Here is a 49,206-nt window from a genome sequence, read left to right on the forward strand (position 1 = left end):
CCGCCGGCCGTACCCGTACCCCCGTCCGACCGCACACCCCTACAGAGAGCGGATCCTCGCAGATGAGTACTTCCAAGACCGGCGGCCAGCTCGTCGTCGACATGCTGACCTCCCTGGGCGTCGAGTACGTCTTCGGCGTCGTGGGCGGCCAGACCCTCGCCATCACCGACGCGATCATCGACACTCCCGGCATCCAGCTCGTCCACACCCGGCACGAGAACGCCGCGGCGGTCATGATGGACGCCTACGGCCGGCTCACCGGCAAGCCCGCGGCCTGCATCGCCACCACGGGCCCCGGCGCGACCAACCTGCTGACCGGCGTGGGCGGCGCCTACCGCGACTCCAGCCCCGGTTACGTACTGACCTGCAACAACAACGGCGAGAACATCCACAAGGACGACGCCCAGAACGCCGACCACGTCGCGCTGTTCAAGCCGCTGGTGAAGTACTCCCGGCTGGTGGCGCACGCCTCCTCGATCAAGCAGGCGATGGAGGAGGCCCACGTCAACGCGGTCACCGGCAACCCCGGTCCCGTGCACCTCGACTTCGCCCGCGACACCATCGAGGGGCTGATCACGGACCCGCCGACGGTGCCCGCCGTCCATCCGAGCCGCGCCTGGGTGAGCGAACGCCCCTCCGCCAACCCCGCCGCGCTGGCCAGGGTCGCCGAACGGCTCGCACGAGCCGAACGGCCGGTCATCTGGCTGGGCAACGGCGGCAACCGGGCGCGGGCGAGCGAGGACGTCCTGGCGCTCGCCGACGCGCTCGCCATCCCGGTCGTCACGACCTTCAACGGCATCGGATCCGTACCGACCACGCATCCCCTGGTGTTCGGCGCCGTCACCCGCATGGGCACCGCGCTCGCCGGCGACGTCCTGGACGACGCCGACCTCGTACTCGCGCTGGGCAACAGCCTCAACGCCGTCTCCACCACGCGCTGGCGGCGGGCCCTGCCCGAGGTGATCCAGGTCGACGTGGAACCGGCGATGATCGGGCGCTACTACTCCGAGATCACCCAGGGCGTGGTGAGCGACCTGGGCTCCTTCGCCCGGGACCTGGCCACCGCGGCCACCGGGTACGCGGCCGCGGCCAGGGAGGGGCGCGCCGGGTGGATCGCCTCGCTGGCCAAGGCGCGCGACGCGTGGTGGCAGGGCACCGAGGTGGCCGACGCCACCGCCGAGGGACCCCTCTCCCCGGCCGACATCGTCCGTACGCTGCGCGAGGTGGCACCCGAGGAGACCGTACTGATCCCGGACGCGGGCAACCCCGGTGTCTGGTCGTTCCTCTGGGAGATCCAGCGGCCGGCCAGCTACATCAAGCCCGTCGGGTTCGGGAACATGGGCTTCGCCCTCCCCTCCGCGATCGCGGCGTCGCTGATCGACCCGGCGCGCCCGGTCCTCGCGCTGATCGGCGACGGCTCCCTCGGCATGAGCCTGGGCGAGATCGAGACACTGGCGCGCACGGGCGGCAACGTCTGTGTCGTCGTCCTCAACGACTCCAGCTACGGCAACATCCGGCAGGAACAGGAACTGCACTTCGACGGCCGCACGACCGGTGTCGACTTCGGTACGGTCGACTTCGGGATGGCCGCCCGCGCGATGGGGGTCGACGGCGAGGTCGTCACCGACCTGTCCACGCTCCGCCGACGTGTGGCCGAAGCCTTCGCGGCGGGCACGCCCGTGGTGCTCGACGTGCCGATCGACCGCGACGTCAACGCCTGGACGTTCCCGTCGTTCACGGCGCGCAAGAGGTAGGGGAAGCACATGACAGCAACGAAGCCGAACGAGACTCCGGGACCGCTCGACGGCGTGCGGGTGCTCGACCTGTCGCGCTTCATCGCCGGGCCGCTCTGCACCCAGATACTGGCCGACTTCGGGGCCGAGGTGGTCAAGATGGAACGGCCGGACGGGGAGGACTCCCGCCATCACGGCCCGTACCACCGGGACGAGAGCATCTACATGTTCCTCTACCACCGCAACAAGTACGACGCCGCTCTGGACACCCGCCACCCCGAGGCGCTCGGGATCCTCGAACGGCTCATCGCGTGGGCCGATATCGTCGTGGAGAACTACCGCCCGGGGACCATCGAAAAGATGGGCATCGGCTACGAGCGGATGAAGGAACTCAACCCGGACATCATCCTGGTGTCGATCTCCGGCTTCGGCCAGACCGGCCCCGACTCGCGCCGTGCCCTGTTCGACGCCATCTCCCAGGCGTCCTCCGGGCTGATGAGCATGACGGGGGAGCCCGACGGCAAACCGACGCTCAGCGGCACCTACATCGCCGACTACACCACCGGCTACCAGGGCGCCATCGGGGCCCTGATGGCGTTCCTGCACCGCGAACGCACCGGCGAGGGACAGCTCGTCGACATCGCCTCCTTCGACACCATGTTCTCCGCGCTCGGCATCCGCCTGATGTCGCAGCTGATGCTCGGTCAGGACATGCCCCGCAGCGGCTCGCGGGACCTGCTGACGGCCCCGGTCAACGTCTACGAGGCCGCCGACGGCCCCCTTTACATCCAGGCGGGCACCGCCTCGCTGTTCCCGAAGCTCTGCGCCGTGATGGAACGGCCCGACCTGGCCGGCGATCCGCGGTTCGCGACCGTCGAGGGCCGGATGGCGGAGCAGGAGTACCTGGAGGGCGAGATCGGCGCCTGGACCGCGGGGCGTACGGTGGAATCCATCGAACGGGCGCTCGACGAGGCGGGCATCCCCTACGCGAAGGTCGCCTCGGTGGCGGAGGTCGCCGCGTCACCGCAGATCGCCGCCCGTGACATGGTCGTCGAAGCCGAGCACCCCGAACTCGGCACCATCCGGATGCCCGGCAACCCGATCAAGATGGAGAAGACCCCGCCCATGGTCCGTAAGGCCCCGCCCCGGGTCGGCGAGGACAACGCCTACGTCTACCAGCACATCCTCGGCCTGTCCGCACAGGACATGGCCGGGCTGCGCGCGTCAGGAGCGATCTGAGTCATGTCGCGCGCCCCCAGGTACCAGGTCATCCACGACGACCTCGTCTCACAGATCCGCTCCGGCATCCTGATGCCCGGCACCCGGCTCCCGAGCGAGACCGAACTCGCCCGGCAGTACGGCGTCAGCCGTATGACCGTGCGTCAGGCGCTGGACCAGCTCGACTCGCACGGCTTCGTCGTGCGGCGGCAGGGCAGCGGTACGTACGTCAGCGAGCCCTCCGAACGCGGGCGGCGGCTCAACCGTCTGCGCTCCTTCGCCGACGAGATCTCCGGCACCGGGGGCGAGGCGTCCTCGCGGGTGATCCGCTGCGAGAGCGCCGCCGCGCCCGCCGAGGTGGCGGAGGTCTTCGGCTGCGCCGAGGGCGACACGGCCAACCACCTCACCCGGGTGCGTCTCATCGGCGGCGCACCCGCCGCCCTGCAGGACGCGTGGGTGCCCTACGCGGTCGCCCCCTCGCTGTGCCGCGAACCGCTGCTCAACGACTCCCTGTACCGCACGCTGACCGAACGCTTCGGCGTCGAGCTGCGCCACGCCGACCAGTCCATGGCGGCCACCGTGCTCACCGCGGAACAGGCGGCGCCGCTCGGCACCGATCCGGGCGGCGCGGCCCTGGAGGTGCACCGCACCACCTACGGGTCGCGGGGCGAGATCGTCGAGTTCACCACGAGCTGGACCCTGCCGGGCTTCCCGTTCCTGCTGCGGATCGACGCCGAATGAGCGCCGGTGTCGTCGCCGTCGACATCGGCACATCGGCTGTCAGGGCCGCCGTGGTCGACGCCGAGGGAAGAGTCCTCGCGCACGAGCGCGTCGTCCGCGGATCGGGGCTGGGCGGCGACAGCTTCGACGCCATGGAGCTGGACCGCGACGTGCGCGCGGCGCTCGCGGGGGTGTCCGGGCAGGCTTCCGGGCGGTCTTCCGGGCGGTCGGCCCCCGCCGCGCTGGCCGTGGCCGCCCACATCGGGACGGTCGCCGTCGACGCCGACCTCCGGCCCGTGGGCCCCGGCAGCGGCTGGGCGGACTCCCGGGGCATCCCGCGGCTCGCCGCGCTCGGCGCGGACACGGTGCGGCGACTGCTGCACGCGGCGGGCCGTCCCGCGCTGACGGGCGGCGCCCTCGCCCACCTGCTGGAAATGGAGGCGTCGCGCACGGCGAGGGTGCACGCCCTGCTGTCCCCCAAGGACTTCGTCCTCGCGCGCCTCACCGGCCGTCTCACCACCGACACCATCAGCGCCGCCTACACCCTCGCCTCCGACGTGCGCCGCCGCGAGTGGAACCTCGGCCTGCTCGCCCGGACGGGGCTGGACCCCGCGCTGCTGCCGCCCCAGTCGGAGCCGTCGGCCGTGGTCGGCGCGCTCACCGAGGAAGCCGCCCGCGCCACGGGCCTGCCGGTCGGACTCCCCGTCGTCGCGGGCGGACCCGACGGCTCCGTCGGCATCGGACTGCTCCTCGGCGAGAACGAGGACGTCATCGCCGACATCGCCGGCACCACCGACGTCGTCGGCCGCCTCCTTCCCGGCTCCGACGACCCACCGGACGGCGCCGTGCTCAACCCCTCCGTCCTGACCGGGCGGTTCGTCGCGGGCGGGGCGACCGGGCTCACCGGAGGCGCCGTCGCGCGGTGGCGCTCCCTGGTCGGCACGGTGGAGGACGAGGAACTCGCCGCGGTGCCTCCCGGCGCCCACGGCCTCACCGTTGTGCCGAGCATGACCGGTGCCCGCTTCCCCGACTGGCGGCCCGGCAGCCGCGGCGCGCTGCTCGGCCAGCGCCCCGAACACGACGCCGCCTGCCTGCTCCGGGCGGCCCAGGAGGCGGCGGCGTTCACCGTGCGCCAGGGAATCGACCGCCTCGACCCCTCGGGCGGTCTGCCGGTCGCCCTGGCCGGCGGCTCCTCACGCAGCGCCCACGTGGCGCGGCTGCGCGCCGACGTCCTGGACCGGCCGCTACTGGTCTGCGCCGAGCCCGACGTCACCCTGCTCGGAGCCGCCGCCCTGGCGCTGCGCGGCTCCGGGAGCGACCACGGCGCGGACGCCCTGCGCGCACGCCTCCTCAGCACCACACGTACCGTCGAACCCGACCCCGCCCGCGCGGCCCGCTACGCGCGGCTGCACGCCCGCTGGCAACGCCTGCGCGACGCGGCCGACGGCGCGTACGAGGAGTACGCCGCACCGGACGGGGAACACACCGCGCAGGACCCGGACGGGCGTGGCCGGTCCGCGCGGACCGCGACCTGAGAGGCCGTATGTTCACCACCCGCCCCACCCTCCAGGGCACCTTCGGCATGGTGTCGTCCACCCACTGGCTCGCCTCGCAGTGCGCCATGGCCGTCCTGGAGGACGGGGGCAACGCCTACGACGCCGCCGTGGCCGCCGGATTCGTGCTGCATGTCGTGGAGCCGCATCTGAACGGCCCGGCCGGAGAGGTGCCCATCGTGCTGGCGCCCGCCGGGGGAGAGGTGCGCGTGCTGTGCGGGCAGGGCACCGCGCCCGCCGGGGCGAGCATCGCGCACTACCGGTCCCTCGGCCTGGACCTCGTCCCCGGTACCGGCCCGCTGGCCGCCGCCGTGCCCGGGGCGTTCGACGCCTGGATGGTGCTCCTGCGCGACCACGGCACGCGGCCCCTCGCCCACGTACTGCGCTACGCGGTCGGATACGCCGAGGACGGCCACCCGCCCGTCGAACGGATCGGCGAGACCGTCGAGACGGTGCGCGCGCTGTTCGAGACGGAGTGGACCTCGTCCGCCGCCGTGTATCTGCCCGGCGGTCGCGCGCCCGAGCCCGGGACGCTGCTGCGCAACCCCGCCCTCGCCGCGACCTGGCGTCGGCTGACCGCCGAGGCCGAGCGGCGCGGCGGGGACGACCGGGTGGGCCAGATCGAGGCCGCCAGGGAGATATGGCGCACGGGCTTCGTCGCCGAGGCGCTGCTCGCGCAGTCCGGCCGGCCGACCATGGACACCAGCGGCTCCCGGCACACCGGCACCCTCACGGCCGTCGACCTGGCCGGCTGGTCCGCCACGTACGAGGCGCCCGTCACCCACGACTGGGACGGCTGGACGCTCTGCAAACCGGGCGGCTGGAGCCAGGGGCCCGTCCTGCTCCAGCAGTTGGCGCTTCTGCCGCCGCGCGCCGCCGACCTGCCGCCCTACGGCTCAGGCGCCTACGTCCACCGGCTCATCGAGGGCTGCAAGCTCGCGATGGCCGACCGGGAGGGCTGGTACGGGGACGCCGCCGACGTCCCCCTCGACACGCTGCTCTCCGCGCCGTACAACACCGCGCGGCGCGCCCTGATCGGCGAGCGCGCCTCGTACGAACTGCGGCCGGGCAGCCCCGACGGGCGCGCGCCCGCGCTCAGCGCGCACGTCCGCGCCGCCGCCTCGGGCCGGTCCACCGCGCCCGCGCCGGTGCTCCCCGGCGCGGGCGAGCCGACCGTGGCGGGCGACGGCGGCACCCGGGGCGACACCTGCCACGTCGACATCGTCGACCGCTGGGGCAACATGGTCTCCGCCACCCCCAGCGGCGGCTGGCTCCAGTCCAACCCCGTCGTGCCCGAACTGGGCTTCCCTCTCGGCACCCGGCTCCAGATGGCGTGGCTCGACCCCGGTCTGCCGAACTCCCTGACCCCGGGCCGCCGCCCCCGCACCACCCTCAGCCCCTCCCTCGCCCTGCGCGACGGAGAGCCGGTGCTGGCGTTCGGCACCCCGGGCGGCGACCAGCAGGACCAGTGGCAGACCCACTTCCTCCTGGCGCTCGCCCTGCGGCCCCCGGTACGCGGCGGACTCGACCTCCAGGGCGCCGTCGACGCGCCCAACTGGCACAACGACAGCTTCCCCGGCTCCTTCCACCCGCGCGGTACGCGCCCGGGATCCGTGACCGTCGAGGAGGGTACGGATCCGGACGTGATCGCGGAGCTGCGCCGCCGAGGCCACGACGTGACCGTCGGCCCGCCCTGGTCGGAGGGGCGGCTGTGCGCGGTCGCCCGCGACCCGGCCACGGGTGTCCTCTCCGCCGCCGCCAACCCGCGCGGCATGCAGGGTTACGCCGTAGGACGCTGACCGGTCACCCGGTGCGCCCCGCCGCCCGGCACGGCGGCGTGATTGGCTGGGCACATGATCGATGACTCTGTGTTCGGAACGGTTCCCCTGCGCGGCCCGGCCGACGGCCCCGCCGAAGGGCCCGGCGTGGCCGCCGTCGAGGCGGCGGTGCGCGCCGCGGCGGCGGCCGAGATCATGCCGCGCTTCCGGCAGCTGGCCGCGCACGAGATCGTGGAGAAGAGCGGCCCGCACGATCTGGTGACCGTCGCCGACCGGCTCGCCGAGGAACACCTCACGGCCGCCCTCACCGAGCTGCTGCCCGGCTCGGTGGTGGTCGGCGAGGAGGCCGTCCACGAGGACCCGGCGGTCTACGACGCGCTGCGCGGCGACGCGCCCGTGTGGATCGTGGACCCGGTGGACGGCACCCGTCAGTTCGTACGCGGCGAGCCCGGTTTCTGCACGCTGGTCGCGCTCGCGCAGGAGGGCGAGCTGCTGGCCTCCTGGACCTTCGCGGCGGCGCTGGACACGATGGCGATCGCCGTACGGGGCAAGGGCGCCGTCCTCGACGGCGTCCCGCTGCGCTCCGGCGCCCCCGAGCCCGGCGTGACGCTGCGCGTCGCGCACTCGCACCCGGACTACACCTCGCAGGCGCAGAAGAACGCCCTGCTGGGTCTGGACTGTCCTGACATCGAGGCCCGCCCCTGCGGTTCCGCGGGTCTTGAGTACCTGTCCGTGGCGCGCGGCGCGCTCGACGCGGTGGCCTTCAACTGGGAGCTGGCCTGGGACCACGCGGCGGGACTGCTGCTGGTGACGGAGGCGGGCGGCGCGCAGACGACGCTGGCGGGCGAGCCGTACCGCATCGCAGGCGGCAACGTGCTCCCGTTCACGGCGGCCCGGGACGAGCGCACCGCGCGGCGGGTACGGGACCGGCTGCGGGCCGGGGCGGCGCGGCACGCCGGTTGAGCGGGACGCCGGGACGCCGGGACGCGGGGACGCGGTGACGCGCGGGCGGACGCGGCGCCGGACCGCCGGGGGACCGGCCGGGGGAGCACGCGGGAGCCGGACCTCAGGTGAGCAGCCGGAGCAGCCGCTCGCAGGCCGCGCCCTCGCCCGGGTCGCGGGCGACGACCTCGTACACCCCCCGCTCGTAGGCACCGGTCTCCCACGCCCCGTCCCCGGCCCTGCGCAGGAACAGGAAGTCGGGGGGCGTGGGGACCGGTTCATGGACCCCCTCGATGCGGTAGTAGCCGTCGGGTACCCCGGCCGCGCTCAGCGCGGCCCGCAGCGTGTGGCGGTCCATGGCGGTGACGCTACGCGCCGGACGGCACGAGATAGCCCTGGTCCAGCAGCCACTTCACACTCAGCCGCTCACCCGGACCCGGGTCCAGGAACACCGGGTCGAGCTTGATCTGCTGACCCCGGCCCGGCTGCTCGAACCACGGGGCGATGCCGCCCTGCCACACGGTGAACGGCTTGACGACCTGGTAGACGTGGTAGTCGCAGGGGAACGCCGCGTCCCGGGTGTTGAGGTTCTGCGGCGGCAGCGCGCGCTGGGCGTACGCGTCACCGGCCGGCGCCAGGTAGGAGCCGAACTCGGAGCCGAACCGGTCCAGCCGCTCACCGGCGCGCAGCACGGTGACGTTCTTGTCCGGCACACCGTTCACGTCGGCGAACCCGTCGTTCGGCGGGTACTTCCAGCTGCCCGAATCGGCGGGCCCCTCCCAGTACTTCTTCAGGAAGGCCGCGGGCGACAGGTGCCCGGTCCTGTGATAGCCCTTCAGCAGCGGGCCGACCGGCTTCTGCCACCGGTCCGGCAGGTACTCGGGGCCGAGCCGCGCGTCGTCCCGGAACTCCCCGGTGCACGGCTCGTGCCGGGGCGGGAGCGGGATCGCGGCGGGGGCGGCCGGGGCGGTCGCCACGGCCCGGCCCCTCTCCACCGGCTGCTCCTGGGGAGCCGCGTGGGCGGCGGGCGCCATGGCCAGGAGGGCGGTGATGCCCAGCCCGGCCAGGAGCGTGCGCATACGGTTCACTGAACGCGTCCCTTCACATGCGGATGCCTCGTCGGACGACGAGGCGCGGTGACGCAGGGTAGTAGATCACGTGCGGTACGTGATACCCCGCCCCGGGGTCGCGTCGCGGGACCCGTGCCCGCCGCCGGTCGCCCCCGGTCGCCCCCGGCCGTCAGCCGCCCGTCAGCCGCCCGTCTGCGGCCCGGTGCCCGACGAGGCCCCCGCCTCCGGTCCCCGCTCCAGCACCGCCCGTACCTCCCGCACCAGCGCTTCCGCCTCCGCCACCGCCCGCGCGGCCGGTGCGCGGAGCGCCGCCGCGACGCGCCGGGCGAACTCCGGCGGGGTGTGCGGGAGGGCCGCCGCGGCGGCCGTCGCGCCCTTCTCGTTGAGGCACCACGTCCGGTGATGGGCGTGCAGACACTGGACGAGGACACCGAAGGCCCGGGACAGACACAGCGCCACATACAGCGCGTCGTCGCCCTCGCCCTCGCCCTCGCCCTGACCGTCGCCGTCGCCCCCGCCCCCCTCGCCGGTCGCGCCGCCGTCGCGTCCCAGCGTCTTGCGGGCGGCGGCCACCGAGAACCCCGCCTCCCACACCGCGCCGGTCAACGCCGCGCGCAGCGGCTCCGGGTAGTGCGCGCTCTCCTCCCGCAGACGCGTCAACTCGCCGTGCGGATCGGCCAGTACGCGGCAGAGCGCGACCTCCCCGGCGTACGCGGGCGACCAGAAGCCCAGCGGATGACCGGGCTGGATCCCCACCTCGTACCGGCCCTCCCGGCAGTCCGCCCAGACCCCCTCCACCCGGTCGAGATCGCGCAGGATCCAGTCCACCGCGACGCCGTTGACGGTCAGCCAGGCGCCGCCGTTCACCCAGGGCCCCCAGCCGCCGGGACCCGCGACCTCCACCGGCCCACCGCCGGTCACCTCCGCCGCCAGCGCGGTCAACGCCCTTACGTCCGGCGCCCCCCGGTAGTAGACGCCCAGGTCCCAGTCGGAACCGGGGCGCTCTGTGCCCCGGGCGCGGCTGCCGCCGAGGGCCACGGCGCGTACGCCCCGCACCCCGGTCAGCCGCGCCGCCATCGCCCCGATCACGTGCTCCATGGACGCCTCCGCCGGGCGGTCCGCTCGTGTGCTCATGGCCGGGGACCGTACCCGCCCCCGGGCTGTCGGTGCCCGGGAATATCCTGGGGTCGGCGGTAGGTGACCGACAGAGCTGACAGAGGAGCCGAAGGTGACGTCGATGCTCGATGCGGTCGTCGTGGGGGCGGGGCCCAATGGGCTGACCGCCGCCGTCGAGCTGGCCAGGCGCGGGTTCTCCGTGTCCGTGTTCGAGGCCAAGGAGACGGTGGGCGGCGGGGCGCGGACCGAGGAGCTGACCCTGCCCGGATTCCGGCACGACCCGTGCTCGGCCGTCCATCCGCTGGGCATCGGCTCGCCGGTCTTCCGGACCATGCCGCTCGCGGAGTACGGACTGGACTGGCTGCACCCCGAGTTGCCCATGGCCCACCCCTTCGACGACGGTACGGCGGCGGTGCTGTCGCGCTCCGTCGCCGAGACGGCCGCCTCGTTCGGCCCGCGCGACGCGGGGGCGTACCGGCGCCTCGTCGCCCCGTTCCTCGGCAAGTGGGACTCCTTCGCGGCGGACTTCATGTCCCTGCCGCTGACCGCGCTGCCGCGCGACCCCCTCACCCTCGCCCGGTTCGGACTCGTCGGACTGCCGCCCTCGACCTGGCTGATGCGCCGCTTCCGCGACGACCGCGCCAGGGCGCTGTTCGCCGGACTCGTCGCCCATGTCATCGCCCCGCTGGGCGGCTTCGCCACCGGCGCCGTCGGACTGGTCTTCGCGCTCGCCGCGCACGCGAACGGCTGGCCGATGCCGCGCGGCGGCTCCCAGTCGATCTCCGACGCCCTCGCCGCGTATCTGCGCGCCCTCGGCGGCACCGTCCACACCGGATACGAGGTCAAGCGCCTCGACGACCTGCCGCCCGCCCGCGCGTACGTCTTCGACACCTCCCCGACCGCCCTCGCGCGGATCGCCGGTCTCGGCCGCGCCTACGACGGCTACCGCTACGGCGCGAGCGTCTTCAAGATCGATTACGCGCTGGACGGGCCGGTGCCCTGGACGGCCGAGGAGCCGCGCCGGGCGGGCACCGTACAGATCGGCCCCAGCAGCCGGGAGATCGGGACGGCGCTGCGCCGGGCGTCGGGCGGGCAGCCGCCCGACACCCCGTTCCTGATCACCGCGCAGCCCAGCCTGGTCGACCCGTCGCGCGCGCCGGAGGGCAAGCACGTCTTCTGGGCCTACGGCCATGTCCCCAACGGCTGGCAGGGCGACTTCACCACGTCGATGGAGCGCCAGATCGAGCGCTTCGCCCCGGGCTTCCGCGACCGCGTCCTGGCCCGCGCCACGGCGGGCCCGCGCGAACTGGCCGAGCGCAACCCCAACTACATCGGCGGCGACATCGCCTGCGGCGCCGCCTCCGGACTCCAGCTCCTGCTGCGCTCCAAACTCTCCCTCTCGCCGTACACCACCTCCCACCCCGCCGTCTTCCTCTGCTCCTCGGCGACCCCGCCGGGCCCCGGGGTGCACGGCATGTCGGGGCACAACGCGGCGAAGGAGGTGTGGCGGCGGCTGCGCCAGGTCTGAGAGCCTGTCGGGTGACCTTCGATCGGAAAGCGGACGCGGTCTGGTGCGTGCGATTCCAAGGCGCCGGAGTGTCCTCGTAGCGGAGCTACTAGGGCATTTCGGCAACGCGGGAAGCGTGCGGGCCAGGGCGTGGCCGCCCGATCAGAGGTCACCCGACAGGCTCTGAGCCCCGGGGGTGACGCGGTGCGGCCCCCCGACGGCCGCCGGGGGGTGCCCCACCCTCCGCACGTCTGAGCGAAGACGTCGCGGTGTGGGACGCCGTGCGGGGGAGCGTGGTGGCGGTCTCACCGACCGGAACCTCCGATCCCGCCCGGGGCGTACCGCACGACCGGCCCTCCTCGGTACGGGCACACCCCGCCCCCGCTCGGCCCGCGGAGCTGACGGCCGCCCGGCAGGCCGAAGGGCCATGTCGTTTTCTCGCCAGTCGAGACGGTGCCGGTGCTGGATGATGGAGCCATGCACACCGACACCGAACGCTGTGTACGGGCCGTCAGATCCAACGACGCGAGGTTCGACGGCTGGTTCTTCACGGCCGTCCTGACCACCGGGATCTACTGCCGGCCCAGCTGCCCGGCCGTACCGCCCAAGGCCGAGAACATGACGTTCTACCCGAGCGCCGCCGCCTGCCAGCAGGCCGGGTTCCGCGCCTGCAAGCGGTGCCGGCCCGACACCAGCCCCGGATCGCCGGAGTGGAACGCCCGCGCCGACACCGTCGCCCGCGCCATGCGGCTCATCCACGACGGGGTGGTGGACCGCGAGGGCGTCCCCGGGCTCGCCGGACGGCTCGGTTACTCCGCGCGGCAGATCGAGCGCCAGCTCCTGGCCGAGCTGGGCGCCGGACCGCTCGCCCTGGCCCGCGCGCAGCGGGCGCAGACCGCCAGGCTGCTCATCGAGACGACCGCGCTGCCGATGGCGGATGTCGCCTTCGCGGCGGGATTCGCCTCCATCCGCGCCTTCAACGACACCGTGCGTGAGGTCTTCGCCCAGTCCCCGAGCGAGCTGCGGAGCCGCGCCGCGTCCCGCGCCTCCCGCACCGCCGACTCCCCCCGAGGGGTCATCTCGCTGCGCCTGCCGTTCCGCGCGCCGCTCACCCCGGACAAGCTCTTCGGTCACCTCGTCGCCACCGCGGTACCGGGCGTCGAGGAGTGGCGCGCGGGCGCCTACCGGCGCACGCTCACGCTGCCGTACGGACACGGCATCGCCGCGCTCACCCCGCGCCCCGACCACATCGCCTGCCGGCTCTCGCTCACCGACCCGCGCGATCTCACCCTCGCCATCAGCAGCTGCCGCCGCCTGCTCGACCTGGACGCCGACCCCGTCGCCGTGGACGAGCAGCTGCGGGCCGACCCCGAGCTGGCGCCACTGGTCGACAAGGCCCCGGGGCGGCGAGTGCCCCGTACCGTCGACGCCGCGGAGTTCGCCGTGCGCGCCGTACTCGGCCAGCAGGTCTCCACCGCCGCCGCCCGGACGCACGCGGCGCGGCTGGTGACCGCGCACGGGGTGCCCGTCGAGGACCCCGAGGGCGGGCTCACCCATCTCTTCCCCGCCCCCGCCGCACTGGCCTCGCTCGATCCCGGCGCGCTGGCCCTGCCGCGCACCCGGCGCACCACGCTCACCACCCTCGTCGCCGCCCTCGCCGAAGGATCGCTGCGGCTGGGAGCCGACAGCGACTGGGAACAGGCGCGCGCCCAGCTGGCCGAGCTGCCCGGATTCGGGCCGTGGACGGTCGAGGTGATCGCGATGCGCGGGCTGGGCGACCCCGACGCCTTCCTCCCCACCGATCTCGGCATGCGCCGGGCCGCCCAGGGCCTGGGCCTGCCGGCCACCCCCGCCGCGCTCACCGCGCGCGCGGCGGGCTGGCGACCGTGGCGCGCGTACGCCGTCCAGTACCTGTGGGCCACCGAGGACCACGCCGTCAACCGCCTGCCCGTATAGCCCCCACCAGGAAAGGAGACTCCCCATGACCACCATCCCGCGCACCGCGGACACGGCCCGGGTCGTCCACACGGTGATCGACAGCCCCTACGGCCCGCTGACCCTCGTCGCCACCGACGGCGCCCTGAGCGGCCTCTACATGACGGAGCACCGCCACCGCCCGCCCCAGGAGACCTTCGGTGTCCCCGATCCCGGTCCTTTCACCGAGGCGGCACGGCAGCTCGGCGCCTATTTCGACGGAGAGCTGACGGAGTTCGACCTGCCGCTGCGGATGGCGGGCACCCCCTTCCAGCGCGAGGTCTGGGCGGAGCTGGAGAAGATCCCGTACGGCGAGACCCGCTCCTACGGCGAACTCGCCGAGGCCCTCGGCAGGCCCGGCGCCTCGCGCGCGGTGGGGCTGGCCAACGGCAGGAACCCGGTCAGCGTCATCGTGCCCTGCCACCGGGTGATCGGTTCGACCGGCAGCCTCACCGGTTACGGCGGCGGGCTCGACCGGAAGCAGCGGCTGCTGGCCTTCGAGTCGGCGGGCACCGCGGGACCGGAGACCGCGACGCTCTTCTGAACGCGGCCCACGCAGCCGTCCGGCCGGATCCGTTCGAGGACCCGGCCGGGCACCCCCGCGTCCGGAGGCACCCCCGCGTCCGGCCGGGCACACCCGTGCGTGAACCGCCGTCCCGGGTCGCCGGTCCCGCGCCGTCGGTGTTCTACGTTGTGACTCCCCACGGCACAGGCACACTCCAGGGACGCGACGCATGAGCACCCTCAGCACACCGCCCGACGAAGCGGTGGGCGAACGCTCGACGGGACGGCTGTTCGGTCTCTCCGACGCGGTCTTCGCGATCGCCATGACCCTGCTCGCGCTCGACCTGGGCGTGCCCGAGCTGGGCGAGCACCCCACCGAGGGCGCCCTGCGCCACGCGCTCGCCGCGCAGGGCTCGCACTACCTGGCCTTTCTGCTGAGCTTCTACGTGACCTCCGTCTACTGGCGCCGCCACCACGCGGAGATGCGCGGCGTGCGCGTCACCCACCCGGCGCTCGTACGGCGCACGATGATCCTCCTCCTCGCGGTGAGCGCGCTGCCGTTCGCCTCCAACCTGCTGGGCGCCTACGGCAGTGAGGCCGGGATCGTGATCGCCGTCTACGCCGGGGTCAACGCCGTCGCGATGGGAGCGCTGCTGCTGATCCGCTGGACGGCGCGCCACCACGGGCTCGACGCCGGAGCCGGTCCCCGGCCCGAGGACCCCGAACTCTGGCTCGATCTCGTCGCGATGCTGCTCGCTGTCCCGGCCGGTTACCTCTTCCCCGGCCACGGAGTGGTCGCGCTGATGGCCCTGCTGGTCATCAGCGGCCGGGTCGGCTGGTTCGTGACGCGCCGACGGCGGAGAAGGGGTTCGGGGTCCGCCCCGTCCAGCGGTGCAGCACCGCGCGACCCGTCTGGAGGGTGACCCCGTCGACCCGTACCGTGCCGGTCTCGGCGACGTAGTAGCGCCCGTCGTCGAGCGAGACCAGCCCGTACTGCCCCGCCGACTCCCAGCCGTACAGCCCGGTCCCGGCGTCGTGCAGCCCCTGCGGCAGGAGCGACAGCAGTGGGCCGCGCTCGGGCGCGGGCTGGCCCCGGACGACGCCGTCGACAGGGCGCCTCGCACCGTCCAGGACGAAGAGCGCGTAGTGGGGGAAGCGCGGCTTGGTGCCCTTGTAGACGGCGAGCAGCCAGTTGCCGGTGTGCCGGTCGTACTCCAGGTTCTGCGTGCCGTAGGTGGTGTTGCCGGTGTACACGAAGTACTTGCCGTCGGGGGCGGCCGGGCCGCTGGTGTGCGGGGCCCGCTCGGTCAGCGGGCGCTCGTACTTCTTCCACCGCTTCACGTCGTACTGGAGCAGTACCTGGTGGTCGTTGTCCTCGCGGGCGGTGTGGGCGTAGACGCCGTACGCGACGGTGAGCCGCTCGCCGCCCGTGCCGTCCAGGGCCGGGCCGAAGGCGACCCCGTCGATGCCGCTGCAGCCGTAGCGGTGGTCGGGGGTGGCGGCGGTGTCGCCGTCGAAGACGCCGTTCCCGTCCATGTCGGCCGTGTAGTCCTCCACGACCTCGCGGAGATGGACGGTGGAGACCACACCCGTGTCGGCCGCGTCCATGTTCATCCGGGTGATACGGGCCCCGTCGAAGACGGCGATGTAGAACGCCTTCGCCGCCTTGTATTCGAGGGAGCCGTAGACCCGGCCGTCGCGTTCGTCGAAGTCCAGGTCGCCGAGATGGCCGGTGAAGCCGGTGACGGAGCCGAGGGGTGTGCCGCGCAGATCCGTCTTGACCAGCAGGTTGGTGAAGGAGAAGTACAGGTGCCCGGCGCGCCGGTCGACGGCCATGCCCTGCAGATGACCGGACGGCCAGGCGCCGCCGTCCACGGACGCGGGCAGCGGCGGGAGCTTCCGTGCGGTGGAGACGGGCGTGACGGGCGCGACGGGCGTGGCGGTGGCGGCGGTCGCGACGGCCGCCGCGGTCGCCACGCTCGCGGCGCCCGCACGGGCGACGCCGTCGGCGGGCGCGGTCCTGGGCCCGCCCCCGCCCGCCAGTATCACCGCGGTCAGCACGGCCGGTACGACGGCCCCGGACGCGCGCAGGACGGCGGCCGTCCAGCCACGCGCCCGGGAGCCGCCGGTGCGGGAGCCACTCGTTCGGGTGCGACGCGTCAGGGCGCGCGTCGAGGTGTCGGACGCCTGACGGTTCCTCGGTCTGCTGGATCGCGTGCGCATCGGGGCCTCCGCGAGTCGTGGGGGACTCCAGGATGATGCCGCCCCCGCGTGCACGGGGGACCAACGCGGTGTGAACGGCCCGGCGTGCCCCCGACGGTCCATCAACTCACCCGTGGGGAAAGGCGCTCACGGCTCGCCCGGCCCCCGGGGCCGGGCGGCGCGGAGCGTGATGGCGTCCGTCCGCGCGCGCTGTTCCTCCCCGGGCAGGCGCCGCTCCGCGTGGAGCATCCGCAGGACGGTGGCGAGACGTGCCGCGTCCCCGGGACGGCCGAGGCCGCCCAGATACGCGGGCAGGAGCAGCCCGAGCGCGTCGAGATCGGCCCGCGCGCACCGCCGCGTCAGCGGGAGCGGACCGGATCGTCGGCCGCCGTGCTCGCCGCCGTCTCCCCGGAGTCCCGGAGTCCCGGAGTCCCGGAGTCCCGGAGTCCCGCAGCCCCCTGGCCACGCACAGCCGCAGCCAGTCGCCGTACGGGCCCTGCGGTACGTCGGCCGGCCGCTGGGCCGCCTGCAGGAAGTGCTGACGCGCCGGGCCCGGCGCGCCGAGTTCGAGGTGGGCGCGGCCCATGGCGCCGTGCAGGGACGCGCAGAAGCCGCGTACGCGGTCGTCTCCCACCCGGTCCGCACGGTCCGGGCACACCTGGTTCCAGCGCGGTGTCTCCCACCCGGTCCGCTGATGACGGGCCACGTAGTGCGCGGCGACGCACGCGTCGTAGTCGTCCTCCGCCGCCCCCCACGCCCGCAGGAACAGCGCGCGCGCCTCGTCCGTCCTGCCCTCCGTCTCGGCGGCCATGCCGCGGGCGCACAGCCGTACGACGGGGTTCCCGGTGTCCAGGTCCTCGGCCATGTCGATCAGCCCGTCCGCTCCGGCAGGGCGACGGGCATCACCAGGGTGGTGAAGCCGCCCTGGTCCGCCGAGCGCACCACGACCGGTTCGGTCGCGGTGGCGATCTCCAGCAGGACATCGGGGCCGACGCTCGTCTCCAGCGCGGCGCCGAGCACGGCGGGACCGAAGCCGATCCGCAGCGCCCGGCCGTCCGTACGGGCCGCCTCCAGCCGGGTGGCCCCGGAGCCGTCGGGCAGCGCGACGGTCACCTCGTCCGGGCCGAGGGCCAGCGCGACGCCCGGGGCGTCACCGAGGGCGCCGAGGGCGGTCAGCAGCGCCGCCCGGTCCACGATCACCCGGTGCCGGTGCGGCGTCAGCTCCCTGAGCATCTCGCGGTAGGAAGGGAACTCGCCCTCGAAGAGCGGAAGTTCACGCACCTCCGTACCGTCCGTGTCCCGGGCTCGCGCGCCGTCGGGCCCCGCTTCCAGGGTCACCGCCGCGCACCGCGCCGCCCAGGCACCGATCTCCGTCAGCCGTTCCGCCGCCACCAGCAGGGGACGCGCCGGCCCCTCCACCGTCATCACCGGCTTCAGGCCCCGTATCGCCATGCGGTAGCGGTCGGTCGCCACGAGCCGTACCTCGTCCGGGTCGATCTCGACGAGGACGCGGCCGAGGACCGGGAGCGCCGGGTCCGTGCCGGCCGCCGGGACGACCTGCCGTATCGCGCTCGCCAGTTCGGCCCCGCCGAGCCGCACCCGGGTGGTGCCCGGGGCCGTGCCGTCCCCGGCGGCGGGGCAGTCCGGGCCCGGCATGGCGCGCAGCACGGCCGCGATCGCGGCGTCGGCCGCGCTGCCGCGCTGCCGTACGGTGGCGCGGTGCCGCTCCAGTACGGCGCGCGCCTCGGCCACCTCGCCGTCGAGGACGACCGTGACGTCCGCGAGCGGAAGTCCGGCCTCCCGCAGGCTTCGCAGCATATTGGCGCGGATCGCCTGGTCGGGGCTGTAGGAGCGGTAGCCGGTGACGGCGTCCACCCGGGCGGGCGCCAGGACGCGGCAGTCGTCGTAGAAGCGCAGGGCGCTGGGGGTGAGACCGACGCGCCGGGCGAAGGCGCCGATGCTCAGCAGTTCGGGCGGTGCCCCGAGGGTGAGATCGACGAGGGTGCCGCGCGTCGCGCCGCCCGTTGCGCCTGTACCGCCCGTGCCACTCGTACCGCCCGTGCCGTCGGTCCCGTGCGCGGTGTTGTCCGTAGTGCTGTCCATGGCGGCGATTGTCGGCGTTCACGCTGCCTGAAAGTCAACTCCGCCCGGGACCGGCCCGTTTCCGTCAGACGCGGTGGCCGTTCTCCAGCTCCACCGTGCCCGTGCCCGCGCCCGGTTCCAGCGCGTCGAGCGCGATCAGCACCCGCCGCCCGAGCGAGCCGGGCAGATACGCGGGGACCTCGGCGCGCCCCACCAGGCGCCACGACAGCAGCTCGTCCTCCTGGACGACGATCGCCGCGAGCCGCTCCTCGCTCAGCACCCCGCCGTCGTAGAGGTACGAGGCGACCGGCGGCCGGTTCTCCCCCTGCACCCAGTCCACGGTCAGCAGCCTGCCCGGCTCGATGTCGAGGCCGATCTCCTCCAGCGTCTCGCGCCGCGCGCCTTCGCGCGGGGTCTCGCCGTCGTCGGACTCGATGGTCCCGCCGGGCAGCGCCCAGCCCTCCCGGTAGTTGGGCTCGACGATCAGTACGCGGCCCGCACCGTCCCGCAGGAGCACGGCGGCGCCCGCGAGGACGCGGGGCAGCGAGGCGATGTACGCGGCGTACGCGGCGGCTTCGGCTTCGGCGTCGGACGCGTGGGCGGGAGCGGGGGCGGGGGGCTGGTGGGTATCGGTGTCCGTCACACCCGAAGAGTATCCGGGCCACAGGACCGCGCCTTACCCAGGCGAATGTCCCTGATCGGAGTGTGCTAAAGGAGTGTCCGCGAAGTAGCTCGGTCTGCCCGTAGGACGGGGTCGGCAACGTCGGGCACGCACGCGCACTCGCCGCGCTGCCGGAGTCGCCCCAGTAGGTCCAGCAGACGCCGCGAGCCCTGCCCCGCTGGCGGACGGCGCTCTTCGTCGGACAGGCCCAGGCCGTTCCTGACGGAGGGTCCGTGCTCTCGGCGATGGGCATCCCCGCGCCGTGCGGATAGGGTCGGGACCGGCGCGACACCTGGTCGACAGCGAGGGATGCAAAGGTGACGGACGGAGCGGTAGAGACGGTCGGCGGTTCCGCCCGCGTACTGATCGCGGCGGACAAGTTCAAGGGCTCACTCACGGCCGTGGAGGTCGCACAGCGGGTCACGGCCGGTCTCCACTCGGTCGCCCCCGGGGTGCCCGTCGAGACGCTGCCCGTCGCCGACGGCGGCGACGGCACGGTCGCCGCGGCCGTGGCCGCCGGATTCGAACGGCGCGAGGTGCGTGTCACCGGGCCGCTCGGCGACACGGTGACGGCCGCCTACGCGCTGCGCGACGGCACGGCCGTCGTGGAGATGGCGGAGGCGTCCGGCCTCCAGCACCTCCCGGAGGGGGTCTTCGCGCCCCTCACGGCGACCACGTACGGCTCGGGCGAGCTGCTGGGCGCCGCTCTCGACGCGGGCGCCCGCTCCCTCGTCTTCGGGGTCGGCGGCAGCGCCACCACCGACGGCGGCGCGGGGATGCTCAGCGCGCTCGGCGCCCGTTTCCTGGACGCCGACGGGCAGCCCGTGGCCCCGGGCGGCGGCGGGCTGCTGGAGCTGGCCACCGCGGACCTCTCCGGGCTCGACCCGCGTCTCGCCGACGCCGACATCGTGCTCGCCAGCGATGTCGACAATCCGCTGACCGGCCCCAAGGGCGCCCCCGCCGTCTACGGACCGCAGAAGGGCGCCACCCCCGAGGACGTCGCCACGCTCGACGCGGCGCTCACCCGGTACGCCAAGGCGCTGGAAGCGGCCGTCGGGCCCCGCGCCGCGCATCTCGCGTACGCCCCCGGCGCGGGCGCGGCGGGCGGCATCGGCTACGGCGCGCTGGTCGGCCTCGGCGCGCGCTTCCGGCCCGGCATCGAGGTGATGCTCGACGTCCTGGGCTTCACCCGGGCGCTGGCCGGGGCCACCCTCGTCATCACCGGCGAGGGCTCACTGGACGAGCAGACGCTGCACGGCAAGGCCCCGGCGGGCGTCGCGGCGGCGGCCCGCGCCCGGAACATCGAGGTCATCGCGGTCTGCGGGCGGCTGAGCCTGCCCCCGGAGGCGCTCGGCCGCGCGGGCATCCGCCGCGCGTACCCCCTCAGCGGGCTGGAGCCTGACCCGGCCGTGTGCATCGCCGAGGCGGGCCCGCTGCTGGAGCGTCTCGCGGCCGACATCGCGCGCGACTTCCTGATCTGACCCGATCGCCGTACCGCCGCGCCGCCGTACCGCCCTTGCCGTCGCGGACAGCGGAATCACCGCGCCGGTCACCACCTGGAGCGCACAGCCGGTCTGGAGCAGCAGCTGACCGCCCGGCGCGTCGAACGCCCAGGCCGCCAGCAGCCCCATCGCGGCGACGATCCAGCTGAGCATCGCGACCGCGAGCACCCCGCGCGGCTTGGGGTACTCGACCCGGCTCACCATCAGCCATGCCACGCCGATGATCGCCAGGAGGGTCGGGACGAAGGGCAGCTCAAGGAGCACGATCGAGATGACCGTGAGCGCGCCGAAGGGGCTCGGCATGCCCTGGAACATGCCGTCCTTCAGCGTCACGCAGGAGAATCTGGCCAGCCTGAGCACCACGGCGAGCAGCACCACGATCGCCGCGAGCGCCGACACCCGTTGATGGGCGTCGTCCGCGACCATTCCGTACACCAGTACGAAATAGGCCGGTGCGAGACCGAAGCTGATCAGGTCCGAGAGGTTGTCCAGCTCCGCGCCCATCGGGGAGCTGCGCAGCTTGCGCGCCACGATCCCGTCGAACAGGTCGAAGACGGCCGCGGCGAGCATGAGGATCACGGCCGTCGCGGCGGAGTGCCGCGCCATGCCGCTCTCGTCGCTGCCCGTGAGGTGCGGGATGAGGATGCCGGTCGTGGTGAAGTAGACGGCCATGAAGCCGCAGGTGGCGTTACCGAGCGTGAGCGTGTCCGCTATCGACAGCCGCAGCGAGAGCGGCATCTCGTCGACCTCGGCCTCCGCCTCGGCTACCTTGGCCTCCGCCTCGGCCACCCAGTCCGTCTGTGTGTCGGGATCAATCACGGTCAATTCGAGTCACCCCTGCGGTCGTGGTCTGACCGACCTCGACAGCGACATCGACACCTTCCGGAAGGTAGATGTCGACGCGCGAGCCGAACCGGATCAGGCCGATGCGCTCGCCCTGTTCCACCTTGGTCCCCTGGGGCAGGTACGGGACGATGCGCCGGGCGACGGCGCCCGCGATCTGCACCATCTCGATGTCGCCCAGCTCGGTGTCGAAGTGCCAGACAACGCGCTCGTTGTTCTCGCTCTCCTTGTTGAACGCCGGAACGAAGCCGCCGGGGATGTGCTCCACGGAGGTCACGGTTCCCGCGAGGGGAGCGCGGTTGACGTGCACGTTCAGCGGGCTCATGAAGATGGCGACCCGAGTGCGCCCGTCCTTCCACGGCATGATGCTCTGCACCACTCCGTCGGCCGGGGAGATGACCCGGCCCTGCGTGATCTCGCGCTCCGGGTCTCTGAAGAACCACAGCATGCCCGCCGCGAGCGCGGTGGCGGGCACGGCGAAAGCTGCCGCGCGCTTGGAACGGCGTGCGCGGGCCAGGCCGATCGCGGCGGCCGTGACGGTCGGCAGGAGCCACGGCGATGCTCCGCGTGCGATGCGGACCCGGCCGCTGGGTGCAGAGGTTTGGCTGTGGGGCATGGATGACCTTCGTAGCGGATGATGCCGCGCTGGCAACGGGGGACGGCGGCTTTCCAGCGATGGTACTGGTTGTGCGCCCGAACTGAGCAAGCCAGCACCCGAGTCGGGCGGCTGGAAGCATGCGACACGGGCCGGTGTGGTGTGATCTTCTTCGCCGTCAAATCGGTTCAAAGGCGATAATTAACCCTGGAATCGGTACTCCTCCAGCAGTCGGCGGCCGATGATCATTTTCTGAATCTCGGCGGTACCCTCGCCGATCAGCAGCATCGGCGCCTCGCGGTAGAGGCGCTCGATCTCGTACTCCTTGGAGAACCCGTAACCGCCGTGGATACGGAAGGCGTCCTCGACGACTTCCTTGCAGTATTCGGAGGCGAGGTACTTCGCCATCCCTGCCTCCAGGTCGTTTCGTTCCCCCGAGTCCTTTTTGCGTGCCGCGTTGACCATCATCGCATGGGCGGCCTCGACTTTGGTAGCCATCTCCGCCAGCTTGAACTGGATCGCCTGGTGCTGGGCGATCGGCTTTCCGAAGGTGTGGCGTTGCTGGGCATATGAGACGCCGAGTTCGAAGGCGCGCTGGGCGACCCCGCAGCCGCGCGCCGCGACATTCACCCGGCCGATCTCGACACCGTCCATCATTTGGTAAAACCCTCGTCCCGTGGTGCCGCCGAGTACCCGATCGGCCGGAATGCGAAGTCCGTCCATCACCAGCTCGGTGGTGTCGACGCCCTTGTACCCCATCTTGTCGATCTTCCCGGGGATGGTGAGGCCGGGCCGCACCTCGCCGAAGCCGGGCTCCTTCTCCACCAGGAACGTCGTCATCGACCGGTGCGCGGGGGCGTCCTGCGGGTGGCCCTCCTCGCTCCGGCACAGCACCGCGACCAGATGGGACGTGCCGCCGTTGGTCAGCCACATCTTCTGGCCGTTCAGCACGTACACGTCCCCGTCCCTGACGCCCTTGGACGTGATCGCCGAGACGTCCGAGCCGAGCGCCGGCTCCGACATCGAGAAGGCGCCGCGCACCTCGCCCTCCGCCATGCGCGGCAGGAAGGTGTCCTTCTGTTCCCGGGTGCCGTACCGCTTGAGGAGATACGCCACGATGAAATGTGTGTTGACGATGCCGGAGACGGACATCCAGCCGCGCGCGATCTCCTCCACGCAGAGCGCGTAGGTGAGCAGGGACTCGCCGAGCCCGCCGTATTCCTCCGGGATCATCAGCCCGAACAGCCCGAGTTCCCGAAGCCCCTCGACAATCGCGGTCGGATATTCGTCGCGGTGTTCCAGTTCCGTGGCGACCGGCAGGATCTCCTTGTCGACAAAGTCTCTTACCGTCGAAAGGATCTCCCGTTGAATATCGGTCAGCCCGGCGGTCTGCGCGAGTCGGCTCATCTCACTTCTCCCCGGACTTCGGCGTGGACTTCGGCGCTGAGTGCGGTACGGATTTCGGCCGCGGGCGGCCGGGCTGCTCTCCGCCGCGCTCCTTCACGTAGGACTCGGTCGGGACCATTACCTTGCGGCGGAACACGCACACCACGGTGCCCTCCTGCGTATAGCCCCGCGTCTCGACCTGGACGATTCCGCGGTCGCTCTTGGACCGCGACGGCGTCTTGTCCAGGACCGTCGTCTCGCCGTAGAGCGTGTCGCCGTGGAAGGTCGGCGCGATGTGCCGCAGCGACTCCACCTCCAGATTGGCGATGGCCTTGCCGGAGACGTCCGGCACCGACATTCCCAGCAGCAGCGAGTACACGTAGTTGCCGACGACGACGTTCTTTCCGAAATCCGTCGTCCGTTCCGCGTAGTGCGCGTCCAGATGCAGTGGGTGATGGTTCATGGTGAGCAGACAGAAGAGATGGTCGTCGTACTCCGTGACCGTCTTGCCGGGCCAGTGCTGGTAGACCGCGCCGACCTCGAACTCCTCGAAGGTGCGTCCGAACCGCATCGCGCTCACCCCTTCGGCGCTTCGAACGAGGAGGTACGGGAGAGTCCGGCGGCCCGCCCCTTGCCGGCGATCACCAGCGCCATCTTCCGGCTCGCCTCGTCGATCATCTCGTCCCCGAGCATCACGGAGCCCTTCCGGCCGCCCGCCTCCGAGGTGTGGAACGCGTACGCGTCGAGGATCAGCTCGGCGTGGTCGTAGTCCTCCTGCGCGGGCGAGAAGACCTCGTTGGCGGCGTCGATCTGGCCCGGGTGCAGCACCCACTTGCCGTCGTAGCCGAGCGCGGCGGCGCGGCCCGCCACCTCGCGGAAGCCGTCCACGTTCCTGATCTGGAGGTAGGGGCCGTCGATGACCTGGAGGTCATGGGTACGGGCCGCCATCAGCAGCTTCATCAGGATGTAGTGGTAGGCGTCCGCGGGATAGCCCGGCGGCTGCTCGCCCACCACCAGGGTCCGCATGTTGACGGAGGCCATGAAGTCCGCCGGGCCGAAGATGATGGTCTCGGTGCGCGGTGAGGCGGCGGCGATCGCGTCCACGTTCACCAGCCCCTTGGCGTTCTCGATCTGCGCCTCGATGCCGATCCGGCCCACCTCGAAGCCCATGGTCCTCTCGATCTGGGTGAGCAGCAGGTCCAGCGCCACGATCTGCTGCGCGTCCTGCACCTTGGGCAGCATCACGCAGTCCAGATTCTGCCCGGCGCCCTCCACGACCGTGATGACGTCGCGGTAGGTCCACTCCGTCGTCCAGTCGTTGACCCGCACCACCCGGGTCTTGCCCGTCCAGTCGCCCTCGTTGAGCGCCTTGACGATGGTGTGCCGGGCGTCCGGCTTGGCCAGCGGCGCGCAGGCGTCCTCCAGGTCCAGGAAGACCTGGTCGGCCGGGAGCCCCTGGGCCTTCTCCAGGAAGCGCGGACTGGAGCCCGGCACCGCGAGGCAGGAGCGGCGCGGTCGCGACCGGCCGACGGGCGTGGTGGCGGGTGTCGTGGCGGACGGTGCGGGGGGCGGGGTCATGCGGGAACCTCCAGGGGGTCGAGCTTGTTGGCTTTACGGATCTCGTCGACGATACGACCGATGATCTCGGTGATCCCGAAGTCCTTCGGGGTGAAGACGGCCGCGACTCCGGCCGACCGCAGCAGCGCCGCGTCCGCGTTCGGGATGATCCCGCCGACGATCACCGGCAGTTCGCCCGCGCCCGCCTCGCGCAGCCGTACGAGCACATCGGGCACCAGCGCGGTGTGCGAGCCCGACAGGATCGACAGCCCCACGCAGTGCACGTCCTCGGCCAGCGCCGCGCCCACGATCTGTTCCGGCGTCAGCCTGATGCCCTGGTAGACCACCTCGAAGCCGGCGTCCCTGGCGCGGACCGCGATCTGCTCGGCGCCGTTGGAGTGCCCATCGAGTCCCGGCTTGCCGACCAGCAGCCGCAGCCGTCCCGTGTCCAGCTCCCGGGCCGTACGGGACACCTTCGCGCGTACGGCGGCCAGCGGGCTGCCCGCCTCCGCGGGCACCGCCACCGGCGCGCCGCCCACGCCCGTCGGGGCGCGGAACTCGCCGAACACGTCGCGCAGCGCCCAGGACCACTCGCCGGTGGTCACCCCGGCCCGCGCGCACTCCACGGTGGCGGCCATCAGATTGCCGGTGCCGGCGGCGGTCCGCTTCAGCGCGGCCAGCGCCTCGGCGGCCCTGGGCTCGTCCCGGGAGTCGCGCCACTCGTGCAGGGCGGCCACCACCCGGGCCTCGTTGGCGGGATCGACCGTCATGATCGCGGTGTCGAGATCCGCGGTCAGCGGACTGGGCTCGGTCGACTCGTAGCAGTTCACCCCGACGACCTTCTCCGCGCCGGACTCGATCCCGGCCCGGCGCTCGGCGTGCGCCGAGACCAGCCGCGACTTGAGATAGCCGGACTCGACGGCCGCCATCACACCGCCCATCTCCTCGATCCGGCCGATCTCCTCGAACGCCTCGGTGACCAGGGCCGCCACCTTCTCCTCCACGACACGCGAGCCCTCGAAGAGGTCCGCGTACTCCAGCAGATCGCTCTCGTGCGCCAGGACCTGCTGGATACGCAGCGACCACTGCTGGTCCCAGGGCCGGGGCAGCCCCAGCGCCTCGTTCCAAGCGGGCAGCTGCACCGCGCGGGCGCGGGCGTCCTTGGAGAGCGTCACGGCGAGCATCTCCAGCACGATCCGCTGGACGTTGTTCTCCGGCTGCGCCTCGGTGAGCCCGAGCGAGTTGACCTGGACGCCGTAGCGGAAGCGGCGCTGCCCCGCGTCCTCGATCCCGTACCGCTCCCGGGTGATCCGGTCCCAGACGCGCGAGAAGGCGCGCATCTTGCACATCTCCTCGACGAACCGCACGCCCGCGTTGACGAAGAAGGAGATCCGCCCGACCACCTCGCCCCGGCGCTCCTCGGGGATCCGGCCCGACGCGAACACCGCGTCGAGTACGGCGATCGCGGTGGACATCGCGTAGGCGATCTCCTGGACGGGGGTCGCCCCCGCCTCCTGGAGGTGGTAGCTGCAGATGTTGATCGGGTTCCACTTGGGGAGGCGGGCGACCGTATAGGTGATCATGTCGGTGGTCAGCCGCAGGCTCGGCACGGGCGGGAAGACATGGGTGCCGCGCGACAGGTACTCCTTGACGATGTCGTTCTGCGTCGTCCCCCGGAGCTTGCCGGGATCGGCGCCCTGCTCCTCCGCGACCACCTGATAGAGCGCCAGCAGCCACATGGCGGTGGCGTTGATGGTCATCGAGGTGTTGGTGCGCTCCAGCGGGATGTCCCGGAACAGCCGCCGCATGTCGCCGAGGTGCGAGACGGGCACCCCGACCCGGCCCACCTCGCCGCGCGCGAGGACGTGGTCCGGGTCGTAGCCGGTCTGGGTGGGCAGGTCGAACGCGACCGAGAGCCCCGTCTGGCCCTTGGCCAGGTTGCGGCGGTACAGCTCGTTGGACGCCTCGGCGGTCGAGTGACCGGCGTACGTCCGCATCAGCCAGGGACGGTCCTTGTGGCGGTCGGTCACGTCGCGCTCCCGCGGTGCTGGTCGGTCCGCTCCGCCGGGGCGTCACGGCGGTGTTGGTCGGTCCGTTCCGCCGGGGCGTCACGGCGGTGTTGGTCGGTCCGTTCCGCCGGGGCGTCACGGCGGTGTTGGTCGGTCCGTTCCGCCGGGGCGTCACGGCGGTGTTGGTCGGTCCGCTCCGCCGGGGCGTCACGGAACAGATTGATCGCGTCGAGGTGCCGGGCCCGCAGCTCCTCGTCCCGTACCCCCAGCCCCTCGCGCGGCGCCAGCGCCAGCACCCCGACCTTGCCCTGGTGGAGGTTGCGGTGCACGTCGTACGCGGCCTGGCCGGTGTCCTCCAGCGCGTACACCTTCGACAGCGTCGGATGGATCCGGCCCTTGGCGACCAGCCGGTTCGCCTCCCACGCCTCGCGGTAGTTGGCGAAGTGGGACCCGATGATGCGCTTGAGCGACATCCACAGATAGCGGTTGTCGTACTCGTGCGTGTAGCCGGAGGTGGAGGCGCAGGTGACGACCGTGCCGCCCTTGCGGGTCACGTACACACTGGCGCCGAAGGTCTCGCGCCCCGGGTGCTCGAAGACGATGTCCACGTCCTCACCGCCCGTCAGCTCGCGGATCCGCTTGCCGAAGCGTTTCCACTCGCGCGGGTCCTGGTGGTGCTCGTCCGACCAGAACCGGTAGTCCTCGGCGGTGCGGTCGATGACCGCCTCGGCGCCCATCCGGCGGCAGATCTCCGCCTTGCGGTCGCTGGAGACCACACAGACCGGGTTGGCGCCGCCCGCGAGCGCGAACTGCGTGGCGTACGAGCCGAGTCCACCGCTCGCGCCCCAGATCAGGACGTTGTCGCCCTGCTTCATGCCGGCGCCGTTGCGCGACACCAACTGGCGGTACGCGGTCGAGTTGACCAGACCGGGGGCCGCCGCCTCCTCCCAGCTCAGATGGGGCGCCTTGGGCATCAGCTGATTGGACTTCACCAGGGCGAGTTCGGCCAGGCCGCCGAAGTTGGTCTCGAACCCCCAGATGCGCTGCTCGGGGTCGAGCATCGTGTCGTTGTGGCCGTCGGACGACTCCAGCTCGACGGAGAGACAGTGCGCCACCACCTCGTCGCCCGGCCGCCAGGCGTTGACCCCGGGGCCGGTGCGCAGCACCACGCCCGCGAGGTCGGAGCCGATGACGTGGTACGGCAGATCGTGCCGCCGCGCCAGCTCGCTGAGCTTGCCGTACCGCTCCAGGAAGCCGAAGGTCGGCAGCGGTTCGAAGAGCGCGGTCCACACGGAGTTGTAATTCACCGAGCTGGCCATCACGGCCACGAGGGCCTCTCCCGGGCCGAGCGGGGGCACCGGCACCTCGTCGATGTGGAGCGAGGCGCGCGGATCCTTCTCCCGGCCGGGGAGGTCCGTGAACATCTCCGTCTCGTCCTTGTGCACGGTCACGGCACGGTACGCGTCGGGGACGGTCAGCGCGGCGAAGTCGGCTGACGTACTGTCCGGCGACTGGATCGCGTCCAGGATTTCCTTCACGTTGTGGCCTCCGGCGAAGCTGAGGGTGCGACGAGTACGGCTGAGGACGAGGGCGCGCGGGCGGATGGCGACGGGTCCGCCGACGGGGCGGAGGTGTGCCGTCGGTTCGGCGGACGGTGCTGACCGCGTGGTGCTGACCGCGTGGTGCGGTGCGCGTGGTGCGGTGCGCGTGGTGCGTTTCGCGCTGATCGCGCTGAGCTGTGGCGCCGGGGTGGGCGCGCGGGTGCCTGTGACGCAGGCGTCCGGACACACGAGCGGGAGGGCTTGTGGGAACAGCCGGACACCCTCAACGTATGGCACACGGTGACAGCTGACAAGGCACTGAGTGCCAAAAATCTGTCTCAATTGACGGCTGGGTGGCACGCATGAGCGATGTCTACCGCTCGGGGTGCCGTGGATATCACTTCCGACCCGCGGGCTGGCCGGATGGCGGCGCGGGCGGTGACGTGGTGGGGGCGGGCGCTACGCGCCCTTGAGGGCCTGCTTGATGGTGCGCATGACCTCGTCGAGCGGGGCGTCGGTGTGGGCCACCGCCACCACCACCTCCCCGCTGGTGCGCGCCGCGGCGGCGGGGCGGCGGGGCGTCTCGCCCATGGTGCGGCCCGCGCCGATACCGCTGCCGAAGGTCTCGCGGACGATCGCGAAGGCGTGGTCGAGCTGTGTCTCCACATCGCCCTGGCCGTCGGCCCGCAGCCAGCGCCGCAGCACGTGGTTGTGCGCGGTGACGACGGCGGACGCCGCCACCTCCGCCAGCAGCGGATCGTCATTGCCGTCGGTGTGGTCGCGCTCGTCGAAGTGGCCCAGCAGATAGCGGGTGAACAGCCGCTCGTAGCGGGCCACCGAGGCGATCTCCGCCTCCCGCAGCGTGGGCACCTCGCGGGTGAGCTGGTAGCGGGCCACGGAGACGGCGGGGGAGCCCGCGTACATCCGCATGACTTCCTTGATGCCCCGGCAGACCGTGTCCAGCGGGTGCTCGTGCGCGGGGGCCGCGTTGAGCACCGCCTCCGCCCGTACCAGCGTGTCGTCGTGGTCCGGGAAGATCGCCTCCTCCTTGGACCTGAAGTGCCGGAAGAAGGTCCGCCGGGCGACCCCGGCCGCGGCGGCGATCTCGTCGACCGTCGTCGCCTCGTACCCCTTGGTCGCGAACAGTTCCATCGCCGCCGCCGCCAGTTCACGGCGCATCTTGAGCCGCTGAGCGGCGGCGCGGGTGCCCGCGGCGCTCTCGGGAACGTCGGACTTGCTGCTGGAGCGGGCGGACCTGGCGGGCTGGGACATGAGGTGAACGTACTGCATCGGCGCCGCGCGGCGCGCCCGAGGGGGCGGCGCGGGGGACGGCCCGCGCCGCGCCCCGCTCCGTCCTTCGCGCTGCTCAGGGCCGCGCGCCACCCCGCCGGGGGGACCGGCTCAGCGCCGCTTGGCGTACTCCCGGAAGCCGCGTCCGCTCTTGCGTCCCAGGCAGCCCGCCGCCACCAGCTGCTCCAGCAGCGGCGCGGGGGCCAGGGAGGGGTCGCGGAACTCCTGGTGCAGCCCCCGCTCGATGGCGAGCGAGACATCGAGGCCGACCACGTCGAGCAGTTCGAAGGGGCCCATCGGATAGCCGCCGCCGAGCCGCATCGCGGCGTCGATGTCGTCCATCGTCGCGTAGTGCTCCCCGACCATCCTGACCGCGCTGTTGAGGTACGGGAACAACAGCGCGTTCACGATGAACCCGGCGCGGTCGCCGCAGTCCACCGGGTGCTTGCCGATGTCCGCGCACACCTCACGGACGGTGGCGTGGGCGCTGTCGCGGGTCAGCACCGTGCGCACCACCTCCACCAGCCGCATCGCCGGCGCCGGGTTGAAGAAGTGCATGCCGAGGACGTCCTGCGGGCGGCCGGTCGCGCGGGCGCAGGCCACCACCGGCAGCGAGGAGGTCGTCGTCGCCAGCACCGCCCCCGGCCGGCACACCGCGTCGAGCGCGGCGAACAGCCCCCGCTTGACCGCCAGGTCCTCGGCCACCGCCTCCACGGTGAGATCCACCGCGCCCAGCGCGTCGAGCGACCCGGCCGGGGCGATCCGCGTCAGCGCGGCGTCGCGGGCCTCCGGGGCGAGCCGCCCCTTCGCCACCGAGCGGTCCAGGGAGGCCGCGACCCGGGCGGCGGCGGCCGTCGCCCGCTGCCGGGTGCGGGCGGCGAGCACCACGTCGTACCCCGCCGTCGCGAAGACCTCGGCGATGCCGCTCGCCATCGTGCCGGAGCCGACGACGCCGACCGAGGCGACGGGCCGCCCCGGCGCGGTGCGCGCGGCGGGCGAGGGAGTGAGCGCGTCCGGCACCGGCGTACCGCCGCCCGGCGCCTCGTACGTGTAGAAGCCGCGCCCGGCCTTGCGCCCCGTCAGCCCGGCGTCGGTGAGCTGCCGGAGCACCGGCGCGGGCGCGTGCAGCCGGTCGTGCGACGCGGCGTGCAGCGCGTCGAGCACGGTACGGGCGGTGTCGATCCCGATCAGGTCGAGCAGCGCCAGCGGCCCCATCGGCAGCCCGCACCCCAGCCGCATCGCCGCGTCGATGTCCGCACGCGAGGCGTACCCGGACTCGTACATGGCCGCCGCCCGGTTGAGATAGCCGAACAGCAGCCCGTCCGCGACGAATCCGGGCCGGTCGCCCACGGCCACCGGTTCCTTGCCCAGCGCGCGGGCGAGCGCGGTGACCGCCGCGACCGCCTCGGGCGCGGTCAGCACCGACGACACCACCTCCACCAGCCGCATCGCGGTCGCGGGGTGGAAGAAATGCAGGCCGAGCACCCGTTCCGGATGCGCGGAACCGGCGGCCAGCCGGGTGACCGACAGCGCGTTCGTGCCGGTCGCGAGGATCGCGCCGGAGCCGACGATCCCGTCCAGCTCGCTCAGCACGCGCCGCTTGGTCTCGTACTCCTCGGGCACGACCTCGATCACCAACGGGGCCTCCGCGGCGGCCCGGAGGCCGGAGAACGTACGGAAGCGGGCGAGCGCGGTCAGCCGCTGCGCCGCGCCGAGCCCGCCGCGCGCCACCGCCCGCGCGGTCGACTCCTCCACGGCGCGCACGGCCCGCGCGGCGGCGGCCGGGTCGGGATCGATCCCGATCACCTCGCGGCCGGAGCGGGCGAGAAGCTCGGCGATGCCGGTCCCCATCGTGCCGAGACCGACGACGGCGACGGTGGGCAGGGGAAGGGTGGCGGGGACGGGGACGACGGGGCCGGGGACGGGAACGGTCGGGCCGGGGGTGTCCGTACGGATGTCCATCGGGGGACTCCAGGGGATGAGTGACGGCGGAGGGCGCGCGCGAACGGCGGCGCGGGAAAAGGGAGTCGCGGCGGGCCCTGTCCCGGGGCCACGCCGTACGACCGGTCCGGCGGGCCGGACCGGGACGGCTGCGTCACCAGGCCGTCGAATCGCGGAGATGATCCGCTCATCTGAGATTAACTGACGAGTAACGAGCGCGCCAGGGGTCTGCGGGCGTCCGGTCACTGTGTGGCGCGTCACCGTCACCGGAGTCGATACGCTGACCCTCATGGATGAGGCCGCCATGGATGAGGACTTCCGCTCACTCGCGGACCGGGTGCGGGAGGAGTCCGGCGCCTCCGCCCCGTGCGAACGGCTGATCGCCACCGAGGACACGGAGGAACTGGCCGCGGTCCTCACCGCACCCCGGCAGCCGCTGTGGGCAAGGGAGACGGCGGCCTTCCGGCTCGGCTGCGCGGGGGACCGGCGGGCCTTCGAGGCGCTGGTGCTGCTCCTCAACCACCGCGACCCCGAGCGCTGCGTCAGCGCCTCGTACGCGCTGGCCAGGCTCGGCGACCCGCGCACGCCCCGGGCCGCCGCCGCGCTCGCGACCAACGAACTGCGCACGGCGTACGCGCTGCACCCGGTGCGGCTCCTCGCCGCACTGCGCGCCCCCGAGTCCGTACCGGCCCTGACCGCCACGCTGGGCCGCCTGCTGGCACCGGACGAGCCGCACTGGCGGGTGGCGCTGGCCTGCGTGGAGGGTCTGGGGCGGCTCGGCGACTCCCGCGCCCGCCCCGTACTCGAAGCGGCCCGCACCCACCCGAGGCTGGGCGCGGCGGCGCGGGAGGCGCTGGGCCGCCTCGCGTAACGCGTCTCGCGCGCGGTGAGCGGGCCGCCGTCTCACCCCAGCGTCAGCTGGGTGGCCCCGGGTTCGGGGGCGGGGGCGGGCTCCCGGGGCTCCGGGATGCGGCGGGCCGCGCGGCGGCCGGTGGGGCCTATCCCGTACTCGGCGGCCAGTTCGTGCACCTGCCGGGTGATCCGGCGCTGGTAGGACGTGGGCGCGTACGCGCCGTCCGCGTACAGCCGTTCGTACCGGTCCACCAGGCCCGGGTGGTGGTGGCCCAGCCAGGTCATGAACCACTCGCGCGCGCCGGGGCGCAGATGGAGGGCGAGCGGGGTCACCGACGTGGCGCCGGCGGCGGCTATCGCGCTCACCGTGGCGCGCAGTTGGTCCGGTCCGTCGCCCAGGAAGGGGATGACCGGCGCCATCAGCACCCCGCAGTCGATCCCGGCGGCGGTCATGGCGCGTACGACGTCGAGGCGGCGCTCAGGGGAGGGGGTGCCCGGTTCGACCGTGCGCCACAGCTCCCGGTCGGTGAAGCCGACCGAGACGCAGACGCCCACCTCGGTGACGGCGGCGGCCTCGCGCAGCAGCTCCAGGTCGCGCAGGATCAGCGTGCCCTTGGTCAGGATGGAGAAGGGGTTGGCGCGGTCGCGCAGCGCCGCGATGATGCCCGGCATCAGCCGGTAGCGGCCCTCGGCCCGCTGGTAGCAGTCCACGTTGGTGCCCATCGCGATGTGCGCCCCCTGCCACCGGGGGGAGGCGAGCCGCTCGCGCAGCAGCTCCGGCGCGTTGATCTTGACGACGATCTGCGAGTCGAAGCCGGTCCCGGTGTCGAGGTCCAGATAGCTGTGGGTCTTGCGGGCGAAGCAGTACACGCAGGCGTGGGTGCAGCCCCGGTACGGGTTCACCGTCCATTCGAACGGCATCCGGGACGCGCCCGGCACCCGGTTCACGATCGAACGGGCGCGGACCTCGTGGAAGGTGATGCCGGCGAACTCGGGTGTGTCGAAGGTGCGGGTGGTCACCGCGTCCGTACGGAAGAGCGCGATGTCCCCGGTCGGCCCGTTCGTCGAGGCGTTCTCGACCAGATTGTCCCAGCGCATGGGGACCTCCTCTGTAGCACTGTCCGCAGAATAGAACATTTGTTCCCTTGATCGCCGGGACCCGGATTTGGGCGGGCGTGCCGGAGGGTGGTTGGGTGGCCGCACCCCACCGAAATACCGAGTGCTGGAGGAAGAGCCATGGCGCAGGTCGAGGCCACGACGGAGCGAATCATCGCGGCGGACCCGGAGACGGTGTTCGATGCTCTGGCCGACTACGAGAACACCCGCGCGAAGCTCCTGCCGGGCCAGTTCAGCGAGTACGAGGTGCGGGAGGGCGGCGACGGTGAGGGCAGCCTCGTCCACTGGAAGCTCCAGGCCACCAGCAAGCGCGTCCGGGACTGCCTGCTGGAGGTGACCGAGCCGACCGACGGGCAGCTGGTCGAGAAGGACCGCAACTCCTCGATGGTGACCACCTGGATCGTCACCCCGGCCGGTGAGGGCCGTTCGAAGGCCGTCGTCACCTCGGTCTGGGACGGCGCGAGCGGCATCGGCGGCTTCTTCGAGCGGACCTTCGCGCCCAAGGGCCTCGGCCGCATCTACGACGAGGTGCTGGCGAAGCTCGCCGCGCACACCGAGGCCGGGGCGAAGCCCGGGGCCGGGTCCCCCGAGGCGTAGGCACCCGCGCCGGGCTCCGGCAGATCGTTGCCGGAGTCACCGATTCGAGTGGTCTTCCCCGCGGCGTCGTGACCGTGCCGTCGCGCGTCGCCCGTGCGACACGCCGCGGGAAAGCCCCTGATGAGCGCCTCGGCGCCGCCGGTCCCCGGTCAACTTCCCCTCGTCACCACCTCCTTCGGGCGCGGAGAATCCCGCTTGCTCCCGCTCGGCGCGCGATGTGAACAATGACGCCGCGCAGGTGTGACGAGGGGAGCAGTACGTGGGCGGGACCACTCTGGTGAAGGGCGTCGGGCGGGACGCGGGCGGGGGCGCCGGACTCGCCGCCGAGCCGTTCCCCGCCGCCGCGGCCGGGCCGCCGCCACCGCCCGCGCCCGGCGCGGCCACCGGATACCTCGGCCCGCGCCAGGTGCGGCTGGTCTTCGTCGGGCTGATGCTCGCCATGCTGCTCGCCGCGCTGGAACAGATGATCGTGGCGACCGCGCTGCCCAGGATCGTCGGGGAGCTGCGGGGCCTGGACCGGATGTCCTGGGCGATCACCGCGTATCTGCTCACCGCCACGGTCGGGCTGCCGGTCTACGGCAAGCTCGGGGACCTCTTCGGCCGCAAGGGCGTCTTCCAGTTCGCCATCGTCGTCTTCGTCATCGGATCCGCGCTGGCGGGCTGGTCGCGCACGATGAACCAGCTGATCGCCTTCCGCGCCCTCCAGGGCGTCGGCGCGGGCGGTCTGATGATCGGTGTGCAGGCGATCATCGCGGACATCGTGCCGCCCCGTGAGCGCGGCCGGTACATGGGGCTGATCGGCGGCTCCTTCGGAGTCGCCTCGGTGGCCGGTCCGCTGCTGGGCGGCTTCTTCACCGACCATGTCTCCTGGCGCTGGTGCTTCTACTTCAACGTGCCCTTCGGGCTGCTCACGCTCGCCGTGGTCAGCGTGGTGCTCAAGCTTCCCCGGCCCCCGGTCAGGGCCCGGTTCGACGTGCTGGGCGCCCTGCTGCTCGCCGCCGCCTCCACCTGCCTGGTGCTGCTGACCAGCTGGGGCGGTACGCAGTACGCGTGGGGCTCGCGCGTCATCCTGGGCCTGACGGCGGGCGCCGTCGCGAGCGCCGTGCTCTTCGTGGCGGTCGAGCGCCGCGCCGCCGAACCGATCATCCCGCCGCGGCTGTTCCGCGATCCGGTCTTCGTCGTGTGCGGCCTGACCGGCATGGTGGTCGGGGTGGCGCTGTTCGGGGCGGCCAGCTATCTGCCCACCTTCCTCCAGATGGTCGACGGGGCCAGCGCCACCGAGTCGGGGCTGCTGATGCTCCCGATGATGGGCGGCATCGTCGTCGCCTCCGTCACCTCCGGCCAGCTGATCTCCCGTACCGGCCGCTACAAGCGCTATCCGGTGCTCGGCGGCGTCCTGTCGGTGCTCGGGATGTGGCTGCTGTCCCGGCTGGAGACCGGCACCTCCCGGCTGGAGTGCGGTATCGCGCAGGCGGTGCTCGGCCTCGGGATCGGCCTGGTGATGCCGGTGATCGTCCTCGCCGTGCAGAACGCCGTGCCGCCCGCCGACATCGGCGCGGCCACCAGCGCCAACAACTACTTCCGGCAGATCGGCGGCAGCGTGGGCGCGGCCGTCTTCGGCACGCTCTTCGCCGGGCGGCTCGCCGACGCGCTGGCCGACCGTATCCCCGCCGGGGCCGCGCCGCTGGGCGCCGAGTCCATCACCCCGCAGTCGGTCCGCGCCCTGCCGCCCGCCGTACGCGACGGCTATGTCCAGGCGTACGCGGACGCGATGCCCCGGATCTTCCTCTACCTCGTGCCGGTGCTCGCCCTCGGCCTGTTGATCACCTTCTTCCTCAAGGAGAAACCGCTGGTGTCCCAGAACGCCCCCGCCGCCGAGTCCGGCGCGGTCCCCGCCGCGCCCACCGTCCTCCCGGAGCCGCGGACCGCGCCCGCCGCCGTCCCGCACACCCCGGGGGTCGCCGTCTGCGGCACCGTGCAGCACCACGACGGCACCGTCGTGCCGCGGGCCGCGCTCACCCTCATCGACGTCCAGGGACAGCAGATCGGGCGCGGGGCGAGCGGCGCTGACGGCCGGTACGCGCTGAGCGTGCCCGGCTCCGGGTCGTACGTGATGATCGCGGCGGCGGGCGGGCACCAGCCCCAGGCGGTCACCGTGACCGTCGGCGAACGGCCCGTCGAACTCGACGTCGTCCTCGGCGGCGCGGGCCGCCTCGCCGGGTCCGTACGCACCGCCGACGGCACCCCGGTGCGCGACGCCGCCGTGACCCTCACCGACGTACGCGGGGACGTCGTGGCGTCCACCCGCAGCGGCCGGGAGGGCGCGTACGTCATCTCCGAACTGGTGGCCGGGGAGTACACGCTCGCGGCGAGCGCGCCCGCCTTCCGGCCCGCCGCGCTGCCCGTCAGCGTGCAGGCGTCACGGGAGGCCCGGCAGGACATCGAACTGGCGGGCGGAGCCGTGCTGCGCGGCACCGTGCGCGCCGGCGGCGGCCGTCCCGTCGAGGACGCGCGCGTCACCCTCCTCGACGCCGCGGGCAATGTGGTGGACACCCTCACCACCGGTCTCGACGGCACCTTCCGCTTCGTCGACCTGTCGTCCGGCGAGTACACGGTGATCGCCGCGGGCTATCCGCCGGTCGCCACCGTGCTCCGGATGGCGGGCGGCGGACGGACCGAACGCGACCTCCAGCTGGGCCACGAGGACTGACTGAATTTCAGTCAATCAGCGGTTGTGCGCGGGCGCACAACCTATTGGTTCAATGCCCGGCGCCGCGCCCGCGGAGGGCCGTACCGTGGAGGGTGGAGCCGCGGATTCTGGCAGCAGGGAAGGAGCCTCCCACCCATGGACAGTGGCATTCCGCCGGGGCCGCCGCAGCGGCTCGCCCCGGCCGGAAGGATTCCGCTCGCCGTGGTCGTCGTGGACGGGGACGGCCTCGTGTCGCACTGGTCGTCCGGCGCGCGACGGCTGTTCGGACCCGCGCGGGAGCAGGCCGTCGGCCGGCCCGCCGCCGATCTGATGCCGGTCGCGGGCGCGCTGGCCGACGAGGAGCCGGGCGTGGCCCACGGCGGATACGACCCCGGCGACGAACTGGGCCCCGGGCTGCACGCCCGCGGCTCCTACCCGACCGCGGGCCGCGCGAAGGTCTCCGACCCGGGGCGTGGGCGCACCGATGTGCTCTGGTGGGCCTATCCGCTGATCGGCCCCGGCCCCGGCCGCCACCTCGTCCTGGCGGCGGACGGCGGCCAGTTCTCGGCCGGTGAGGACGGCAGGCCGGGCCCGCACCTGCGGATCACCCCGGGCTTCGCCCTGCACACCGAGTTCCCGGACGCGGACACGCTGGCCGGGCGGCTGCCCGACATCCTGCCGAACATGGGCCCCGCCGAGTCCACCCGTATCGTCACGCAGGTGCTCGACATGGGCTACCCGGTCATGGAGTTCAGCCGGCACGACCGGGTGCCCCTCACCCCCGACTGGGGCGTGCCGCGCCACTCGCCCGAGCGGTACGGCACCGAGGACGTCCCGCCCGCCGCCGGGCGGCTCCCGCGCCGGGCGGCGCCCAGGCCCCAACTCGACCTCGAATACGCCGCCGTGCGCGAGCGGCTGGAGTTCCTGAACGAGGTCAGCGGCCGGATCGGCTCCTCGCTCGATCTGGCGAGCACCATCCGCGAGGTGACCAGCGCCGCCGTGCCGCGCTTCAGCGACTTCGCCGGCACCCATCTGCGCGCCGCCGTCCTGGCCGGTGAGGGGTTCCCGGACGGCGTGCCGGACGTGACCACCGTCTGGCACCGGGTCTGGGTGGAACACAACGACGAGCCGGGGCGCTGGGACGACACGGTGCCGGTCGGCGAGGCCATCGCCTTCCCCGAACACACCCCGTTCTTCCAGTGCATGGTCACCGGCGAGCCCGTGCTGATCCCGCACATCAGCGAGGAGGACGGCAACCGGATCTCCGGACAGTTCGAGAAGCGCGACCTGCGCCCGCTCATCAACCACCGCTCGATGCTGCTCGTACCGCTGAAGGCGCGTGACGTGGTGCTCGGCTTCATGGTGCTGATGCGCAGGGCCGGGCGCGAGCCGTTCGACGACATGGACCGCACGACCGGCGCCGAACTCGCCGCCCGCGCCGGGCTCGTGCTCGACAACGCCCGCATGTACACGTACCAGGAGAACGTCGCCGAGACCCTCCAGGACAGCATGCTGCCCCAGGTCGCGCCGCGCATGGCGGGCTGCGACATCGCCACCCGCTATCTGCCGGGCGCCCTGCTCGGCCGGATCGGCGGCGACTGGTTCGACGCGGTCAAACTCCCCGGCTCGCGCACCGCCCTCGTCGTCGGGGACGTCATGGGTCACGGCCTCAACTCGGCCGCGATGATGGGCCAGTTGCGGACCGCCGTACAGACCATGGCGACCATGGAGATGCCACCGGCCCAACTGCTGCGCAACCTCGACGACCTGGCCCAACGGCTCGGCGAGCAGTACCTCGCGACCTGTCTCTACGCGGTCTACGACCCGATCAGATCCGAGATCCAGCTCGCCAACGCCGGACACATCCCGCCCGTGCTCGTCCGCGCCGAGGACGGCGGCGCCGAGGTCCTCGACATCCCCACGGGCGCTCCGATCGGCGTCGGTCAAGTCGCCTTCGAGACCGCGGCCTTCGCGGTCCGCCCCGGCGACCGGCTGGTGCTGTGCACCGACGGCCTGGTCGAGGTGCGCGGCGCCGACATCGGCGAAGGGCTCGCCGCGCTGTGCGCCTCCGCCGCCCACCCCGCCGCCTCGATGGACAGCGCCTGCGACACCATCATCCGCGCCCTGAACACCCGCGAGGGCCGCAAGGACGACGTGGCGCTGCTGATGGCCAGGCTCAACGGGATCGAGGACGAGGACGTCGCCGAGTACGAACTGGCCCTGGATCCACGGGAGGTCGGCCGGGCGCGCCGCCTGGTGCGCGACAGGCTGCTGGCGTGGGGGCTGCCCGGCGCGGTGGACGCGGCCCAGCTCATGGTCAGCGAGCTGGTCACCAACGCGGTGAACCACGCGCGCTCGCAGCGGGTCGGGCTGCGCCTGGTCCGTACGGACGCCCTGCTGTGCGAGGTGCGCGACGACGAACCGGCCCCGGCAGCGCTGCTCGACGCGGGCCCGGACGACGAGTTCGGCCGCGGGCTGCGGGTGGTGAGCAGCCTCGCGCGCGAGTGGGGCACCAGCACGTCGGCACGTGGCAAGACCGTCTGGTTCGAGCAGGCGCTCGGTGTGAAGACGGGGGTCCGTGCGAACGGACGGTGAAGAAGAGCGCCGCACTCTTGCCCTTCCCGGTGGCGCGGACGTAGTCCGGTCTGCGCAGCTCGCGACAGGCGAGCCCGAGTTGGGGAGCCCGTATGGACGTAACGCCGCGCTACCGCGAGTCGTGGGAAGGCTACTGGCGCGAGACCTCCGACGCCCCGGGCGAGGCGATCTGGGACGCCGACCCGGTCTTCTCCGCCGCGCCCCACAGCGAACTGCTGCTGCCGCACGCGGACGCCTCGCTGCCGGTGGTCGACCTCGGCTGCGGCAGCGGCACCCAGACCCGGTATCTCGCCACCCGCTTCGCCGGGGCCATCGGGGTGGACCTCTCGCGGGCGGCGGTCGACCACGCGCGCCGCGCCGACCCGGCGGGCGTGGCCCGGTACGAGCAGCTCGACCTGGTCGACCAGGCCGCGGTACGGGCGCTGAGCGAGCGGATCGGTGACGTGAACGTCTACATGCGGGCGGTCATCCACCAGAGCGAGCCCCAGGACCGGCCCGCCGTGGCGGGCGCGGTCGCCACCCTGCTCGGCGCGCGCGGCCGGGCCTTCGTCACGGAGCTGACCAGCGGCTCCAAGGACGTCCTGCGGCGGGCGGCGGAGGGTCCCGGCGGCCCGCCGGAGAAGCTGCGGCGGGTCTTCGCGCACGGTCTGCGGCCGGCCGACGCCGAGGACGACGAGATGCCGGAGCTGCTGGGCGCGGCGGGGCTGACCGTCCTGGCCTCCGGGCAGGCGCCGCTGCCCCAGACGGAGTATCTGGCGGACGGTACCCGGATCGAACTGCCGGCGAGCTGGTACGTCCTCGCGAAGCGGTGAGCCGCTCCGCCGCGGTGTGACGCCGGGACGGTAGCGGCGGTCGCCTCCCGTACCGCCGTCTCCCGTACCGCCGTCTCCCGTGCCGCCGTCTCCCGTGCCGCCGCCTCCCGCCGCGCCGACGGCCGCCGACCCGCCCCGCCACCCACCTCGGTGCGGGGCGGGTCGGAGTGATCTACTGGGGCGCCGGTGAAACCGAAGGCAACGTTCGACACCGGCGGCCCCGTCGGCCGCCCGAACCGGGAGGATGGCGCCACCATGAAGATTCTGATCAGCGCCGACATGGAAGGCGCCACGGGGGTGACCTGGCCGGCCGACGTGCTGCCGGGCACCCCGCAGTGGGAACGCTGCCGCGCTCTGTTCACCTCCGACGTCAACGCCGCCGTCCTCGGCTTCCTGGACGGCGGCGCGGACGAGGTGCTCATCAACGAGGCGCACTGGACCATGCGCAATCTGCTGCTGGAGCGGCTCGACGAGCGCGCGCGGATGCTCACCGGCCGCCACAAGTCGCTCTCCATGGTGGAGGGCGTACAGCACGGCGACGTCGACGGCATCGCGTTCGTCGGCTACCACACCGGCGCGGGCACGGAGGGCGTCCTCGCCCACACCTACCTCGCCAACTCCCTGACCGGTGTCTGGCTCAACGGCGTACGGGCCAGCGAGGGGCTGCTGAACGCGCAGGTGGCCGCAGAGTACGGGGTGCCCGTCATCCTGGTCACGGGTGACGACCTGACCTGCGAGGACGCCACCGGATACGCGCCGCGGGCGCACAAGGTCGCGGTGAAGGACCATGTGTCGCGGTACGCGGCGGTGTGCCGCACCCCGGCCCGTACCGCCGCCGACATCCGCGCCGCGGCGAAGCTCGCGACGGCGCTCGCGCACCGGCACGCACCGGTCGGCGGCGGGCCGTTCACGGTGGAGATGGAGTTCGACGCGGCCCATCTGTCCGACGCCGCCACCGTGGTCCCGGGCGTCGAACCCAGCGGCGAGCGCCGGGCCGCCTATACGAACGGAACGATGTACGAGGCCATCAGGACCTTCAAGGCGGTCACCACGATCGTCTCGGCCTCGGTGGAGGAGCAGTATGGCTGACATGACGCACGACGACACGGCGGGCGCGCTCGACGCGACGGCGCTGGAGGAGGTGGTCACCTTCACCTCCGAACTCATCCGGATCGACACCACCAACCGGGGCGGCGGCGACTGCCGCGAGCGGCCCGCCGCGGAGTACGTGGCCGAGCGGCTCGCCGACGCCGGGATCGAGCCGGTTTTGCTGGAGCGCACCCCGGGCCGCGCCAACGTGGTGGCCAGGATCGAGGGCACCGACCCGTCCGCCGACGCGCTGCTGGTCCACGGCCATCTGGACGTGGTGCCCGCCGAGGCCGCCGACTGGAGCGTGCACCCCTTCTCCGGAGAGATCAGGGACGGGGTGGTGTGGGGGCGCGGCGCCGTCGACATGAAGAACATGGACGCGATGGTCCTGTCCGCCGTCCGCGCCTGGTCCAGGAGCGGCGTCCGGCCGCGCCGGGACATCGTGATCGCCTACACGGCCGACGAGGAGGCCAGCGCCGAGGACGGCTCCGGCTTCCTCGCCGACCAGCACCCCGAGCTGTTCGAGGGGTGTACGGAGGGCATCAGCGAGTCCGGCGCCTTCACCTTCCACGCGGGCCCCGGCATGGCCCTCTACCCGATCGGCGCGGGCGAGCGCGGCACCGGCTGGCTCAAGCTCACCGCGCACGGCCGGGCCGGTCACGGCTCCAAGGTCAACCGCGCCAACGCGGTCAGCCGGCTCGCCGCCGCCGTCGCCAGGATCGGCGACCACCCCTGGCCGGTCCGGCTGACCCCGACCGTACGGGCCGCCCTGGCGGAACTCGCCGTGCTCTACGGCATCGACACCGACGTGTACGCGGCGGACTTCGAGCCGGACGACCTGCTCGGCAAGCTCGGCCCGGCCGCCGCGCTGGTCGAGGCGACGATGAGGAACAGCGCCAACCCGACCGTCCTGGAGGCCGGTTACAAGGTCAACGTGATTCCCGGACAGGCCACGGCCTATGTGGACGGCCGGATGGTGCCGGGCGGCGAGCTGGAGTTCCGCACCACCATGGACCAGCTCACCGGCCCCGACGTCGACTGGGAGTTCCACCACCGCGAGGTCGCGCTCCAGGCGCCGGTCGACTCGCCCACCTTCGCCAAGCTGCGCGCCGCCGTCGAGCGCTTCGACCCGGACGGCCACGTCGTGCCGTACTGCATGTCGGGCGGCACCGACGCCAAGCAGTTCTCCCGTCTCGGCATCACCGGCTACGGGTTCTCCCCGCTCAAACTGCCCCCGGACTTCGACTACCAGGCGCTGTTCCACGGCGTGGACGAGCGGGTACCCGTCTCCGCGCTGCACTTCGGCGTCCGGGTCCTCGACCACTATCTGAAGACCGCTTAGGAGCGTACGTGGACAGAGTGGGAAGCGCGCGGGAGCGTACGGAACGGGACGCGGCGCGCGTCGAGCCGTACGGGAGCTGGCCGTCCCCCGTCGACGCGGCTCTGGCCGCCTCGCGCGACGGCCGGCCCGAGTACGTGGGCGTGGTCGGCGACGAGGTGTGGTGGACCGAGCCGCGCCCGGCCGAGGCGGGCCGCCGCGCGCTGGTGCGCCGCCGGGCCGACGGCCGCGCGGAGCCGGTCCTGCCGGCCCCCTGGAACGTCCGCAGCCGGGTCGTCGAGTACGGCGGGACGCCGTGGGCCGGTGCCGCGCGCGCCGACGGCGGCCCGCTCGTCGTCTTCGTCCACTTCCCCGACCAGCGGCTCTACGCGTACGAGCCGGACGGCGCGGCGGAGCCCCGGCCGCTCACCCCGGTCTCGGCGACCGGCGGCGGGCTGCGCTGGGCCGACCCGCGCGTCCTGCTCGACCGGGGCGAACTCTGGTGCGTACTGGAGGAGTTCACCGGCGAGGGCCCCACCGACGTACGGCGGGTGATCGCGGCCGTACCGCTGGACGGCTCGGCAGCCGAGGACCGTACGGCCGTACGGGAACTCTCCGACGACAGCCACCGCTTCGTCACCGGGCCCCGGCTCTCCCCGGACGGGCGCCACGCGGCATGGCTCGCCTGGGACCACCCGCGGATGCCCTGGGACGGCACGGAGGTCATGCTGGGCGAGGTCGCGGGCAGCGGCCCCTTCCGGCGGGTACGGCCGGTCGCCGGAGGCATCGAGGAGTCGGTCGCCCAGGTCGACTGGGCCCCCGACGGCGCACTCCTGTTCGTCTCCGACAGCGGCGGCTGGTGGGAGCTGCACCGCGCCCGGACGGCCGACGGCGGGCCTGACCTCGTCGAGCGCACCGTCCTGTGCCCCGGCCGCGGCGAGGAGTTCGGCGGGCCGCTCTGGAAGATCGGCCTCCAGTGGTTCCAGCCGCTGGCGGACGGGCTGGTCGCCGTCGTCCACGGCAGCGGCACGACGGCCCTCGGCGTCCTCGACCCGGCCACCGGCGACCTGGTGGACGCGGCGGGACCCTGGACCGAGTGGGCCCCGACCCTCGCCGTGCGGGGCGAGCGGGTGATCGGCGTCGCCGCGGGACCGCACAGCGGCTACGAGGTCGTGGAGCTGGACACCGGCTCGGGACACGCCCGGGTGATCGGCGCGGCACACCACGACGCCGTGGACCCCGCTTACTACCCCGAGCCGGCTCTCCGTACCTTCACCGGGCCCGGCGGCCGGGAGATCCACGCCCAGATCTATCCGCCGCGCCACCCCGGACGCACCGCGCCCGAGGGGGAGCGGCCGCCCTACGTGGTGTGGGCGCACGGCGGCCCCACCGGGCACGCCCCGCTCGTGCTCGACCTGGAGATCGCCTACTTCACCTCGCGGGGCATCGGCGTCGCCGAGGTCAACTACGGCGGCTCCGCCGGTTACGGGCGGGAGTACCGCAACCGGCTGCGCGGGCAGTGGGGCGTCGTCGACGTCGAGGACTGCGCGGCCGTCGCCGGGGCGCTGGCGGCGGAGGGCACCGCCGACCCCGCCCGGCTCGCCGTGCGCGGCGGCAGCGCGGGCGGCTGGACGGCGGCGGCGTCGCTGACCGCCACCGACGTCTACGCCTGCGGCACCATCATCTACCCGATCCTGGACCTGCTGGGCTGGGCCACCGACGAGACCCACGACTTCGAGTCCCAGTACCTGGAATCGCTCGTCGGACCGCTCGCCGAGGTCCCGGAGCGCTACCACGAGCGCTCGCCGCTGCACCACGTGGACCGGATCACCACGCCGTTCCTGCTGCTCCAGGGCCTCGACGACGTGATCTGCCCGCCCGCGCAGTGCGAGCGCTTCCTCGGCGCGGTGGCCGGACGCGGGATCCCGCACGCGTACCACGCCTTCGAGGGCGAGGGGCACGGCTTCCGCAGGGCCGACACCATGGTCCGCGCCCTGGAGGCCGAACTGTCCCTGTACGCACAGACGTTCGGCATCGACCGTGACGACGTGCCGCGGCTGGAGCTGAAGCGGTGAGCGCTCCTCGGGGCGTGGTTCCGCTGACCCGGCCCGCGCGGCTGCGCCCCGGGGCGAGGGTCGCCGTCGTGGCGCCCAGCGGACCCGTCCCCGAGGAGCGCCTCGAACCCGGTCTCGACATCCTGCGCGGCTGGGGCCTCGACCCGGTCGTGGCCCCCCATGTCCGGGGCCGCCACCCCCGGTTCGGCTACCTCGCGGGCACGGACGGGGACCGCGCCCGCGACCTCCAGGACGCCTGGTGCGATCCGTCGGTGAGCGCGGTGCTGTGCGCCAGGGGCGGGTACGGGGCCCAGCGCATGGTGGACCTGCTGGACTGGACCGCGATGCGCGCGGCGGGCCCCAAGGTGTTCGTCGGCTACAGCGACATCACCGCGCTGCACGAGGCGTTCGCCGTACGGCTGGGACTGGCCACGCTGCACGGCCCCATGACCGCCACCCTCGCCTTCCTCGACGACGCCAGGACCCGGGAGTCGCTGCGCGCCACGCTCTTCGCGCCCGAGTCGGTCCGCACCCTCGCGCCGGACACCGCGCGCGTCCTGGTGCCCGGCCGGGCGGCGGGCGTCACGCTCGGCGGCTGCGTCAGCCTGCTCGCCGCGGAGCTGGGCACGCCGGGGGCGCGGCCCTCGGCGGCGGGCGGGCTGCTGCTGATCGAGGACATCGGGGAGGAGCCCTACCGGCTCGACCGGATCCTCACCCAACTGCTGCGCTCCGGCTGGCTCGACGGCGTCGCCGGGATCGCGCTCGGCTCCTGGGAGGGGTGCGGCCCGTACGAGGAGGTGCGCGCCGTCCTGCTGGACCGGCTCGGGACGCTGGGCGTGCCGGTCGTGGAGGAGCTGGGTTTCGGCCACGCGGACACGGCGCCGACCATGCCCCTCGGGCTGCCCGCGGTGCTGGAGGCGGCGCCGGGGGAGGGGCCGGGGGAAGGGCGCGCGACACTCACCCTGGACGTACCCGCGTTGGCCTGACGGTTCCGCCGACGAGGTCTACGCTGGTCCGATGTCCGACCGCGTAGCCCAGCTCCCGCCCCAGCCCCTGCCCGCGCCGCCGACGCCGCTCGGCGAGGGCTCCCGTACCTTCGTACGCGCTTTCCGCCAGGACGACGCCGAGGAGTTCACCGCCCGCGCCCGCGAGAGCGCGGACCTGCACGCCCCCTGGCTTCCGCTGCCGAGGGACCCGGAGGCGTACGCCGTCTACGCGGGCCGGCTCCTGGACGACCCCGCGCGGGCGGGCCATCTCGTCTGCGCCGCCGAAGACGGCGCGATCGCCGGGTTCGTCAACATCAACAACATCGTCCACGGCGCCTTCCGGTGCGGCGCCCTCGGCTACGGTGCGTTCGCGCACGCCGCCGGGCGCGGACTGATGCGGGAGGGGCTCGGCCTGGTCCTGCGCCACGCGTTCGGCCCGCTCGGGCTGCACCGGCTGGAGGCCAACATCCAGCCGGGCAACACCCGTTCGCTGACGTTCGTGCGGCGCGCCGGATTCCGGCGGGAGGGCTATTCGCCGGACTTCCTGTACATCGACGGGGCCTGGCGCGGCCACGAGCGCTGGGCGATCACGGCGGAGATGACGGCGGACGCGCGGGTGTCGGACGGGGCGCTGCCCGACGCGTGGCCCACGCCCCGTCCGCAGCGGCCGTCCGGCCGCTGAAGCGTGTCGACGACCGCGGCGGGCGTCAGCCGGCCTCGGCGCCCTTGCGGTCGACGTACTCGAAGATCGAGCCGTCGGGATGGACGGCGATCAGGTTGCGGCCCGCCGGGGTCGCCACCGGGCCCACGATCACCTGGGCGCCGGTCCCGGTGAGGACGGCCTTCGCCTCGTCGACGTCCTCGACGGCGATGGTGGCCATCACCTTGCGCAGGATGTCGATCTCCGCGGCCGGACCGCTCATCAGCAGGAAGCAGCCGACGGCGGCGACCGAGACCCCGCCGCGCTCGAAGCGGAGCGCGGCGCTGCTGGTGAGACGTTCGTAGAACGCCACCGAGGTCTCCAGGTCGTCGACGCAGACGCGCAGCGTGGTTCCCAGGATTTCCATGCCCCACAGGGTAGTTGGTCGAGCCCCCGGCGTGGGGCCCGGGAGCCCGGCCGCGCCCAGACGCCAGGCGCTCAGATGCCGCGCTCAGGCGCGGCAGAGGATCTCGCCGTGCGGGACCAGGAACCAGGCGTCCTCGGCCGCGCCCCACTCCCGCCACGCCCGCGCCAGCTCCGCGAGCCCCTCGGCCGTGGCGTGGCCGCCGCCCACGGCGACCCCCGCGTACCCCGACGCCGTCGTACGGTCCGCCCACAGCCCGCTCCACCAGGCGCGCTCCCCCGGGTCGGCGAAGCACCAGGCGCTCGCCGTCGCGGTGACGGCGCCGTCGGCGAAGCCCGCCTGCCGCGCCCACGAGACCAGCCGGCGTCCGGCGTCCGGTTCGCCGCCGTTGGCGCGGGCCACCCGCCGGTACAGCTCCTGCCAGTCCTCCAGCCCGGATACGGCGGGGAACCAGGCGAAGGCGCCGTAGTCCGCGTCGCGCACCGCGACCACCCCGCCGGGCCGGCACACCCGGCGCAGCTCGCGCAGCGCCCCCACCGGGTCACCGACGTGCTGCAGCACCTGATGGGCGTGGACGACGTCGAAGGAGTCGTCCGGGAAGTCCAGCGCGTGGACATCGGCGACCGCGAAGCGGACGTTGTCCGCCCCGGCCGAGGCCGCCGCCTCCCGCGCCTTGTCCAGTACGCCCGCTTCCGCGTCCACGGCCGTCACCGTCCCCGGGGCCACCAGCGCCGCCAGATCGGCGGTGATGGTCCCCGGTCCGCACCCCACGTCCAGCACGTCCTGGCCCGCGGCCAGTTCGGGCAGGAGGTACGCGGCCGAGTTGGCGGCCGTGCGCCAGCGGTGCGAACGCAGCACCGACTCGTGGTGCCCGTGGGTGTAGACAGCGGTCTCTCTCGGCATGGCCGGACTCCCTCTCCGCTCCTGAAGTGGTCCTGCCACGCTACGCCCGCATGTCGCATCATGAGACCCGTGTCTTGCCATGTGGTCAACGGGTGTTCTCCGTCCACCGCCGGGTCCCGGCCTACAGCAGCGCCTTCGGCCGGTAGACCCGCAGCGCCTCCGCCGCCTTGTCGAGGGTCAACTCGCTCGGCGCCTCGGCCACTTCGCCGTCGAAGGCCAGCGGGGTGCCCGGCGCGATGCCGGTGAGGCGCACCCGGCGCATCCGTTCGGCCGCGTGGAACGGCGAGCGGCTGAGCGGGCCCGCCAGGGCGGCGCCGAGCAGACGCAGGCCCGGCGTCCGGCCGCCGTGGACGATCCGTACGTCCAGCAGCCCGTCGGCCAGATCGCGGCGGTGGCCCGGCGTGGGGCCCATCTGCCCGTACATGCCGTTCCCGGCGAACATCAGCCACAGCGAGCGCCGCCGGCCCTCGAACTCGGCGTCCAGCTGATGCCGGCCGCGCAGCACCTTCAGCGCCGCCAGCACCCCGGCGGGCCAGCCGCCGATCCGCGGCGACCAGTGCTCGCGCACCCGGACCAGCTCCGGGTAGACGCCCAGGCTGAAGGTGTTGAGGAAGTGGCCGGGCGTACTCCCGTCCGGGCCGGGGGAGAAGCGCCCCAGGTCGACCCGGACGGCGTCCCCCTCGGTCACCGCCCTGACCGTGTCGTGGACGTGCTCTATGCCCAGGTCGTACGCGAAGTGGTTCAGCGTGCCGCCGGGGAAGACCGCCAGCGGCAGCCCGTGCCGCACGGCGACCACCGCGGCCCGGTTGACGGTGCCGTCGCCGCCGAGCACGCCCAGCGCGCGGCAGCGGTCCGCCGCCTTGTCCAGCTCGCTCCCGACGTCCCGCGGATCGCACTCCACGACCTCCGCCTCCGGCAGCGCGTCGTGCACCAGGCTCGCCGTGTCCGAGGACCCGGAGGCGCGGTTGACCACCACGACCAGCCCCCGGCCGCCGGGCAGCGCGGGCGCCTCGGCGTACGGGCGGCCCGGCGAGGGCAGCTGCGCGCGGGTGGGCACCAGCCCGCGCACCGCGTAGGCCGCGCCCACCCCGAGCGCCGCGCCCACCACCACGTCGCTCGGATAGTGCACGCCGGTGTAGACCCGGGAGAGCGCCACGGCGGCGGCCACGGGTGCCACCGCCGCGCCCCAGCCCTTCGACTCCAGCGCGACCCCGGTCGCGAAGGCGGCGGCCGAGGCCGCGTGCCCGGACGGGAAGGACGTGGTGAACGGCTGCCGCTTCAGGCGCCGGATGACCGGGACGACATCGAGCGCGGGCCGCCCCCGCCGCACCGCGTGCTTGCCCACCGTGTTGATGGCCGCCGAGGCGACCCCCAGCGACACGGCCCCCCGCAGCGCCGCCCGCCGTG

39 protein-coding genes and 1 pseudogene are annotated in these 49,206 nt (G+C 73.4%); 21 read left to right on the forward strand and 19 right to left on the reverse strand.

Going from position 1 to position 49,206, the window contains the following annotated elements; genetic code table 11:
• Window positions 1-62 precede the first annotated feature (62 nt).
• Genes DVH02_RS04085 through DVH02_RS04110 form a run of 6 tightly spaced genes read left to right on the forward strand, consistent with a single transcriptional unit; the run spans window position 63 to window position 7,965 of the window.
• Entirely contained in the window at window positions 63-1,754 is a 1,692-nt protein-coding gene (locus DVH02_RS04085; RefSeq protein WP_114622286.1) for a thiamine pyrophosphate-binding protein, read from the forward strand.
• Window positions 1,755-1,763: 9 nt separating this feature from the next.
• Window positions 1,764-2,972 (forward strand): CaiB/BaiF CoA transferase family protein, encoded by a 1,209-nt coding sequence (locus tag DVH02_RS04090; RefSeq protein ID WP_114622287.1) that lies wholly within the window; start codon window positions 1,764-1,766, stop codon window positions 2,970-2,972.
• A 3-nt stretch (window positions 2,973-2,975) separates the two neighbouring features.
• Window positions 2,976-3,692 (forward strand): GntR family transcriptional regulator, encoded by a 717-nt coding sequence (locus tag DVH02_RS04095; protein ID WP_114622288.1) that lies wholly within the window; start codon window positions 2,976-2,978, stop codon window positions 3,690-3,692.
• Window positions 3,689-5,206: a xylulokinase gene (locus DVH02_RS04100; protein WP_114622289.1), complete on the forward strand. Its 1,518-nt coding sequence runs from the start codon at window positions 3,689-3,691 to the stop codon at window positions 5,204-5,206. Before DVH02_RS04095 ends, DVH02_RS04100 begins: the two co-directional genes overlap by 4 nt.
• 8 nt (window positions 5,207-5,214) lie before the next feature.
• Window positions 5,215-7,023: a gamma-glutamyltransferase family protein gene (locus DVH02_RS04105; RefSeq protein WP_114622290.1), complete on the forward strand. Its 1,809-nt coding sequence runs from the start codon at window positions 5,215-5,217 to the stop codon at window positions 7,021-7,023.
• Window positions 7,024-7,077: 54 nt separating this feature from the next.
• Window positions 7,078-7,965 (forward strand): inositol monophosphatase family protein, encoded by an 888-nt coding sequence (locus tag DVH02_RS04110; RefSeq protein ID WP_114622291.1) that lies wholly within the window; start codon window positions 7,078-7,080, stop codon window positions 7,963-7,965.
• Between the two features lie 103 nt (window positions 7,966-8,068).
• Here the strand turns inward: DVH02_RS04110 and DVH02_RS04115 are convergent, their stop codons facing one another.
• The 3 genes from DVH02_RS04115 to DVH02_RS04125 form a co-directional block, all read right to left on the reverse strand.
• Window positions 8,069-8,302 carry a hypothetical protein gene (locus DVH02_RS04115; protein WP_114622292.1) on the reverse strand — a complete coding sequence of 78 codons (234 nt, stop codon included), beginning with the start codon at window positions 8,300-8,302 and terminating at the stop codon, window positions 8,069-8,071.
• A gap of 10 nt (window positions 8,303-8,312) precedes the next feature.
• Window positions 8,313-9,032: a TNT domain-containing protein gene (locus DVH02_RS04120; protein WP_114622293.1), complete on the reverse strand. Its 720-nt coding sequence runs from the start codon at window positions 9,030-9,032 to the stop codon at window positions 8,313-8,315.
• A 162-nt stretch (window positions 9,033-9,194) separates the two neighbouring features.
• Window positions 9,195-10,112: a nucleotidyltransferase domain-containing protein gene (locus DVH02_RS04125; protein WP_114622294.1), complete on the reverse strand. Its 918-nt coding sequence runs from the start codon at window positions 10,110-10,112 to the stop codon at window positions 9,195-9,197.
• A 130-nt stretch (window positions 10,113-10,242) separates the two neighbouring features.
• Here DVH02_RS04125 and DVH02_RS04130 point away from each other — a divergent pair, with 130 nt between their 5' ends.
• From DVH02_RS04130 to DVH02_RS04145, 4 genes are all read left to right on the forward strand, one after another.
• Window positions 10,243-11,658, forward strand: coding sequence for a phytoene desaturase family protein (locus tag DVH02_RS04130; protein WP_114622295.1), 1,416 nt, complete (start codon window positions 10,243-10,245; stop codon window positions 11,656-11,658).
• A 456-nt stretch (window positions 11,659-12,114) separates the two neighbouring features.
• A complete protein-coding gene (locus tag DVH02_RS04135; protein WP_114622296.1) occupies window positions 12,115-13,593 on the forward strand; it encodes an AlkA N-terminal domain-containing protein in 1,479 nt (492 codons plus the stop codon).
• A 25-nt stretch (window positions 13,594-13,618) separates the two neighbouring features.
• Window positions 13,619-14,155, forward strand: coding sequence for a methylated-DNA--[protein]-cysteine S-methyltransferase (locus tag DVH02_RS04140; RefSeq protein WP_114622297.1), 537 nt, complete (start codon window positions 13,619-13,621; stop codon window positions 14,153-14,155).
• Between the two features lie 190 nt (window positions 14,156-14,345).
• Complete coding sequence (locus DVH02_RS04145) at window positions 14,346-15,038, forward strand: TMEM175 family protein (protein ID WP_114622298.1); 693 nt, start codon at window positions 14,346-14,348, stop codon at window positions 15,036-15,038.
• Here the strand turns inward: DVH02_RS04145 and DVH02_RS04150 are convergent.
• From DVH02_RS04150 to DVH02_RS04165, 3 genes are all read right to left on the reverse strand, one after another.
• Window positions 14,935-16,338, reverse strand: a complete 1,404-nt coding sequence (locus DVH02_RS04150) for a hypothetical protein (protein ID WP_233518027.1) — start codon at window positions 16,336-16,338, stop codon at window positions 14,935-14,937. The two genes, DVH02_RS04145 and DVH02_RS04150, sit on opposite strands and share 104 nt — an antisense overlap.
• Window positions 16,339-17,187: 849 nt before the next feature.
• Complete coding sequence (locus DVH02_RS04160; RefSeq protein WP_114622299.1) at window positions 17,188-18,420, reverse strand: DNA polymerase III subunit beta family protein; 1,233 nt, start codon at window positions 18,418-18,420, stop codon at window positions 17,188-17,190.
• A gap of 64 nt (window positions 18,421-18,484) precedes the next feature.
• A complete protein-coding gene (locus tag DVH02_RS04165) occupies window positions 18,485-18,952 on the reverse strand; it encodes an NUDIX domain-containing protein (RefSeq protein WP_233518032.1) in 468 nt (155 codons plus the stop codon).
• A gap of 425 nt (window positions 18,953-19,377) precedes the next feature.
• Between DVH02_RS04165 and DVH02_RS04170 the strand changes: the two genes are divergently transcribed.
• A complete protein-coding gene (locus DVH02_RS04170) occupies window positions 19,378-20,541 on the forward strand; it encodes a glycerate kinase (RefSeq protein WP_114622301.1) in 1,164 nt (387 codons plus the stop codon).
• A gap of 27 nt (window positions 20,542-20,568) precedes the next feature.
• Here the strand turns inward: DVH02_RS04170 and pssA are convergent.
• The 9 genes and pseudogenes from pssA to DVH02_RS04215 form a co-directional block, all read right to left on the reverse strand.
• Window positions 20,569-21,387: pseudogene (gene pssA, locus DVH02_RS04175) on the reverse strand (CDP-diacylglycerol--serine O-phosphatidyltransferase); the annotation flags it as partial.
• Complete coding sequence (locus DVH02_RS04180; protein WP_114622302.1) at window positions 21,374-22,021, reverse strand: phosphatidylserine decarboxylase; 648 nt, start codon at window positions 22,019-22,021, stop codon at window positions 21,374-21,376. The pseudogene pssA and the gene DVH02_RS04180, both read right to left, overlap by 14 nt.
• 180 nt (window positions 22,022-22,201) lie before the next feature.
• The gene (locus DVH02_RS04185; RefSeq protein WP_114622303.1) at window positions 22,202-23,407 is read right to left on the reverse strand and encodes an acyl-CoA dehydrogenase family protein; all 1,206 of its coding nucleotides are present in this window, start codon (window positions 23,405-23,407) and stop codon (window positions 22,202-22,204) included.
• Window position 23,408: 1 nt separating this feature from the next.
• Complete coding sequence (locus tag DVH02_RS04190) at window positions 23,409-23,957, reverse strand: MaoC family dehydratase (protein WP_114622319.1); 549 nt, start codon at window positions 23,955-23,957, stop codon at window positions 23,409-23,411.
• Between the two features lie 5 nt (window positions 23,958-23,962).
• Window positions 23,963-24,964: an HpcH/HpaI aldolase/citrate lyase family protein gene (locus tag DVH02_RS04195; protein ID WP_114622304.1), complete on the reverse strand. Its 1,002-nt coding sequence runs from the start codon at window positions 24,962-24,964 to the stop codon at window positions 23,963-23,965.
• On the reverse strand, window positions 24,961-26,973 hold the full coding sequence (locus DVH02_RS04200; RefSeq protein WP_114622305.1) for a protein meaA: 2,013 nt from the start codon (window positions 26,971-26,973) through the stop codon (window positions 24,961-24,963). The genes DVH02_RS04195 and DVH02_RS04200 overlap by 4 nt, the downstream gene beginning before the upstream one ends.
• The gene (gene ccrA / locus DVH02_RS04205; RefSeq protein WP_233518028.1) at window positions 26,970-28,490 is read right to left on the reverse strand and encodes a crotonyl-CoA carboxylase/reductase; all 1,521 of its coding nucleotides are present in this window, start codon (window positions 28,488-28,490) and stop codon (window positions 26,970-26,972) included. The genes DVH02_RS04200 and ccrA overlap by 4 nt, the downstream gene beginning before the upstream one ends.
• A gap of 462 nt (window positions 28,491-28,952) precedes the next feature.
• Window positions 28,953-29,765: a TetR family transcriptional regulator gene (locus DVH02_RS04210; protein WP_199566163.1), complete on the reverse strand. Its 813-nt coding sequence runs from the start codon at window positions 29,763-29,765 to the stop codon at window positions 28,953-28,955.
• Window positions 29,766-29,894: 129 nt separating this feature from the next.
• Window positions 29,895-31,634: a 3-hydroxyacyl-CoA dehydrogenase family protein gene (locus tag DVH02_RS04215; RefSeq protein WP_233518033.1), complete on the reverse strand. Its 1,740-nt coding sequence runs from the start codon at window positions 31,632-31,634 to the stop codon at window positions 29,895-29,897.
• Between the two features lie 379 nt (window positions 31,635-32,013).
• Here DVH02_RS04215 and DVH02_RS04220 point away from each other — a divergent pair, with 379 nt between their 5' ends.
• Entirely contained in the window at window positions 32,014-32,595 is a 582-nt protein-coding gene (locus tag DVH02_RS04220; protein WP_233518029.1) for an adenylosuccinate lyase, read from the forward strand.
• A gap of 32 nt (window positions 32,596-32,627) precedes the next feature.
• On the opposite strand, the gene DVH02_RS04225 is transcribed toward DVH02_RS04220, so the two are convergent.
• Window positions 32,628-33,674: an Rv2578c family radical SAM protein gene (locus tag DVH02_RS04225; protein ID WP_114622308.1), complete on the reverse strand. Its 1,047-nt coding sequence runs from the start codon at window positions 33,672-33,674 to the stop codon at window positions 32,628-32,630.
• Window positions 33,675-33,812: 138 nt separating this feature from the next.
• On the opposite strand from DVH02_RS04225, the gene DVH02_RS04230 reads away from it, so the two are divergent.
• The 9 genes from DVH02_RS04230 (at window position 33,813) to DVH02_RS04270 (ending at window position 46,514) form a co-directional block, all read left to right on the forward strand.
• A complete protein-coding gene (locus DVH02_RS04230) occupies window positions 33,813-34,289 on the forward strand; it encodes an SRPBCC family protein (RefSeq protein WP_114622309.1) in 477 nt (158 codons plus the stop codon).
• Between the two features lie 259 nt (window positions 34,290-34,548).
• Window positions 34,549-36,999, forward strand: a complete 2,451-nt coding sequence (locus DVH02_RS04235) for an MFS transporter (RefSeq protein ID WP_199566164.1) — start codon at window positions 34,549-34,551, stop codon at window positions 36,997-36,999.
• 135 nt (window positions 37,000-37,134) lie between these two features.
• Window positions 37,135-39,573 (forward strand): ATP-binding SpoIIE family protein phosphatase, encoded by a 2,439-nt coding sequence (locus DVH02_RS04240; protein WP_114622310.1) that lies wholly within the window; start codon window positions 37,135-37,137, stop codon window positions 39,571-39,573.
• A gap of 92 nt (window positions 39,574-39,665) precedes the next feature.
• Window positions 39,666-40,385, forward strand: a complete 720-nt coding sequence (locus tag DVH02_RS04245; RefSeq protein WP_114622311.1) for a class I SAM-dependent methyltransferase — start codon at window positions 39,666-39,668, stop codon at window positions 40,383-40,385.
• Between the two features lie 255 nt (window positions 40,386-40,640).
• Window positions 40,641-41,474 (forward strand): M55 family metallopeptidase, encoded by an 834-nt coding sequence (locus DVH02_RS04250; RefSeq protein WP_114622322.1) that lies wholly within the window; start codon window positions 40,641-40,643, stop codon window positions 41,472-41,474.
• Window position 41,475: 1 nt separating this feature from the next.
• Window positions 41,476-42,816 carry a M20/M25/M40 family metallo-hydrolase gene (locus tag DVH02_RS04255; RefSeq protein ID WP_114622312.1) on the forward strand — a complete coding sequence of 447 codons (1,341 nt, stop codon included), beginning with the start codon at window positions 41,476-41,478 and terminating at the stop codon, window positions 42,814-42,816.
• Window positions 42,817-42,824: 8 nt separating this feature from the next.
• Complete coding sequence (locus DVH02_RS04260) at window positions 42,825-44,867, forward strand: S9 family peptidase (protein ID WP_233518030.1); 2,043 nt, start codon at window positions 42,825-42,827, stop codon at window positions 44,865-44,867.
• On the forward strand, window positions 44,864-45,832 hold the full coding sequence (locus DVH02_RS04265; protein ID WP_233518031.1) for a S66 peptidase family protein: 969 nt from the start codon (window positions 44,864-44,866) through the stop codon (window positions 45,830-45,832). Before DVH02_RS04260 ends, DVH02_RS04265 begins: the two co-directional genes overlap by 4 nt.
• 31 nt (window positions 45,833-45,863) lie before the next feature.
• Window positions 45,864-46,514, forward strand: a complete 651-nt coding sequence (locus tag DVH02_RS04270) for a GNAT family N-acetyltransferase (protein WP_114622315.1) — start codon at window positions 45,864-45,866, stop codon at window positions 46,512-46,514.
• Window positions 46,515-46,539: 25 nt separating this feature from the next.
• On the opposite strand, the gene DVH02_RS04275 is transcribed toward DVH02_RS04270, so the two are convergent.
• From DVH02_RS04275 to DVH02_RS04285, 3 genes are all read right to left on the reverse strand, one after another.
• On the reverse strand, window positions 46,540-46,899 hold the full coding sequence (locus DVH02_RS04275; protein WP_114622316.1) for a VOC family protein: 360 nt from the start codon (window positions 46,897-46,899) through the stop codon (window positions 46,540-46,542).
• A gap of 84 nt (window positions 46,900-46,983) precedes the next feature.
• Entirely contained in the window at window positions 46,984-47,799 is an 816-nt protein-coding gene (locus DVH02_RS04280) for a class I SAM-dependent methyltransferase (protein ID WP_114622317.1), read from the reverse strand.
• 121 nt (window positions 47,800-47,920) lie between these two features.
• A partial coding sequence (locus DVH02_RS04285; protein ID WP_114622323.1) for a bifunctional phosphatase PAP2/diacylglycerol kinase family protein occupies window positions 47,921-49,206 on the reverse strand: 1,286 nt, incomplete at its 5' end.

This window comes from Streptomyces corynorhini (assembly GCF_003346515.1).
GTDB lineage: Bacteria > Actinomycetota > Actinomycetes > Streptomycetales > Streptomycetaceae > Streptomyces > Streptomyces corynorhini.

Excerpts from the sequence above, each read along its gene's own strand:
- DVH02_RS04195 (WP_114622304.1), bottom strand. The coding sequence starts at position 24,964 with ATGACCCCGCCCCCCGCACCGTCCGCCACGACACCCGCCACCACGCCC.
- DVH02_RS04160 (WP_114622299.1), bottom strand. The coding sequence starts at position 18,420 with ATGGACAGCACTACGGACAACACCGCGCACGGGACCGACGGCACGGGC.
- DVH02_RS04275 (WP_114622316.1), bottom strand. The coding sequence starts at position 46,899 with ATGGAAATCCTGGGAACCACGCTGCGCGTCTGCGTCGACGACCTGGAG.
- DVH02_RS04220 (WP_233518029.1), top strand. The coding sequence starts at position 32,014 with ATGGATGAGGCCGCCATGGATGAGGACTTCCGCTCACTCGCGGACCGG.
- DVH02_RS04085 (WP_114622286.1), top strand. The coding sequence starts at position 63 with ATGAGTACTTCCAAGACCGGCGGCCAGCTCGTCGTCGACATGCTGACC.
- DVH02_RS04250 (WP_114622322.1), top strand. The coding sequence starts at position 40,641 with ATGAAGATTCTGATCAGCGCCGACATGGAAGGCGCCACGGGGGTGACC.
- DVH02_RS04105 (WP_114622290.1), top strand. The coding sequence starts at position 5,215 with ATGTTCACCACCCGCCCCACCCTCCAGGGCACCTTCGGCATGGTGTCG.
- DVH02_RS04255 (WP_114622312.1), top strand. The coding sequence starts at position 41,476 with ATGACGCACGACGACACGGCGGGCGCGCTCGACGCGACGGCGCTGGAG.
- DVH02_RS04125 (WP_114622294.1), bottom strand. The coding sequence starts at position 10,112 with ATGGAGCACGTGATCGGGGCGATGGCGGCGCGGCTGACCGGGGTGCGG.
- DVH02_RS04280 (WP_114622317.1), bottom strand. The coding sequence starts at position 47,799 with ATGCCGAGAGAGACCGCTGTCTACACCCACGGGCACCACGAGTCGGTG.
- DVH02_RS04210 (WP_199566163.1), bottom strand. The coding sequence starts at position 29,765 with ATGTCCCAGCCCGCCAGGTCCGCCCGCTCCAGCAGCAAGTCCGACGTT.
- DVH02_RS04185 (WP_114622303.1), bottom strand. The coding sequence starts at position 23,407 with ATGAGCCGACTCGCGCAGACCGCCGGGCTGACCGATATTCAACGGGAG.
- DVH02_RS04245 (WP_114622311.1), top strand. The coding sequence starts at position 39,666 with ATGGACGTAACGCCGCGCTACCGCGAGTCGTGGGAAGGCTACTGGCGC.
- DVH02_RS04140 (WP_114622297.1), top strand. The coding sequence starts at position 13,619 with ATGACCACCATCCCGCGCACCGCGGACACGGCCCGGGTCGTCCACACG.
- DVH02_RS04240 (WP_114622310.1), top strand. The coding sequence starts at position 37,135 with ATGGACAGTGGCATTCCGCCGGGGCCGCCGCAGCGGCTCGCCCCGGCC.
- DVH02_RS04150 (WP_233518027.1), bottom strand. The coding sequence starts at position 16,338 with ATGCGCACGCGATCCAGCAGACCGAGGAACCGTCAGGCGTCCGACACC.
- DVH02_RS04225 (WP_114622308.1), bottom strand. The coding sequence starts at position 33,674 with ATGCGCTGGGACAATCTGGTCGAGAACGCCTCGACGAACGGGCCGACC.
- DVH02_RS04090 (WP_114622287.1), top strand. The coding sequence starts at position 1,764 with ATGACAGCAACGAAGCCGAACGAGACTCCGGGACCGCTCGACGGCGTG.
- DVH02_RS04135 (WP_114622296.1), top strand. The coding sequence starts at position 12,115 with ATGCACACCGACACCGAACGCTGTGTACGGGCCGTCAGATCCAACGAC.
- DVH02_RS04100 (WP_114622289.1), top strand. The coding sequence starts at position 3,689 with ATGAGCGCCGGTGTCGTCGCCGTCGACATCGGCACATCGGCTGTCAGG.
- DVH02_RS04095 (WP_114622288.1), top strand. The coding sequence starts at position 2,976 with ATGTCGCGCGCCCCCAGGTACCAGGTCATCCACGACGACCTCGTCTCA.
- DVH02_RS04145 (WP_114622298.1), top strand. The coding sequence starts at position 14,346 with ATGAGCACCCTCAGCACACCGCCCGACGAAGCGGTGGGCGAACGCTCG.
- DVH02_RS04110 (WP_114622291.1), top strand. The coding sequence starts at position 7,078 with ATGATCGATGACTCTGTGTTCGGAACGGTTCCCCTGCGCGGCCCGGCC.
- DVH02_RS04230 (WP_114622309.1), top strand. The coding sequence starts at position 33,813 with ATGGCGCAGGTCGAGGCCACGACGGAGCGAATCATCGCGGCGGACCCG.
- DVH02_RS04115 (WP_114622292.1), bottom strand. The coding sequence starts at position 8,302 with ATGGACCGCCACACGCTGCGGGCCGCGCTGAGCGCGGCCGGGGTACCC.
- DVH02_RS04215 (WP_233518033.1), bottom strand. The coding sequence starts at position 31,634 with ATGGGGACCGGCATCGCCGAGCTTCTCGCCCGCTCCGGCCGCGAGGTG.
- DVH02_RS04190 (WP_114622319.1), bottom strand. The coding sequence starts at position 23,957 with ATGCGGTTCGGACGCACCTTCGAGGAGTTCGAGGTCGGCGCGGTCTAC.
- DVH02_RS04180 (WP_114622302.1), bottom strand. The coding sequence starts at position 22,021 with ATGCCCCACAGCCAAACCTCTGCACCCAGCGGCCGGGTCCGCATCGCA.
- DVH02_RS04270 (WP_114622315.1), top strand. The coding sequence starts at position 45,864 with ATGTCCGACCGCGTAGCCCAGCTCCCGCCCCAGCCCCTGCCCGCGCCG.